Annotated in this window: 58 protein-coding genes and 1 pseudogene (1 of these 59 running past the window's edge); 12 read left to right on the forward strand and 47 right to left on the reverse strand. The window is 42.2% G+C overall.

Going from position 1 to position 57,671, the window contains the following annotated elements; translation table 11 throughout:
* Positions 1-39 precede the first annotated feature (39 nt).
* The 3 genes from V7D18_RS14975 to V7D18_RS14985 all read right to left on the reverse strand — a co-directional run bounded on the left by V7D18_RS14975 (position 40) and on the right by V7D18_RS14985 (position 5,108).
* Positions 40-678, reverse strand: a complete 639-nt coding sequence (locus tag V7D18_RS14975) for a hypothetical protein (protein WP_426155224.1) — start codon at positions 676-678, stop codon at positions 40-42.
* 266 nt (positions 679-944) lie between these two features.
* On the reverse strand, positions 945-3,569 hold the full coding sequence (gene ppdK / locus V7D18_RS14980) for a pyruvate, phosphate dikinase (RefSeq protein ID WP_426155226.1): 2,625 nt from the start codon (positions 3,567-3,569) through the stop codon (positions 945-947).
* A 216-nt stretch (positions 3,570-3,785) separates the two neighbouring features.
* Complete coding sequence (locus V7D18_RS14985) at positions 3,786-5,108, reverse strand: MATE family efflux transporter (RefSeq protein ID WP_426155228.1); 1,323 nt, start codon at positions 5,106-5,108, stop codon at positions 3,786-3,788.
* A 238-nt stretch (positions 5,109-5,346) separates the two neighbouring features.
* On the opposite strand from V7D18_RS14985, the gene V7D18_RS14990 reads away from it, so the two are divergent.
* The 5 genes from V7D18_RS14990 to V7D18_RS15010 all read left to right on the forward strand — a co-directional run bounded on the left by V7D18_RS14990 (position 5,347) and on the right by V7D18_RS15010 (position 10,900).
* The gene (locus V7D18_RS14990; RefSeq protein WP_426155230.1) at positions 5,347-6,522 is read left to right on the forward strand and encodes a BMP family lipoprotein; all 1,176 of its coding nucleotides are present in this window, start codon (positions 5,347-5,349) and stop codon (positions 6,520-6,522) included.
* 187 nt (positions 6,523-6,709) lie between these two features.
* Positions 6,710-8,245: an ABC transporter ATP-binding protein gene (locus tag V7D18_RS14995; protein WP_426155232.1), complete on the forward strand. Its 1,536-nt coding sequence runs from the start codon at positions 6,710-6,712 to the stop codon at positions 8,243-8,245.
* Complete coding sequence (locus V7D18_RS15000) at positions 8,242-9,351, forward strand: ABC transporter permease (RefSeq protein WP_426155234.1); 1,110 nt, start codon at positions 8,242-8,244, stop codon at positions 9,349-9,351. The genes V7D18_RS14995 and V7D18_RS15000 overlap by 4 nt, the downstream gene beginning before the upstream one ends.
* A complete protein-coding gene (locus V7D18_RS15005) occupies positions 9,348-10,301 on the forward strand; it encodes an ABC transporter permease (RefSeq protein WP_426155236.1) in 954 nt (317 codons plus the stop codon). Before V7D18_RS15000 ends, V7D18_RS15005 begins: the two co-directional genes overlap by 4 nt.
* Positions 10,302-10,435: 134 nt before the next feature.
* Complete coding sequence (locus V7D18_RS15010; RefSeq protein WP_426155238.1) at positions 10,436-10,900, forward strand: cupin domain-containing protein; 465 nt, start codon at positions 10,436-10,438, stop codon at positions 10,898-10,900.
* 63 nt (positions 10,901-10,963) lie between these two features.
* On the opposite strand, the gene V7D18_RS15015 is transcribed toward V7D18_RS15010, so the two are convergent.
* The 7 genes from V7D18_RS15015 to V7D18_RS15045 all read right to left on the reverse strand — a co-directional run bounded on the left by V7D18_RS15015 (position 10,964) and on the right by V7D18_RS15045 (position 19,024).
* Positions 10,964-12,352 (reverse strand): glycine--tRNA ligase, encoded by a 1,389-nt coding sequence (locus tag V7D18_RS15015; RefSeq protein ID WP_426155240.1) that lies wholly within the window; start codon positions 12,350-12,352, stop codon positions 10,964-10,966.
* Between the two features lie 14 nt (positions 12,353-12,366).
* Positions 12,367-12,996: a hypothetical protein gene (locus tag V7D18_RS15020; protein WP_426155242.1), complete on the reverse strand. Its 630-nt coding sequence runs from the start codon at positions 12,994-12,996 to the stop codon at positions 12,367-12,369.
* 53 nt (positions 12,997-13,049) lie between these two features.
* Positions 13,050-13,715 (reverse strand): DNA repair protein RecO, encoded by a 666-nt coding sequence (gene recO, locus V7D18_RS15025; RefSeq protein WP_426155244.1) that lies wholly within the window; start codon positions 13,713-13,715, stop codon positions 13,050-13,052.
* A 15-nt stretch (positions 13,716-13,730) separates the two neighbouring features.
* Positions 13,731-14,636, reverse strand: coding sequence for a GTPase Era (gene era, locus V7D18_RS15030; RefSeq protein WP_426155246.1), 906 nt, complete (start codon positions 14,634-14,636; stop codon positions 13,731-13,733).
* A 17-nt stretch (positions 14,637-14,653) separates the two neighbouring features.
* Complete coding sequence (locus V7D18_RS15035) at positions 14,654-17,578, reverse strand: insulinase family protein (RefSeq protein WP_426155248.1); 2,925 nt, start codon at positions 17,576-17,578, stop codon at positions 14,654-14,656.
* 34 nt (positions 17,579-17,612) lie between these two features.
* A complete protein-coding gene (locus V7D18_RS15040; protein WP_426155250.1) occupies positions 17,613-18,434 on the reverse strand; it encodes a YdcF family protein in 822 nt (273 codons plus the stop codon).
* Between the two features lie 239 nt (positions 18,435-18,673).
* Positions 18,674-19,024, reverse strand: a complete 351-nt coding sequence (locus V7D18_RS15045; protein WP_426155251.1) for an HXXEE domain-containing protein — start codon at positions 19,022-19,024, stop codon at positions 18,674-18,676.
* Between the two features lie 121 nt (positions 19,025-19,145).
* On the opposite strand from V7D18_RS15045, the gene V7D18_RS15050 reads away from it, so the two are divergent.
* Complete coding sequence (locus V7D18_RS15050) at positions 19,146-19,589, forward strand: MarR family winged helix-turn-helix transcriptional regulator (RefSeq protein WP_426155253.1); 444 nt, start codon at positions 19,146-19,148, stop codon at positions 19,587-19,589.
* Positions 19,590-19,622: 33 nt separating this feature from the next.
* The gene (locus V7D18_RS15055) at positions 19,623-20,741 is read left to right on the forward strand and encodes an alpha/beta hydrolase fold domain-containing protein (protein ID WP_426155255.1); all 1,119 of its coding nucleotides are present in this window, start codon (positions 19,623-19,625) and stop codon (positions 20,739-20,741) included.
* 103 nt (positions 20,742-20,844) lie between these two features.
* Here V7D18_RS15055 and V7D18_RS15060 read toward each other — a convergent pair whose 3' ends face one another.
* From V7D18_RS15060 to V7D18_RS15070, 3 genes are read right to left on the reverse strand one after another with little or no spacing between them, the layout of a single operon-like run.
* Positions 20,845-21,387, reverse strand: a complete 543-nt coding sequence (locus tag V7D18_RS15060) for a phenolic acid decarboxylase (protein WP_426155257.1) — start codon at positions 21,385-21,387, stop codon at positions 20,845-20,847.
* Between the two features lie 50 nt (positions 21,388-21,437).
* On the reverse strand, positions 21,438-22,712 hold the full coding sequence (locus tag V7D18_RS15065; RefSeq protein ID WP_426155259.1) for a DUF6198 family protein: 1,275 nt from the start codon (positions 22,710-22,712) through the stop codon (positions 21,438-21,440).
* A 2-nt stretch (positions 22,713-22,714) separates the two neighbouring features.
* Entirely contained in the window at positions 22,715-23,125 is a 411-nt protein-coding gene (locus tag V7D18_RS15070; RefSeq protein WP_426155261.1) for a MarR family winged helix-turn-helix transcriptional regulator, read from the reverse strand.
* 103 nt (positions 23,126-23,228) lie between these two features.
* Between V7D18_RS15070 and nrdD the strand changes: the two are divergent.
* A pseudogene (gene nrdD / locus V7D18_RS15075) lies at positions 23,229-23,387 on the forward strand (anaerobic ribonucleoside-triphosphate reductase); the annotation flags it as partial.
* Positions 23,388-23,438: 51 nt separating this feature from the next.
* Here the strand turns inward: nrdD and V7D18_RS15080 are convergent.
* The 9 genes from V7D18_RS15080 to mtaB form a co-directional block, all read right to left on the reverse strand.
* Positions 23,439-24,668 carry a peptidase U32 family protein gene (locus tag V7D18_RS15080; protein WP_426155263.1) on the reverse strand — a complete coding sequence of 410 codons (1,230 nt, stop codon included), beginning with the start codon at positions 24,666-24,668 and terminating at the stop codon, positions 23,439-23,441.
* The gene (locus tag V7D18_RS15085; RefSeq protein WP_426155265.1) at positions 24,665-25,330 is read right to left on the reverse strand and encodes an O-methyltransferase; all 666 of its coding nucleotides are present in this window, start codon (positions 25,328-25,330) and stop codon (positions 24,665-24,667) included. Before V7D18_RS15085 ends, V7D18_RS15080 begins: the two co-directional genes overlap by 4 nt.
* Complete coding sequence (locus tag V7D18_RS15090; RefSeq protein ID WP_426155267.1) at positions 25,327-25,722, reverse strand: endolytic transglycosylase MltG; 396 nt, start codon at positions 25,720-25,722, stop codon at positions 25,327-25,329. The genes V7D18_RS15085 and V7D18_RS15090 overlap by 4 nt, the downstream gene beginning before the upstream one ends.
* Positions 25,723-25,747: 25 nt before the next feature.
* A complete protein-coding gene (locus V7D18_RS15095) occupies positions 25,748-27,415 on the reverse strand; it encodes a ribonuclease J (protein ID WP_426155268.1) in 1,668 nt (555 codons plus the stop codon).
* A gap of 18 nt (positions 27,416-27,433) precedes the next feature.
* Positions 27,434-27,898: a Fur family transcriptional regulator gene (locus V7D18_RS15100; protein ID WP_104436685.1), complete on the reverse strand. Its 465-nt coding sequence runs from the start codon at positions 27,896-27,898 to the stop codon at positions 27,434-27,436.
* A 25-nt stretch (positions 27,899-27,923) separates the two neighbouring features.
* Entirely contained in the window at positions 27,924-28,205 is a 282-nt protein-coding gene (locus V7D18_RS15105; RefSeq protein ID WP_426155270.1) for a DUF1292 domain-containing protein, read from the reverse strand.
* The gene (gene ruvX / locus V7D18_RS15110) at positions 28,195-28,635 is read right to left on the reverse strand and encodes a Holliday junction resolvase RuvX (protein WP_426155272.1); all 441 of its coding nucleotides are present in this window, start codon (positions 28,633-28,635) and stop codon (positions 28,195-28,197) included. Before ruvX ends, V7D18_RS15105 begins: the two co-directional genes overlap by 11 nt.
* A gap of 306 nt (positions 28,636-28,941) precedes the next feature.
* On the reverse strand, positions 28,942-29,202 hold the full coding sequence (locus V7D18_RS15115) for an IreB family regulatory phosphoprotein (RefSeq protein WP_117416444.1): 261 nt from the start codon (positions 29,200-29,202) through the stop codon (positions 28,942-28,944).
* Between the two features lie 80 nt (positions 29,203-29,282).
* Positions 29,283-30,602, reverse strand: a complete 1,320-nt coding sequence (gene mtaB / locus V7D18_RS15120) for a tRNA (N(6)-L-threonylcarbamoyladenosine(37)-C(2))-methylthiotransferase MtaB (protein WP_426155274.1) — start codon at positions 30,600-30,602, stop codon at positions 29,283-29,285.
* A gap of 150 nt (positions 30,603-30,752) precedes the next feature.
* Between mtaB and V7D18_RS15125 the strand changes: the two genes are divergently transcribed.
* Positions 30,753-30,986 carry a PTS sugar transporter gene (locus tag V7D18_RS15125; RefSeq protein WP_104436689.1) on the forward strand — a complete coding sequence of 78 codons (234 nt, stop codon included), beginning with the start codon at positions 30,753-30,755 and terminating at the stop codon, positions 30,984-30,986.
* Between the two features lie 67 nt (positions 30,987-31,053).
* Here the strand turns inward: V7D18_RS15125 and thiI are convergent, their stop codons facing one another.
* The 10 genes from thiI to hrcA all read right to left on the reverse strand — a co-directional run bounded on the left by thiI (position 31,054) and on the right by hrcA (position 41,824).
* Positions 31,054-32,232: a tRNA uracil 4-sulfurtransferase ThiI gene (thiI, locus tag V7D18_RS15130; RefSeq protein WP_426155276.1), complete on the reverse strand. Its 1,179-nt coding sequence runs from the start codon at positions 32,230-32,232 to the stop codon at positions 31,054-31,056.
* A 28-nt stretch (positions 32,233-32,260) separates the two neighbouring features.
* Positions 32,261-33,415: a cysteine desulfurase family protein gene (locus V7D18_RS15135; protein WP_426155278.1), complete on the reverse strand. Its 1,155-nt coding sequence runs from the start codon at positions 33,413-33,415 to the stop codon at positions 32,261-32,263.
* Positions 33,416-33,428: 13 nt separating this feature from the next.
* Positions 33,429-34,169, reverse strand: a complete 741-nt coding sequence (locus V7D18_RS15140) for a 16S rRNA (uracil(1498)-N(3))-methyltransferase (protein WP_426155280.1) — start codon at positions 34,167-34,169, stop codon at positions 33,429-33,431.
* Between the two features lie 22 nt (positions 34,170-34,191).
* On the reverse strand, positions 34,192-35,154 hold the full coding sequence (gene prmA, locus V7D18_RS15145; protein ID WP_426155281.1) for a 50S ribosomal protein L11 methyltransferase: 963 nt from the start codon (positions 35,152-35,154) through the stop codon (positions 34,192-34,194).
* Between the two features lie 9 nt (positions 35,155-35,163).
* Complete coding sequence (locus V7D18_RS15150) at positions 35,164-35,910, reverse strand: sulfite exporter TauE/SafE family protein (RefSeq protein WP_426155283.1); 747 nt, start codon at positions 35,908-35,910, stop codon at positions 35,164-35,166.
* 453 nt (positions 35,911-36,363) lie between these two features.
* Positions 36,364-36,924, reverse strand: coding sequence for a glucan-binding protein (locus tag V7D18_RS15155; protein WP_426155285.1), 561 nt, complete (start codon positions 36,922-36,924; stop codon positions 36,364-36,366).
* Positions 36,925-36,962: 38 nt separating this feature from the next.
* Complete coding sequence (gene dnaJ, locus V7D18_RS15160) at positions 36,963-38,096, reverse strand: molecular chaperone DnaJ (protein WP_426155287.1); 1,134 nt, start codon at positions 38,094-38,096, stop codon at positions 36,963-36,965.
* Between the two features lie 99 nt (positions 38,097-38,195).
* Positions 38,196-40,061: a molecular chaperone DnaK gene (dnaK, locus tag V7D18_RS15165; RefSeq protein WP_426155289.1), complete on the reverse strand. Its 1,866-nt coding sequence runs from the start codon at positions 40,059-40,061 to the stop codon at positions 38,196-38,198.
* A gap of 54 nt (positions 40,062-40,115) precedes the next feature.
* The gene (grpE, locus tag V7D18_RS15170; protein WP_426155290.1) at positions 40,116-40,757 is read right to left on the reverse strand and encodes a nucleotide exchange factor GrpE; all 642 of its coding nucleotides are present in this window, start codon (positions 40,755-40,757) and stop codon (positions 40,116-40,118) included.
* Positions 40,758-40,774: 17 nt separating this feature from the next.
* Positions 40,775-41,824 (reverse strand): heat-inducible transcriptional repressor HrcA, encoded by a 1,050-nt coding sequence (hrcA, locus tag V7D18_RS15175; protein WP_426155291.1) that lies wholly within the window; start codon positions 41,822-41,824, stop codon positions 40,775-40,777.
* A gap of 265 nt (positions 41,825-42,089) precedes the next feature.
* Here hrcA and V7D18_RS15180 point away from each other — a divergent pair, with 265 nt between their 5' ends.
* Both V7D18_RS15180 and V7D18_RS15185 read left to right on the forward strand, forming a co-directional pair.
* Positions 42,090-42,662 (forward strand): 3D domain-containing protein, encoded by a 573-nt coding sequence (locus tag V7D18_RS15180; protein ID WP_426155293.1) that lies wholly within the window; start codon positions 42,090-42,092, stop codon positions 42,660-42,662.
* 226 nt (positions 42,663-42,888) lie between these two features.
* Entirely contained in the window at positions 42,889-43,599 is a 711-nt protein-coding gene (locus V7D18_RS15185) for a 3D domain-containing protein (protein ID WP_426155295.1), read from the forward strand.
* Positions 43,600-43,676: 77 nt separating this feature from the next.
* On the opposite strand, the gene hemW is transcribed toward V7D18_RS15185, so the two are convergent.
* From hemW to gpr, 4 genes are all read right to left on the reverse strand, one after another.
* Positions 43,677-44,891, reverse strand: a complete 1,215-nt coding sequence (gene hemW, locus V7D18_RS15190; protein WP_426155297.1) for a radical SAM family heme chaperone HemW — start codon at positions 44,889-44,891, stop codon at positions 43,677-43,679.
* A complete protein-coding gene (lepA, locus tag V7D18_RS15195) occupies positions 44,881-46,695 on the reverse strand; it encodes a translation elongation factor 4 (protein WP_426155298.1) in 1,815 nt (604 codons plus the stop codon). Before lepA ends, hemW begins: the two co-directional genes overlap by 11 nt.
* Before the next feature lie 208 nt (positions 46,696-46,903).
* Positions 46,904-48,286, reverse strand: a complete 1,383-nt coding sequence (gene spoIIP, locus V7D18_RS15200; protein ID WP_426155300.1) for a stage II sporulation protein P — start codon at positions 48,284-48,286, stop codon at positions 46,904-46,906.
* 56 nt (positions 48,287-48,342) lie between these two features.
* On the reverse strand, positions 48,343-49,320 hold the full coding sequence (gene gpr, locus V7D18_RS15205) for a GPR endopeptidase (RefSeq protein WP_426155302.1): 978 nt from the start codon (positions 49,318-49,320) through the stop codon (positions 48,343-48,345).
* Positions 49,321-49,498: 178 nt separating this feature from the next.
* Between gpr and rpsT the strand changes: the two genes are divergently transcribed.
* The gene (gene rpsT, locus V7D18_RS15210) at positions 49,499-49,762 is read left to right on the forward strand and encodes a 30S ribosomal protein S20 (protein WP_314458548.1); all 264 of its coding nucleotides are present in this window, start codon (positions 49,499-49,501) and stop codon (positions 49,760-49,762) included.
* A 92-nt stretch (positions 49,763-49,854) separates the two neighbouring features.
* Here rpsT and V7D18_RS15215 read toward each other — a convergent pair whose 3' ends face one another.
* The 11 genes from V7D18_RS15215 to V7D18_RS15265 all read right to left on the reverse strand — a co-directional run.
* On the reverse strand, positions 49,855-50,685 hold the full coding sequence (locus V7D18_RS15215; RefSeq protein ID WP_426155305.1) for an N-acetylmuramoyl-L-alanine amidase: 831 nt from the start codon (positions 50,683-50,685) through the stop codon (positions 49,855-49,857).
* Entirely contained in the window at positions 50,686-50,841 is a 156-nt protein-coding gene (locus V7D18_RS15220; RefSeq protein WP_426155307.1) for a hypothetical protein, read from the reverse strand.
* 99 nt (positions 50,842-50,940) lie between these two features.
* Positions 50,941-51,360: a phage holin family protein gene (locus tag V7D18_RS15225; RefSeq protein ID WP_426155309.1), complete on the reverse strand. Its 420-nt coding sequence runs from the start codon at positions 51,358-51,360 to the stop codon at positions 50,941-50,943.
* A 73-nt stretch (positions 51,361-51,433) separates the two neighbouring features.
* Positions 51,434-52,588, reverse strand: a complete 1,155-nt coding sequence (locus V7D18_RS15230) for a pyocin knob domain-containing protein (protein ID WP_426155311.1) — start codon at positions 52,586-52,588, stop codon at positions 51,434-51,436.
* The gene (locus V7D18_RS15235) at positions 52,578-53,132 is read right to left on the reverse strand and encodes a putative phage tail protein (RefSeq protein WP_426155312.1); all 555 of its coding nucleotides are present in this window, start codon (positions 53,130-53,132) and stop codon (positions 52,578-52,580) included. Before V7D18_RS15235 ends, V7D18_RS15230 begins: the two co-directional genes overlap by 11 nt.
* A complete protein-coding gene (locus V7D18_RS15240; RefSeq protein ID WP_426155314.1) occupies positions 53,122-54,195 on the reverse strand; it encodes a baseplate J/gp47 family protein in 1,074 nt (357 codons plus the stop codon). The genes V7D18_RS15235 and V7D18_RS15240 overlap by 11 nt, the downstream gene beginning before the upstream one ends.
* Positions 54,195-54,596: a DUF2634 domain-containing protein gene (locus V7D18_RS15245; protein ID WP_426155316.1), complete on the reverse strand. Its 402-nt coding sequence runs from the start codon at positions 54,594-54,596 to the stop codon at positions 54,195-54,197. Before V7D18_RS15245 ends, V7D18_RS15240 begins: the two co-directional genes overlap by 1 nt.
* A gap of 15 nt (positions 54,597-54,611) precedes the next feature.
* Positions 54,612-54,926, reverse strand: a complete 315-nt coding sequence (locus V7D18_RS15250) for a DUF2577 domain-containing protein (RefSeq protein WP_426155318.1) — start codon at positions 54,924-54,926, stop codon at positions 54,612-54,614.
* Positions 54,919-55,875 (reverse strand): XkdQ/YqbQ family protein, encoded by a 957-nt coding sequence (locus V7D18_RS15255; protein WP_426155320.1) that lies wholly within the window; start codon positions 55,873-55,875, stop codon positions 54,919-54,921. Before V7D18_RS15255 ends, V7D18_RS15250 begins: the two co-directional genes overlap by 8 nt.
* A gap of 13 nt (positions 55,876-55,888) precedes the next feature.
* On the reverse strand, positions 55,889-56,557 hold the full coding sequence (locus tag V7D18_RS15260) for a LysM peptidoglycan-binding domain-containing protein (RefSeq protein ID WP_426155322.1): 669 nt from the start codon (positions 56,555-56,557) through the stop codon (positions 55,889-55,891).
* Position 56,558: 1 nt separating this feature from the next.
* A protein-coding gene (locus tag V7D18_RS15265) for a phage tail tape measure protein (RefSeq protein WP_426155324.1) crosses the window boundary here: on the reverse strand, positions 56,559-57,671 show its end. Its footprint extends 1,341 nt past the window's final position; 1,113 of the gene's 2,454 nt are visible here — the last part of the coding sequence; the start codon falls outside the window, past its right edge; its stop codon occupies positions 56,559-56,561.

The raw sequence follows: 57,671 nt of genomic DNA on the forward strand, positions 1-57,671 counted from the left end.
CAGCTCATTAAAATGCTGTGCCCAGCTTTTTTTTATGCATTAATTATCAATAATATCTTTTATTATCTCCGCTAAATTAATCGGATTTTCTATCATTGGCATATGACAGGCATTCTTGACAAAGCGAAAACTTATTTTATTATATATATCTTCTGGCAAACATAAATCTTCTATTCGGTTAAGATAGTTTTCATGCCCTCTATCACCATAAATACCATATATTTCTGCATTAATATTATTAATATAGTACGTAAAATCATCATCTCTTTGCAAATAGCTGGTTAGATAAACACCATAATATTGACTCTCACGCTTAATCATTGAGATTACTTGCTCTCCGTAAGTATTCATATTTACAGGTAGCATCAAATTTTTATAAAACTCATTCGTAGGTTTTAAAATTGTATCAATTAAAATACATTTATTACAATGACACTGTATGGATGACAGCAACTCCAATGTAATAATACCGCCCATACTATGACCTATTATAAAATCATAGGTATCCATTTGATATGTATGATTTACCCATTTAGAAATATCAGAAAAATTTTCTGCTCTCTCTGTTAAAGAGTGTGGGTACTCTACATATGTTATATCATATTTCTCCATTTGAATTTGGAATTGCTTCCATATTTCAACTGTACATTTAGCACCATATAACGCTAAACCTTTCATTAATTGTTACCTCCTGATTTAACAATGCCGTCTTTATATAGTACAACTTTTTTTGTAATTTTGTCTACATAATCACAAACATATTTTATTTTTGTCCAACAAGTAATGTAATACACATCTCCGCCGTTATAACCTCGATTCCGCTTGCGCTCCATCTCGGTTACGGGCTTTGCCCTATAAAAATAAGCGTCAAAAAGTCCGGTTGAGAGCAAGCTCTCCCCCCGGACTTTTTGACACTTATTTTTGCACGGCTCATTGCCAACGCATTAATTATTCAACGCCGCCTGTGCTGCCGCAAGTCTTGCGATCGGCACACGGAACGGTGAGCAGGATACATAATCAAGACCAATCTTATGGCAGAATTCTACGGAAGACGGATCTCCGCCGTGCTCGCCGCAGATACCTACATGCATATCAGGACGAACGCTCTTGCCTAACTTGATTGCAGTCTCCATCAGCTTGCCTACGCCGGTCTGATCCAGTTTTGCAAATGGATCATTCTCAAAGATCTTGGTATCATAGTAAGCGTTTAAGAACTTACCTGCATCATCACGGGAGAAGCCATAGGTCATCTGAGTTAAGTCATTGGTACCGAAGCAGAAGAATTCCGCATCTTTTGCGATATCATCTGCAGTCAGTGCTGCTCTCGGAATCTCAATCATGGTTCCTACCTGATAGGTTAAGCTGCTGCCTGCTGCTGCAATCTCTGCATCTGCAGTCTCAACAACAATCTTTTTCACAAATCTTAATTCTTTCTCATCACAGATCAGAGGAATCATGATCTCAGGGCATACATTCCAGTCCGGATGTGCTTTCTGAACGTTGATTGCAGCACGGATCACTGCCTTAGTCTGCATTCTTGCAATCTCCGGATAGGTAACAGCAAGACGGCATCCTCTGTGTCCCATCATCGGGTTGAATTCGTGAAGAGAATCAATGATTGTCTTGATTTGCTCCACAGTCTTGCCCTGTGTATCAGCAAGTTTTTTAATATCATCTTCCTCTGTAGGAACGAACTCATGAAGAGGCGGATCTAAGAAACGAATGGTAACAGGATTTCCTTCCAGAGCCTCATAAAGAGCTTCGAAATCTCCCTGCTGTACCGGAAGAATCTTCTCCAGTGCTGCTTCTCTCTCTTCCACTGTATCGGAACAGATCATCTCACGGAATGCATCAATTCTGTCGCCTTCAAAGAACATATGCTCGGTACGGCAAAGACCGATTCCCTCTGCACCAAGCTCTCTGGCTTTTCTTGCATCAGCAGGTGTATCTGCATTGGTTCTTACTTTCAGTTTTCTGTATTTATCTGCCCACGCCATAATTCTTCCGAACTCACCGGCTACGATTGCATCGACTGTCGGGATAATTCCGTCGTAAATCTTACCGGTTGATCCGTCCAGGGAGATCCAGTCTCCTTCGTGGTATTCCTTGCCTGCAAGAACAAACTTTTTCGCTGCCTCATTCATGGCAATTTCAGAACAGCCGGATACGCAGCAGGTTCCCATTCCTCTTGCAACTACAGCTGCATGAGAGGTCATTCCTCCTCTAACAGTCAGAATACCCTGAGCTGCCTTCATACCCTCAATATCTTCAGGAGAGGTTTCCAGACGGACTAAAACCACCTTTTCTCCTCTTTCCTTCCATGTCTTTGCATCATCTGCTGTGAAAACAATCTTACCGCATGCAGCACCAGGAGAAGCAGCAAGTGCCTTTCCAACCGGCTCTGTCTTCTTTAATACTTCTGCATCAAACTGAGGATGAAGCAGAGTATCCAAGTTTCTCGGATCAATCATCTTAACTGCTTTTTCTTCTGTGATCATAAACTCGTCTACTAAATCACAGGCAATCTTTAAAGCAGCTTTCGCTGTTCTCTTGCCATTACGGGTCTGAAGCATATAAAGCTTCTTGTCTTCAATGGTAAATTCCATATCCTGCATATCCTTATAGTGATCCTCCAGGATACTGCAGATTCCCACAAATTTATGATAAACTTCAGGCATAACCTCTTTTAACTGCTCGATCTTCTGAGGAGTCCGCACACCGGCAACCACATCTTCACCTTGTGCATTCATCAGGAATTCACCCATGAGATGTTTTTCACCAGTTGCAGGATCACGGGTAAATGCGACTCCGGTACCGGAAGTCTCACCCATGTTTCCAAATGCCATCATCTGAACGTTGACAGCAGTTCCCCAGGAATAGGGAATATCATTGTCACGGCGGTAAACATTGGCTCTTGGGTTGTCCCAGGAACGGAATACGGCCTTGATTGCTTCCATTAACTGCTCCTTGGGATCAGTTGGGAAATCAGAACCGATTTTTTCCTTATATTCATCTTTAAACTGTCCTGCAAGCTCTTTTAAATCCTCTGCAGTCAGCTGTACATCCTCTGTAACACCCTTTTTTTCTTTCATTTCATCAATCAGCTCTTCGAAGAACTTTTTGCCCACTTCCATAACTACATCGGAGAACATCTGGATAAATCTTCTGTAGCAGTCCCATGCCCAGCGCGGATTGCCTGATTTTTCAGCAAGCACTTCCACTACTTTCTCATTCAGTCCAAGATTTAAAATCGTATCCATCATACCAGGCATTGACGCCCGGGCTCCGGAACGAACGGAAACAAGAAGAGGATTCTCGTTATCACCAAACTTTTTGCCGGTGATTTTTTCCATCTTTTCGATATGATCCATGATCTGTCCCATGATCTCGTCATTAATTGTTTCCCCATCTTCATAATACTGAGTACATGCCTCAGTCGTAATCGTAAATCCCTGAGGAACCGGCAGACCTAAATTGGTCATCTCTGCCAGATTCGCCCCTTTGCCACCTAACAGGTTTTTCATGTCTGCGCTTCCCTCGGTGAACAAATAAACCCATTTTCTTGCCATAAGTAAAATCCTCCTCAAAAAGTGTAAATTATGCTGCTCCCCCGCGCCTTCCATTGCGGAAAAGCCCTGAAAGTATTATAGCACAATTAAAAGGGGAGTAAAGAGGTTTTCATTGATTATTTGAAGTAATTTTCTCTTTTTTAAATACAATTGCATTGAAAGTACTTACAAAGTCTGTCTTTTTCTGATATGCGATTTGTGTTCGTATATGCGAAATTAAGTTCGACAAATAGTCTGTTTCTTTAACATAATTCGACATGCGGTAAGAGTCAGCACTTCTGTCACCGGCATGACAGTCCAGATTCCGGTGACTCCCATAAATAATGGAAGAACAAAAACCAGAAGACTGTTTAAAACAATCCCCCTAAGCAGGCAGATTCTCAAAGCATTTGCAGGTTCCATCACTGACTGGAACCAGGTGGTATAAAGCACATTCAGCCCCATTGCTGCAAAGGACAGAAAATAAATCCGTACTGCAGGAACCGCCATAGCCATAATTTCCTTATCAGGTCTTACAAATGCTTCTGTTACAAGAGCCGGAAACAAAAGTCCCGTCCCGGCAAACAACACACCGGACAGACAGGCAGTCCCCTCGGCCAGATGCCTTACCTCCTTTAACCTTTCTTTTTTTCCTGCTCCGTAATTTGTTGCCAGTATCGGCTGTACTGCCTGGGATATTCCGTTATTGACTGACGATGCAATATATGCGCTGTTGGAAATAATACCATAAACCACCACTCCCAGTTCACCGGCGATGGAAAGAATCTGGCGGTTAAATAAGAAGGTGACAATTCCATTACACATATCCAGTAAAAAGCTGGAGAATCCATTTTTTACCACATCTGCCGCCTGCTTTAAGTGGATTCCTGTGACAAATCTTAACGTATTTTCTTTTGAAACCAGGTGTGTCAGCAATATAAAAAGAGTTACAAAGCTGCCGATGACAGTGGCAGCAGCAGCCCCTTTCATACCCATCTGCATGGGAAACATCAGAACATAATCCAGGATAATATTTAACACTCCTCCTGAAACCACTGCTGTCATGGCAAGCCTTGGTGCTTTATCATTGCGCACAAATACCTGATAAAAAGATGCAAATAAAAAAGCGGGGGCTCCTGATATCAGAATCCTTCCATACTCCTCCACATAAGGCGTCATATTTTCATTTCTCCCCAGAAATGCTGTAATGGGCAGAAAAAAAGCATGACCAAAAACGGTATAGGTAACGCTCATCACTGCAGCCATAATAAATGCAGCCGTATAATACTGATTTGCAGCCAGGCCGTCTTTTTTCCCTTTGCATACAGATAAAAGTATTCCGCCCCCTGCCCCAAACAGCATGCCGGTTGCAAAAAACAGGCTGAACAGAGGCAGGAGTATATTCAGGGCGGCAATTCCAATCGCGCCCACTCCTCTTCCAATCATAAGAGTGTCTGCTAATATATAAATGGATGTGACCATTGTTGCACTAATTGACGGAAGAAGATATCCTGCGAATAATTTTTTTACGGGATCTTCCAGTAGATTTACTTTTTTCATAATTAAGTCTCCTTTTTTAAGTCTTAAAATAGTTTAACATAATTTAATTAAATAACAAGGAAAAGAAGGAAAGGGGGATTTAACATTTAAAAGTCAGGGCATATGTCTTAAAATGACAGATATTTTTATCTCAGTTTTTATGCAAAATATCATCAATTAAGATTGTTTCCAGCGCTGAAATATGATACATTAGTGTTATCTCTGAAAATATATGAATAACAGGAGGAAAGATCGTATTATGAAAAAAAGAGCTCTCGCATTAGCTATGGCAGTCATGATGGCTGCAACACTCAGCGCATGTGGTTCTTCCAATTCCGGAACGGCAACAACTGCAGCTTCATCAGCAGAAACCACAACCGCAGCTGAAAAAGCTGCTGAAACCACCGGTGCAACATCCGTCAAATCTGATTCATCAAACGGATATGAACTGGCGCTGGTTACAGACCTTGGTACCATTGATGACAAATCATTTAACCAGGGTGCATGGGAAGGTATGAAGAAGTACGCAGAAGAGAACAAGATCTCCTACAAGTACTATCAGCCGCAGGAAGGTACCACAGATTCTTATCTGGAGACCATCGGACTTGCTATTGAAGGCGGCGCTAAATTAGTTGTATGTCCAGGTTTCTTATTTGAAGAACCGGTATTCCTTGCTCAGGAACAGTATAAGGATGTTCACTTCATTCTTCTTGATGGAGTTCCTCATAACGCAGATTACTCTGAATACAAAACAGAAGCCAATGTTATGCCCATCCTGTTCCAGGAGGACGAGCCTGGTTTCTTAGCCGGCTATGCAGCAGTTAAAGACGGTTATACAAAGCTTGGTTTCTTAGGCGGTATGGCAGTTCCTGCAGTTATCCGTTATGGTTACGGATTTGCTGAGGGTGCCGATTATGCTGCTAAGGAAATGGGCATTGACAACATTGAAATTATGTACAACTATACAGGTGCTTTCGCTGCAACTCCGGAAGCCCAGTCTATGGCAGCATCCTGGTATCAGAACGGAACCGAAGTAATCTTCGGCTGCGGCGGTGCTGTTGGCAACTCTGTTATGGCTGCAGCTCAGGAAAAGGGCAAAAAAGTAATTGGTGTTGACGTTGACCAGAGCTTTGAGTCTGAAACAGTCATCACTTCTGCCATGAAGCAGCTTTCCGTATCTGTATACGATGGTGTAAAAGATTTTTATGACAACAAGTTCCCAGGCGGCGAGACAAGCATTTTCTCAGCTAAGAACGATGGTATCGGTCTTCCTATGGAAACTTCCAAGTTTACCAAATTCACAAAAGAAGATTATGAAAAAATCTTCACTGAATTAAAGGATGGCAAGGTAACACTGGTACAGCCTTCTCAGGATAATAACGATCCGAACAAAGACTTAAAGCTTGAAAAAACTAAAATTAACTTTGTAGAATAATCCGCAGGGGTAGTGCCCTTTCGGGCATACCACGATGTCAGTATTCTGGCATAAAAAAGGAAAGGAGATGCCGTTTGATTCACCAGTCATAACAGATCTGGTCTCTTACGGCATCTTCTTTTTGGTTTATAACTTTATTAACCTGGTACCGGGTCCCATAGATAGGTACCGAAGTAAGGGGGATTTTATGGACTACATTATTGAGATGCTTCATATCACAAAAGAATTTCCCGGTATCATCGCCAATGATGACATTACACTTCAGCTGAAAAAAGGCGAGATACACGCCCTCCTGGGAGAAAACGGAGCAGGCAAATCCACTCTCATGAGCGTTTTATTCGGATTATACCAGCCGGAGAAAGGCTCCATCCTGGTTCGTGGTAATGAAGAAAAAATTACAGGTCCGCTGGATGCCAATGCACTTGGTATCGGCATGGTGCATCAGCATTTCAAGCTGGTGGAGAATTTCACAGTTTTACAGAATATTGTGCTGGGCATGGAAACAACCAGACATGGATTTTTAAAGATGGATGATGCCCGAAAAAAAGTAATGGAATTAAGTGAAAAATACAAACTTTTCGTAGACCCTGATGCACTGATATCTGATATTACCGTCGGAATGCAGCAAAGGGTTGAAATTTTAAAAATGCTTTATCGTGATAATGAAATCATGATATTTGATGAACCCACCGCAGTTTTGACCCCTCAGGAAATTGATGAACTGATGCAGATCATGCGGGATCTGGTAAAGGAAGGTAAATCCATCCTGTTCATCACACACAAGCTCAATGAAATCAAGGCGGTAGCAGACCGCTGTTCCGTTCTGCGCCGCGGTAAATATATTGGAACCGTAGATGTTGCTGATACCACACGGGAAGAGATGTCAGAGATGATGGTTGGCCGGAAGGTGAACTTAACCATCAATAAAAAGGCTGCAGAACCTGGTGAAGTGGTTCTTGAAGTAAAGGAATTATCCGTAGAGGCCAAACATAAGGGACAGACCAAAAAGCTGGTTCATGATGTATCCTTCCAGGTAAGAAGAGGCGAAATTGTCTGTATCGCCGGTATTGACGGCAATGGACAGACAGAGCTGATTCATGCGATCACCGGCATTTCAGATCCAGGCCACGGTACAGTCTCCATTAACGGTGAGGATATGACTAAAAAAAGTATCCGCTACAAAAACACCCACGGTCTCTCCCACATACCGGAGGACAGGCACAAGCATGGTCTGGTGCTGGAATATAACCTGGCATACAATCTGGTTCTTCAGCAGTATTTTGACAAAGAATTCCAGAGCGGCACATTTTTAAAGAATGACCAGATCTATGATTATGCACAGAAGCTGATTGAGAATTATGATATCCGCAGCAGCGAAGGAGCATTTACCACTACCCGCAGCATGTCCGGCGGTAACCAGCAGAAGGCAATCGTAGCCAGGGAGATCTCAAAAGGGCCGGATATTCTTCTTGCAGTACAGCCTACCAGGGGACTGGATGTGGGCGCCATCGAATACATTCACAACCAGCTGGTAAAACAGCGGGATGCAGGCGCCGCAATTTTACTGGTATCACTGGAATTAGATGAAGTTATGAATTTAAGCGACCGGATTTTAGTCATGTTTGAAGGCGGAATCGTTGCCGACTTAGACCCTGAGAACATTACCGTTCAGGAATTAGGTCTTTATATGGCAGGCGCTAAGAAAGAAGGTGTCACACTATGAAACCGAAACAGATAAAAGATCATACAGGCATTCTCTCTTCCGTTTTCGCCATTATTCTGGGACTGATTGTGGGACTGATTATCTTGTTTCTGTGCAATCCGGTGCAGGCACTTCCCGGATTTGCTACCATTTTAACAGGAGCCTTTACTCACGGCGCCAAAGGCGTCGGTCAGGTGTTTTATTATGCCACACCGATTATTCTCACCGGTCTTTCCGTAGGATTTGCGTTTAAAACCGGACTCTTTAACATCGGTACTCCGGGTCAGTTTATCGTGGGAGGCTTTGGAGCCGTCTATGTGGGCATTCTCTGGACCTCACTGGGGCCGGCTCACTGGATTATAGCCCTGGCGGCCAGCGTAATCCTGGGCGCATTGTGGGGACTGGTACCGGGAATTTTAAAAGCCTACTACAACGTGAATGAAGTGATTGCTTCTATTATGATGAACTATATCGGCATGTACCTGGTAAACTGGATTACAAAAAGCTACAAACCGCTTTTTAACAATCTGCGTAACGAATCCAAGAACGTGGCTGCTACCGCTAATATCCCGAAGATGGGTCTGGACAAAATTTTCCAGGGATCCAGTGTCAACGGAGGAATTATAATCGCCATTCTGGTAGTAATCCTCATCTGGGTTATTTTAAATAAGACCACATTCGGCTATGAGCTGAAGGCCGTTGGATTCAACCGGGATGCCAGCAAATATGCGGGTATCAATGAAAAGAAAAGCATTATTCTTTCCATGGTAATCGCCGGCGCCATTGCAGGTCTTGCAGGAGGTCTCTTATTCCTTGCAGGAACCGGTAAGCATATCGAGATTAAAGATGTGCTGCCTTCCGAAGGCTTTACAGGTATTTCCGTTGCTCTCCTTGGCTTAAATAATCCCATTGGTGTACTGTTCTCCGGTATTTTCATCGCATACCTGACAGCAGGCGGCTTTTATTTACAGCTGTTTGAGTTTTCCACGGAAATTATTGATATTATCGTAGCAGTCATTATCTATTTCAGTGCATTTGCCCTGATGGTGAAGATTATTATGTCAAAGCTTATGGGACAGAAAAATGCAAAGTCAGGCGAAGCTGAGAAAGGAGGAACGAAATCATGAGTGTTATTTATTTCATTTTTCAGCAGACCATGTATTTCATGATTCCTCTCATGATCGTTGCTCTTGGAGCCATGTTTTCAGAGCGAAGCGGTATTATCAACATCGCTCTGGAAGGTATTATGACCATGGGAGCATTTACCGGAATCCTGTTTCTTAATTTTACAGGCAGCAGTATGAGCGGACAGCTGCAGCTGATTATCGCCATATTAATATCCATGGGCACCGGAATGGTATTCTCACTGTTTCATGCTTATGCATCGATCAACATGAAATCAAACCAGGTAATCAGCGGTACTGCTTTAAACATGTTTGCTCCTGCGTTTGCGGTTTTCGTTGCCCGTGTTATCCAGGGGGTGCAGCAGGTTCCGTTTAACAATACCTTCCGTATCACCTCGGTACCTGTTCTGGGAAGCATTCCGTTTATCGGACCCCTTTTATTCCAGAACGCCTATATTACCACATACGTGGGAATTTTAATCTTTATTTTATCTGCCGTTGTGCTTTACCGCACCCGATTCGGTTTAAGACTTCGTGCATGCGGAGAACACCCCCAGGCAGCAGATTCTGCAGGAATTAATGTTTACAGGATGCAGTATGCGGGAGTTTTAATTTCAGGAGCTTTAGGCGGTCTTGGAGGTCTGGTATTTGTAGTTCCCACCTCCACCAACTTTAATGCCGATGTGGCAGGATACGGATTCCTGGCGCTGGCGGTATTAATCTTCGGTCAGTGGAAACCGGTAAATATCATGCTGTGCTCTCTCTTCTTCGGATTGATGAAAGCGGTGGCTTCTTCATATTCCGGAATTCCGTTCTTAAGTGCCCTTGGAATTCCCAGCTATTTCTACAAAATGGTTCCGTATATCATCACTTTAATCGTACTTGTCTTTACTTCAAAAAATTCCCAGGCTCCAAAAGCGGAGGGAATTCCTTACGACAAAGGACAGAGATAATGTAACTGCCGCAGGACCGGATGATCCAACTGGATTTTCCGCCTGCGGCTTTTTTGTTTCTCTGATCTTATTGTCACTTAAGAATACAGTACCATATAATACATTACAGCATACGAGAAAAGAGTAATCCCATAATGTCTGACTGTAATTTCATTTGCAATTTCACCTGTCATCATCGCTCCTACTATTCCTGGGATGCTAATGACTACGGACCTTCCCCTCTGATTCTTAATATCAATCATGATACCTTAAGAAATCCTTCCTTCCGGACTACAAGATGGACAGGAAAACATATGCAGCTGACTTTAATGAGTATTCCTGTTGGTTATGAAATCGGTGTGGAAAATCACCCCAATGAAGATCAGTATATCTGTATTGCAGACGGAGATGGTATGATCTGTATGGGTGACAGCCCCTATGACCTTCTTTATTCCCAAACAGTAGACAATGGCTGTGCCATTTTGATTCCTGCCAACACCTGGCATAATCTGATCAATACAGGAGACCGCCCTCTGAAAATCTATTGTATCTACGCCCCGGTTGTCCACCAGCCGGATACCGTTCACTGGACGAAAAGAGATTCCGATAAGCAGAACTAGGGGCAATCCATATAAAAAATCCGGAAGAAAATCTCATAATAGATTCTCTTCCGGATTCTGTTTTTAGAAATGGAACTTATCTTCGAAATAGCTCTTAAGTTCTGCAATGGGGACTCTGACCTGATCCATGGTATCACGGTCACGGACTGTTACTGCGTGATCTTCTTCTGAATCAAAGTCATAGGTAATGCAGAAAGGAGTACCGATCTCATCCTGTCTTCTGTAACGCTTTCCAATGTTTCCTCTGTCATCAAATTCACAGTTATAATATCTGCGCAGCTCGTCAAATACTTTCTCTGCTCCTTCATTTAATTTCTTGGATAATGGAAGAACACCAATCTTCACCGGAGCAATGGCTGGGTGAAAATGAAGGACTGTACGTACATCACCATCCGCAATCTCTTCCTCATCGTATGCAGCACAAAGGAACGCAAGTGTCACACGGTCAGCTCCCAGAGAAGGCTCGATAACATATGGAATATAACGCTCCTTCTTATCGTCATCAAAATAGGTTAAGTCCTGACCGGAAGTATTCTGATGCTGGGTTAAATCATAATCGGTTCTGTCTGCAATTCCCCATAATTCACCCCAGCCGAACGGGAATAAAAATTCAATATCTGAGGTTGCCTTGCTGTAGAAGGAAAGCTCTTCCTTCTCATGGTCTCTGACACGCATCTCATCATCTTTGATGCCTAGGTTCTTCAACCAGCTGATGCAGAACTCTTTCCAGTATGCAAACCACTCTAAATCTGTATCCGGTTCACAGAAGAATTCCAGCTCCATCTGCTCAAATTCTCTGGTACGGAAGGTAAAGTTTCCAGGAGTGATCTCATTACGGAAAGACTTGCCTATCTGTCCGATGCCGAAGGGAATCTTCTTACGGGAGGTTCTTTGAACATTCTTAAAGTTAACAAAGATACCCTGAGCTGTCTCAGGTCTCAAATAAACAGTATTCTTTGCATCCTCCGTAACGCCCTGAAAGGTCTTGAACATTAAGTTAAACTGACGGATATCGGTAAAGTCATGCTTTCCGCAGCTTGGGCAGCAGATGTTCTTTTCATCGATATACTTTTTCATCTCTTCCTGAGACCATGCGTCTACGGAACCTTCGATGGTAATTCCATGTTCACCCATGTAATCTTCAATCAGCTTATCTGCGCGGAAGCGTTCCTTACATGCCTTACAGTCCATAAGAGGATCGGAAAATCCGCCTAAGTGGCCGGAAGCGATCCAGGTCTGGGAATTCATCAGGATTGCGCAGTCCACACCTACGTTATAGGGGCTTTCCTGAATAAATTTCTGCCACCAGGCTTTCTTTACGTTATTCTTTAATTCCACTCCCAGATTACCGTAATCCCAGGTATTTGCAAGACCTCCGTAAATTTCAGAGCCCGGATATACGAATCCTCTTGACTTTGCCAGTCCCACTATCTTTTCCATTGTCTTTTCCATGATCTTAACCTCTCTTATTTAAAAATAATGTAGCTTTTTCCCTTTGCTGTCTGTACAGTATGACTATCCTTTATCACCACATTGTTTGAAACAAACAGAATCTTTCCCTGGGTCTGTATGGTTACGGGATTAGCTGATGTCACAACAACCACATGGTTATCTACTCTTTTCGTCAATGCCTTTTTGTCTGCTTCTTTCCCGTCGGAAGCTTTTATAAAGGCCACTCCCTCTGATTCACTCTGACCGTAAACTTCAGACAGCTTATTTACTGCAATGGACTCCACCTGATTGGCTTTGTCTTCATACTGGGTTGTAAATCCAATCAGTGCATCCGGAGATGCATAATGGAACATCATTTTGGCAGTTCCGTTATCCAGTGTGCAGGAGTCTAAGGCTACCTGGTTCTGCCCGTTTGCCCCGTTATATTGAGAAACTGCTTCTTCCAGAAATGTTTTCAGTTCATCTCCATTATAATAATCCTGCTGCGCATAAGATTCAACCGTTGCAGTCTGAAATGTTCCTTCTTCCGTTACATAGATTCTGCTGCTCTCTGAATTCAAGGTGCTGCTGCCGCCATTCCCAAGACATCCTGTCAGCATGCCTGCTGCCAGCAGGGCAGTCAGAACCGCTTTCCTTTTTTTCATCCAAATTCCTCCTGCATTGGCACATATGAGAGCATTATACCAAATGCTGCCTGTCATTTCAATACTTTACTCCCCATCATCGTCTGCAAAATCTCCAGAGAATGAAACTCGCGGTCTACGTACCGCTTTTTATTGATTTCCACACAGCGGGAGAATTCTAAAAGCACCGGTTCCGTTAAGGTAAAGGTATATAAATGCTCTATGGGGGAACCGATCACATACTCCCAGGCGTAGTTAGCCGAGTCACTGACCTGTCGTGGCGGTTTCTCAGTATATTCCCCGTTTAATACCATGGCTTTCAATTCAAAAATCCGTAAAACCATCTGGTTATTTAAAGCAGGTTTTAAAAGAGCCCTTACTGACTGGTATAAAAGCTTTAACAGTCCTGTCTCGTCAATGTTTTCCCTGGAATAGTAATCGGCAAATTCCAGAAAATAGGAACCAAAACAGGTACATTCCATATCTGCCGCCAGTTCTTCAAAGTAATTGGAAATCTCCGCAGACTGGAGTGTGTAGGAATCCCTTCCGGCATAAAGGGAAAACTGGCCGAAGGCAAAGGGCCTGCTCACCGCCATGAACGGATTGCCGGGCCTTCTTGCACCTCTGGCAAATGCGGTAATCTTCCCTCTTTCCCTGGTCAGTATCACAAGACGCTTATCCATCTCTCCTACCGGAGATACTTTAATTACCATCCCCGTCAGTTTCTCTGTTTCCCTCAATGTTAACCACCGCTTTTAAATATCCTTCTGGCTATACCCATAATTTTTCATATACAGTTCACTGTCACGCCACTCTTTGCGGACCTTGACCCAAAGCTGTAAATTCACCTTCATCTCCAGCTGATCTTCAATTTCCCTACGTGCCGCGCTTCCGATCTTCTTTAACATCGATCCGCCTTTTCCGATGATGATTCCCTTGTGGGATTCCCGCTCACAGATAATATTGGCTTCAATATCCATGATTCCGTTGTCCCGCTCCTTCATCTTTTCTACTGTTACAGCGATTCCGTGAGGGATCTCATCGTTTAAAAGCCGGAGTGCCTTTTCTCTGATCAGCTCTGCAGATATCTGGCGCATAGGCTGGTCTGTTACCGTATCTTCATCGTAATACTGGGGCCCTTCCGGAAGATACTTATAAATCAGTTCCAGCATTAAATCCGTATTTTTATCCTTTAAAGCGGATACCGGAACGATCTCCGCAAACTTGCAGATATCCTTATAGGCGTTTATGAATGTGAGAATCTCTTCCTGGTTTTTTACCGTATCAATCTTATTGATGACCAGAATTACCGGTGTTTTCACCTGATTCAACTGCTCTGCTATATGCTGCTCTCCGGCACCGATAAAGGTAGTAGGCTCCACCAGCCACAGCACTACGTCCACTTCCTTTAACGTGTGCTCTGCCACATTTACCATATATTCTCCCAGTTTATTTTTCGCCTTGTGGATACCCGGAGTATCAAGGAATATAATCTGCCCCCTGTCATCCGTATAAACGGTCTGAATCTTGTTTCTTGTCGTCTGGGGCTTGTCGGAGGTAATGGCAATCTTCTGCCCGATTAAATGATTCATCAGGGTAGATTTTCCCACGTTTGGGCGCCCGATTAAAGAAACGAAGCCAGATTTATAATTATGATCCATATAGATTCTCCTTTGTGTTATGAGTGGAATAAGTTCTTTGTCTCTTCAAACATGGAACTTTCCGCTGCGATTTTTTCTTCATTGCCGATGACACAGAGACTGCCGGTGCTTAATACCGCTTTTACGATAGGAGCCAGGCTTTTTATGTCTTCCTGTGATGCGTTTAATACCTCTTCCCGTTCTTTTTCCATCATCTCTCTGCTCACACCTGATATATAGGCGGACAGACCGCGGTTTCCTTTGGTAGACGGCGGATAAGGCACATCCATGTCACTGATGGTTCCGATTACGTATTTGGTCATATCCCGGTCTTCCACCTGGAAGTTTTCCAGATATTCCACGACACCTTCATAGATCCGGTTCGTCTCTTTTAAATTAGGATCCCGGTAGGAAGCGAAATAGCCTTCGCCAGAGCGTCCAAATCCGCTCATACAGCCATAAGCTCCTCCCTTGACCCGCAGATTAATCCAAAGGTAATCATAGCTTAAAATGACTTTTAGTATCTTTAAAGCTCCTGTATATTCCAAACCTGTACCAGCAAAGGTTCCGCACCTTGCCACGTAGTTAACCTGGGACGCGGTTGTAAAACCTTCGTTTCTGTTACCTGACGGATAAATGAAAGAATACCGCTTATCGTCTCCTGCAGGCAGTCCATCCGTCAGCTTTTTCATCGCATCGGGAAGAAGAGCATAGCCCTCCTGATCTGCCGTATAGCTTACCAGCATATTGCCTGTAGTAAAGAGTTTTTTCACCACAGACTGAAATCTGGCTATAAACGTTTTCTTATCAGCCGCATATTCCTTCTCCAGTTTTTCTAAAAACTCATAATAACCGATTCCTCCTGTCATATCATTAAAATAGGATGCAGGAGAAAAATAGGATGTAGCTCTTGCCACCGCTGCCGAATGGCAGGCACCTTCCAGTTTCATTCTTGCTCTGGATCTGGTTTCGCTGATTACCTCTCCCACCCTTTTTTCGTCATCTAAGAGAGAACGGGTCAGGATTTCATTTAAAATAGAGAATCCAAAATCAATCTTATCATAGAGTACTCTGGCACTTGCCATAAAATAACCTTTAAACTGGCCTCTGTTCTTTAAATCAGGATAAGAGGTGACACTAAAGCTGACACCGCCGCTGTTTAAATGAATCTCACTGGCTAAATCTCCGTAAGTGTAGTTTTCCGTGTTAACATATCCAAGCAGAGATTTTAAAAATCCCACATAAGGCAGATCCTCCATGGGAAGAACCGACGTATCAAACAGTACTTTTAAGTAGCCGATTCCTGAACTGAACATCTCATGATGAATTACCTTAACTCCATGGACTTCCTTTTCTTCCCAGATAATCTCCTCCGGTTCTCTGCTGATATCTTCTCTGGAAAGCATGGGAATCTTCTCTAAATCTTCCTGTGGAGACGGGTTTTCCTGATATTCTCTTAATGATTTTGTCTGGTCTATTAAACGGGTGATCTCCTTTTCTGAAAGAGAAGCCTTATACGCTGCAAGCTTTCCGGCTGTCTTCGCATCTTCCTCTGCTGTTAAGTTCTTTTTTGGGCTGACAGTCAGTATTGCTTCAAACGGATTATCCAGCAGATACTCTCTGATCAGTTGTTCAAAATAACCGTCATCCACAACCTTCTTTAAATAATCAAAGGTCGCCTGGTACTGTAAGTGCATCATGGGATCACCGTCATAAAGCCAGCTGTCCATACACTGAAGACCATACATCAGTCCCTTTGGCGCGGAACCGTAATCTGCTTCCCGATAACGGAATTCGTAATAATTCATACCAGCCTTTAAGCTCTTTTTGTTAATGCCTTCGTCAACAAGCTTTCTTAAGGTTCCCTTTACAACTGCAAGGAACTCTCCCAGCTGCTCTCTGTTTGCATTTTTAGCAATAACAGTAAAATATGGCTGCAAAATGCCGCTGTCATAGCCGCCAAGAATATCCTGCCCGATTCCCGCATCAATAAGCGCCTGTTTTAATGGGGCGCCGGGCGCATCAAGAAGAGTGTACTCAAGAATCTGAAATGCTACATACAGTTTAGGATCCAGATCGGTTCCTACCACGGTATTAATGGAAAGGTAAGTGGCGTTCTCTTCCGATTCTCCTTCCGTTATGGAATAGTAAGTCTCTTCCTGCACCGGATGTTCAAACGGTTTCTGTCTCACAATCCTGGAGTCAATCTCTGTCCGGTCATAGTGGCTCAAATACTTTTCATCAAGCCATATAAGCTTTTCCTCCATATCCATATCACCGTAAAGGTAGATATAGCTGTTAGAAGGGTGATAATACTTTCTGTGGAAATTCAAAAAATCCTCATAGGTCAGGTCAGGGATATAGGATGGATCACCACCTGATTCCTGGCCATAGCAGTTATCGGGGAAAAGCACCTTTCTGGTAAAACGGTCAAGAACCTCTTCCGGAGAGGAAAAAGCGCCTTTCATTTCATTGTAAACCACTCCGTTATAGATTAAATCGGAGTCTTTGTCTTCCAGCTCATAATGCCAGCCTTCCTGCATAAAGATCTTCTCTTCTTTATAGATGTTTGGATGAAGTACCGCATCCATATAGACATTCATCAGGTTATGGAAATCCTTTTCATTGCAGCTGGCAACTGGGTATACGGTTTTATCCGGATAAGTCATGGCATTTAAGAATGTGTTAAGGGAACCTTTGACCAGCTCCACAAAGGGGTCCTTAACAGGGAACTGATCGGAACCGCATAAAACGCTGTGTTCCAGAATGTGCGCCACTCCTGTGCTGTCCCTGGGAGGAGTCCTGAATCCAATGTTAAATACCTTGTTCTCGTCGTCACACGGTATGATGAAAATTCTGGCTCCGCTTTTTTTATGATGAAGTACGCACCCGGTTGCGTTTAACTCCACAATTTCTTTTTCCTCCACAACCTCATAGGCTGCAAGTTTTTTTAATAGATTCATATATTGTTTCTTCCTCCTGCAAATTCTGTATTAATTACATATTGCCCACTAATTTGTCTTTTAATATAGCCGCGCATTCCCTGACGCAAAAATGTATAAATAGAACGGGATCTGACCCGCAGGATATTCCGTAAATATCAGGAATTCCCCATTTTTTAGCGATCTGCTGTGCACGGAATACATGAAAATCACTGGTCAGTACCCCAACTCTTATGGGCTTATCCGGTACCTCTTCAAATGCCCCCGGAACCACAATTCCCGGGCTGTTCAGTCTCCGGGCTTTTTTCTTTGCCTGATCCTCTTCAATGGCTACGCGGCTGTATGCTATATTCTCTACCGTACTGAAAGACCGGATATCTAAAATCAGCTGTTCATCCCTTATCCCGTTATAAACCAGATAATCCCGCATGGCCGCTGCTTCACTGACAGGCTCATCCGAGCCCTGACCACCGGAAAGCACCAATACGGTACCGGGATTGTTATCCATATATTCGATTGCTTTATCCAGTCGTTTTTTTAAGGATTTGCTGATTCCACTTTCTTTCACTCTTGCTCCCAGCACTATGACGTAGTCCAGATTCGACGTATCACGGACAGTAACTCCGGTAAACACCAGGATCTCCACCACCATAAACACCAGAATACCAGTACAGCACATGGTGACCACTGATACCGGAATCCATAAAGGAATTTTGTCCTTATGTTTTATATATGCTTCCCAGCCCGCTGCCAGCAATACGCTTATTGCAGCAAACATTAGCCAGATTAAGGAAAATGAAGTGGTAATACCAGAATAAATCACGATTACAATATAATATATGATGCAACAAACAGCTATCAGCCATAAAATCCACATGGTTCACCAGCCTCCATTCTACAAGTTCTGAACCCAGGGAAATTCTGGGCATTATACGTTAATAGCATACCACAATAAAGTTATTTCTACAACCAGGGAAAAGAAGTCGGAGAAGAGTAAAAGACCGCAGGAACAAAAAACTATGGGTAAAGGCCAGAGTCAAAAATCCGCCTTTACCCATATTGATTTGCAATTACTATATTTACTGTTCCTGACTTGTTAAGCTTTAATATTATAATTTATATAAAAATTCGTTTAAATATTCCAGAGCACTTCATTGATAATATAACCGGAATAACTGCATAGAAAATTCCAGTTATCAATGATAGAATTATAAGTTTAAAATTAAGTGTTCCTTCTGCGTGTAGTCTATTTATTCCTGACAAAAATGTTATCAGGTATAACAATCCAGTAAATAAACCCGGTGATATTTTTCGATCAATGATTGTATAAATCAAATGATCCAAACAGTTAATTAACCCCCAAAATAATATACCCAGCCCCATAAAAATCAGTTTATTCCCAAAAAATAAATAAGAAATATATCCCACTAATAATATTGTATAATAAAAAAATACATTATTAGCCATCCAATGCCCATAGGTAAGCAGCTCAGTCTAAAATAAAAAGTTCTTGCAAAAAGTTCTATATAGTACTATAATCACCAAATATAGTACTATATAGAACTTTATTCAGGAGGAAAATGAAACAATGCTTAAAGGGCCCACCATTTTTATGTCTGCTTCAATTGATACACTGATTGATCGGATATTATCAAAAAAGCATAAAAATTCAAAAACAGATACGTTAACTGCCGCTCAATCAAGGATGCTGTTTCTACTTTGGAATAATGACAATATTCCAATTAAAGAAGTTTCTAGAATTACTCATTTAAAAAAGTCCACATTAACCAGCACTCTGAAAAAATTAGAGAAAGCTGGTCATATTAAGCTCACACCAAGCGATAAGGACAAACGCGGTATATTGGTTCAAATAGTAAATAAAAATGAATATCTGGTAGCTCTAAACAAGAAGTTCATTGATGAAACGGCTGATATCTTTTATAAGGGTTTCACAGAGAAAGAAACAGAACTTTATGAAAGTTTCTTAAACAGAACCTTGAAGAATCTGATCGAATATGAAAACAAATTATAAATAACTGATTAAAATACGATAAGGAGAAAATATATGAAAAAAAATATAAAATGGCTATTTCTATTAGTCTTTGTTATTGTCATTCTGGCAGCAGGATGCACAATCAAAAAGAAATCCTCAGAGGCTGTTGATTTAACCTCTATGTCCCCCACCTATAGAGATGTTCTTATTGATACAGTGACAAATGATGACGGAACGAAAAAAGATTTAAAAATGAATGTTTTCGTTCCACCAACAGATACCAGTAAAAAAGCACCTGTTCTTGTATATGTTCACGGCGGCGGCTGGGCAAAGGGTGATTATCAGGGTGATGATGTTGTATCCACAGAAGATGCTACTGCTAAAATGCCTGATAATTCTGGCAAAGACCAGCCAACAGATCAAATGTCCAGTGATAATGCATCTTCATACAAAATTTTCAAAAGCATTCTAAACAATGGTATCGCCTTTGTATCCGTTGATTATCGGCTGAATTCTGAAGCTGCATTTCCAGCTCAGATCTATGATATAAAGGGCGCTATCCGCTATATACGCGCTCATGCCGATGAATACGGTATTGATCCGGATAAAATTGCGATCGTCGGATCTTCGGCTGGCGCACACCTGGCGACCGAGCTTGCGACTACTTCAGATATCAAAACTCTGGAGGGCGATGTTGGCGGTAATCTGGAGTACTCCAGTTCTGTTATTGCTGCAATTGATTTTTATGGCCCGACCGATTTATTGACAATGGCTCCAGAGATGAGTCCTTCCCTGCAATCAAAAGAAGATGCTATTTCGACACACGATGCACCTAGTTCCAATGAATCCAAATTGATCGGTTTTAGCGGAGAGGGCGAAGGCATTGGAGTACTCAGGGAAATCCGAGATGCCAATGATACCAGTTCTCCTTATTGGGATAAAGTCGAGTTAGCTGAACTGGCAAGTCCGATCAATCATATCACATCTGATGATCCGCCAATCTTTATCGCACACGGTGGGCATGACACATTAGTTCCTATAGAGCAAAGCCTGAGATTACGAGAAGCTCTGGCAGAAGCAGGTGTTGAAAGTATATTTATGTCAAATGCTGATGCTCCACATGGATATCAGGGTCAATATGTTAACAATGCTGCATTAACATGGATTACTGATAAATTATTTGCCGATTAATGCAGAAGTATCTGTAGAATAAAAAAGCCAAAACGGGGCTGTTGCACTAATTTCTTACTGCGACAGCCCCTTATTCTAAAACCCATAAATTTAAAATACTGTATTATCTTTTTATACGTTTGTAGTCTTTTGTATAATATTTCCCATTTCTGATATCATCTGTCATTCCCTTATATGGAGCCTCACAGATAACATCGTCATTATCTTTGCCAGCATCACCCATATAAGTTATTTTTGCAAATTCCGGAACAATATATTTGGGATACGTTTCATATTTTACTCTGGATTCTTCCATCAAATCAATGTGCTCATTTTGATGGCAGACTGTGATTTCTGGATGCTCGTGAACCCATTTAGGGAAAAATATAACGCCGTGCAGTTTTCCTTCATTTGGCATAAAGTCTAAGGCTACATCTGTTCCGGTAGGTTCAGTCCAGGTGATTTTAAAAACACCATCTGTCAATTTTACGATATCCGCTTTTTGATCCGTAACCCATCGGCCGGCCACCATTCCGCCATGAATGCGGTAATCTACGGTATTTTCATTTTTTGCATACCATTCATACTCCCAGCCATTATCATATGTGTAAATAAAATGTGTTCCGATAAAATCATTCAAGTCTTTAAAATTCTTTTTGAGTTCCATTTATTTGCCTCCTAGTATGTAAATTATTTATGTTAAATAACACATGACATTCATTTTAACAATTCCAGAATAATTTCTGCTGTTTTATCTATTCCAAATAAATCCGCCCTTAATGACAAGTCATAAGCATTCGCCATGCCCCATTCTTTTTCCATATAATGTTTACAATAACTTTTCCGTTCAGATTCTGCTTTTTTTATTTTCTTCTCAGCTTCTTTTTCATTAAGGTTTTCGCGCTTCATCACTCGTATCTTTTTAGAATTCATATCAGCACAGATAAATACATGGAATGTATTCTTTCGGTCTGCCAGAATAAAATTTGCCAGTCTTCCTATAATGACACAGGATTCCTTTGCAGCAATTTCTTTGATTGTTCTTACTTCTGCATGAAACAGAGCATCATATTTTCCTTCTTCCCCATTGATATAAGCATAATTTTGCGTATATAAATCATAGAGAAAGCTATGTGTCAGTTTCTGATCGTTATTTCGGACAAATTCATCTGAATAACCATTCTCTTTTGCGACCTGATAGATGAGTTCATCGTCATAACAGGCAATCCCAAGTTCCTTTGCCACCAGCTTGCCAATCTCTCTGCCTCCGCTGCCATACTCACGGCCAATGGTAATAACCAGAGGACTCTGTTCTGTCTTTTCAGTATTTCTATCTGCAACCGCATTTACCGGGAATAACCAGTTTGTTAATGAACTTAGTGTTCTTCCAAAAGACCTGGCGATCAGCCCGACAATAAAAGCTGCAATAATGGTTCCTTCTCGGACTCCATTAATTTTATGAAACAGAAAGCAGGAAACAATTGCTGCCATTACTGTCATGGACGCATCAAAACATACTTTCGCCATTCCAAACTCAGCTTTAAATCTCTGTGTCACAGCCTTGACAAAGGCTTCACCTGGAAGCATTACTACATCCGCAATCACTTCCAGATAAACACCAAATCCTAAAATCACACAGCCAATTATCAGGGAAGCAATCTTTAAATAATATTTGTCTGGTTCAAGCCATGACAATAGATTCATCGATGCATCGATAAAATATCCGAATGCAATTGATACAGGTATCTGCAATAACTGCACCTTCTGAAAATTTTTACCCAGTATTGCAACCTGCAATAAGATTAATAACAAGCTGAATATAATTGTAAAATGTCCTAATGTTGGACAAAATCCAAGACTTAATACGTATGGAATACTCGATATTGGTGATGTACCCAGATTTGCCTTTGTGATAAAACTTACACCGAATGAATTGATATACAATCCAATCAGAAATACTATATAACGTTTTGCCAATTCTCTTTTGTTCAAAATTATACTTCCTTCAAGTTCTTATTTACCCGCTCCAAATATTTTAAAAACTGTTCTTTTTCTTTATTTGTAAAATCTTTTAATGCAATGGCTTCCAATATATCAAATGCTTTTTTCACATAGCCAGCTTCCTCTTTTCCTTTTTCTGTTAAATAGACATACAAAAATCTGCGATTATCATTTTGCATTTTTCGCTCGATGATACCATTTTTCTCCATTCGGGATAACAGACTGGTGACGGTTGCCGGCTCAATTCCACATGCCTGTGCAATTTCCTTTTGTACCGATCCGTCATGTTCATATAAATATTCTAAAATCTTGGGTTGTCCCGATGAAAGCTCCCGGTCTGCCAACTGTTCATAAACTTTTTTTGTAAACATGGTATGGTTTTCCAACATTAATTTATGGTACATAAATCTCCCCTCTTTTCTACACACATTGAATTCTAACAGTTAGATTTCTAATTGTCAAGTTTTATTATTGTTTTATAATTAGAACATTTAGAAAATCATTTAGTATCTTTACGATAATATCATATATGCGGAATTGAATACGAAAAGTGATTATTGTGAAGTTTGTGGATATGACGGAGAAATCAGAATTGTTGAAGAAAAAAATACAAATAAATTAGTTTGGGAATGCCCGAATTGCGGCAACCGGGATCAGGATAAGATAAGATAAGTAAGGAAATGAAAGTTACCAGCTTTTCATTTCCTCACTTGTTTTTTATTTCATTTCACTTCTGCGAAGGATATCATATTGCTCCAATTCTGCGCTCAGTTCTACAAAAAGAATCTGCTGCGGGTGGGGAGCACTTTCCTGGCTGTTTCCGTCTTCATCGTAAATAGCCCTAACGGCTGCTTCCAAATTTCTCCCGTCAGGTTTCATGACCTCAATGGTCTCTCCCACCGTGAATTTGTTCTTCTGCTCGATTCTTGCATACCCTCTCTCATCAACAGCCTCTACCGTTCCCAAATAGGTGTAATTTTTTATATAGGTATTGTTGTCGTAGATCTGAGTCGTTTCATCAGGCTTGCCAAAATAAAATCCGGTTGTAAACTCCCTGTAGGTACATTTTCCGATTTCAGACCGGTACCAGTCCATATTTGCTTTATAAAGCTCAGGATCTTTGTTATAATCATCAATGGCTTTCCGGTAGGTTCTCGCCACCGTCGCTACATAAAGAGCCGTTTTCATACGACCTTCGATCTTAAAGCTGTCGATCCCCGCATCCATCATCTCCGGAATATGCTCGATCATACACAAATCCTTGGAATTAAAGATGTAAGTCCCCCGCTCATTTTCATAAACCGGCATATACTCACCCGGACGTTTTTCTTCTACAATGGAATATTTCCATCTGCAGGGGTGGGTGCAGGCGCCCTGGTTTGCATCTCTGCCCGTCATATAGTTGCTCAGTAAGCAGCGGCCGGAATAGGACATGCACATGGCTCCGTGTATAAAGCTTTCGATTTCTAAACCCTCCGGAATCTTCCCCCGGATTTCCTTAATCTCAGCAAGGGAAAGCTCTCTGGCTGATACTACACGTTTTGCCCCCAGCTGATGCCAGAACAGATAGGTTCCATAATTTGTATTGTTCGCCTGGGTGCTGATGTGAAGTTCCATATCAGGAATCACCCGTTTTGCAATTGCGAATACACCTGGATCGGAAATAATCACCGCATCCGGTCTGATTTCTTTTAATTCGTTAAAATATTCCTCTACTCCGGAAAGATCTTCGTTGTGAGCCAGAATATTGGCTGTGATATAGACTTTTACCCCACGGTCGTGGGCAAAGGCAATTCCTTCCCGGATATCGTCATTTGTGAAGTTTTTTGCCTTGGCACGCAGTCCAAAGGCTTCTCCTCCGATATAGACAGCATCTGCACCGTAAATCACTGCGGTTTTTAACACATCCAGGCTGCCTGCCGGAATCAAAAGTTCGGTCTTTCTCATGAAACTCCTCTCTCGTACTTCTCTTTTAGAATGCTGACGGTAATTCCGTCTCCAATGGGAACCACCGATGTAATAAGCTGGTCACAATGCTTTAACTCAAACAAATATTCCCGCATCCGGGTGTGAATGGTCCGGTTGCGCCGATCCACTGCATAGCGGGATTCTATGATATCTCCGTCCTGGAGAACATTGTCTGAAATCAGCATTCCGCCCGGCCTTAAAAGTTCAAGAATTCTGGGAAGCCAGACTAAATACTGACCCTTGGCGGCATCTAAAAAGACAAGGTCAAAGGGGCCGCTAAGCCCCTCTAATACCTCCTCGGCATCCCCTTCGTACAGGGTAATACGATCCGTTTCTCCGGCTCTTTCAAAGTTAAACTTCGCTTCCGGAATTCTCTTCTCATATTTTTCTATGGTAGTAATATGGCAGTTACGGGGCATGACCTCCGCCATCAGAAGGGCAGAATAGCCAACAGCTGTTCCCACCTCTAAAATTGCCTGAGGCTGCATGGCGGCAGTCATTGTCTGTAAAAAGGCTGCGGTCTCTTCTCTTATGACCGGAACCCCGTTTTCTCTTGCCCTTTCTCCAATCTCCGCAAGAAACCCGTTCCGGTCTGTCTCCAGAGATTTAATATATTCCGTTATCCTGTCGTTAACAATCATTGTTTCTCTTTCTTTTCCCCGGTATTATCATTCATCATCTGAAGGATCTCCTTGGAGGTCATGGAAGTGTTAAATGTATAGATTCCCGGATTTACTTTATAATCAAAGAACTCAGCCTGAATGATAAAGGAATATTCATTGGCAATTAAGCCGCTTCCCTTTAGAAGCTTCGCCACCTTGGCGGCTGATGCCCCTTTTTCCACAGTGATACTCTTATCCTGCCCCGGGCTTTGTTCCATAGCGGAAGCATAGAATATCTCATGCCCAAACTCATAGCCTCTGGTCACTCCTTCATACAGCAGCAGTATAACAAGCGCAAAAATAATAAGTCTGGAAGAGATGGCAATAATCGCTCCTGTTATTTTGTTTATCTCATTGGTTGTCCGGCTCATAACAATCCATTCCTTTCGCCTACTCCTAAACCTCCATAATGATCGGCAGAATCATGGGATTACGCTTCATGCGCTTCCAGAGGAAATCGCTTAAGCTGTCCCGGATGATATTCTTGATTTTACCCCAGTCGTTGATCTTGCGTTCCAGACAGTCCTGTACTGCATCATTCACAATGGTTCTCGCCTCTTCCATCAGATCCTCAGATTCTCTCACATACACAAATCCTCTGGAAACGATGTCGGGTCCTGCAAGAAGCTGATTGGAATACTTTTCTAAAGTCAGCACTACCACAATAATTCCGTTCTGAGCCAGATTCTGTCTGTCTCTTAAAACGATATTGCCTACATCACCAACGCCAAGTCCGTCTACCAGGATACCTCCGGACTGGACATGATCCACGATTTTGCAGGATTCCTGTCCCAGCTCCACCACATCTCCCGATGACATGATGACGATATTTTCTTTGGGAATTCCCATAGCTTCAACCAGATTCTTCTGTGCCATAAGGTGACGGAATTCTCCATGCACCGGAATTGCGTATTGGGGACGCACCAGGGCATACATCAGTTTTATCTCCTCCTGGCACGCATGGCCGGAAACATGTGTATCTTCACAAATAACCTCTGCGCCTTTCATGGACAGTTCGTTCACAACCTTAGAAACCGCCTTTTCGTTACCAGGGATGGGATGGGAGCTTAAAATGATCACATCATTCGGCTTAATTGAAATCTTCTTATGGGTGCTGCCTGCCATTCGTGAAAGAGCTGCCATGGATTCTCCCTGACTTCCGGTAGTAATGAGCACGGTCTGCTCATCCGGATAATTTTTCAGCTGGTCAATATCAATCAGGGTTCCTTCCGGTATATTAATATATCCCAGCTCACTTGCAGTCCCAATTACATTAACCATACTGCGGCCTTCCACAACCACCTTACGTCCGTATTTTGCAGCCGAATTGATAACCTGCTGCACTCTGTCTACATTGGAAGCAAAGGTTGCTACAATGATACGGTTGTTCTTATGATCAGCGAAAATGTTATCAAAAGACTTTCCTACGGTCTTCTCAGATGGTGTAAATCCTGGTCTGATTGCATTGGTACTGTCACAAAGCATAGCCAGAACACCCTTTTTCCCCAGCTCTGCAAACCGCTCCAGATCAGCTATTTCTCCAAATACAGGTGTATAGTCAATCTTAAAATCACCGGTGTGTAAAATCACGCCTGCCGGAGAGAATATTGCAAGTGCGGAAGCATCGGCGATACTGTGGTTCGTCTTTATGAACTCAATACGGAAACATCCCAGGTTAATGGACTGTCCGTGTTTGATCACTTTTCTCTTAGTATTTTTTAATAAGTTATGCTCTTTTAACTTATTGTCAATGAGTCCTATCGTCAGCTTTGTCCCGTATACAGGTACATTAATATCCCTTAAAATATAAGGCAGGGCTCCAATATGATCCTCATGTCCATGGGTGATGACAAATCCCTTAACTTTGTTTATATTCTGTTTTAAATAGGAAACATCCGGGATCACCAGGTCGATTCCAAGCATATCATCGGTAGGGAATGCCAGTCCGCAGTCCACAACAATAATGCTGTCCTCGTATTCAAAAGCAGTGATATTCATACCAATCTGCTCCATTCCTCCTAAGGGAATGATTTTTACTTTCGCGTTGCTGTCTTGTTTCTTCAATCTTTTACCTCCGTTTTATTATTTCCCGTCCTGATCTTCTTCCATTTTCTCCCGGCATTCCCTGCAGTACCCGTGAAGTTTCACTTCATGATCTGTTACCATAAACCCCTCTGTATCAAGAAGTGCCTGTTCCAGAGTATCTAAAAGGTCGCCTTTAAAGGAAAATACTTTTTGGCATCGGCTGCAAATGGCATGATGGTGGTGGTGTCCGGACTCACGATTAAAGCCCCCCAGTTCATAGCGGGCGAATCCATCGTCAAAGCTGACCTTATCTATCACTGATAAATCCACCAGCACCTGTACAGTCCTGTAAATCGTGGCAAGTCCTATCTCCGGACAGCTCTGTCTGGCCAGATCATAGATCTCCTCTGCAGTCAGATGTTCTCCCGGACGCTCAGCCATGAGTTCCAGTACCAGCATGCGCTGATTGGTCACCTTGAGTCCTTTTTTTCGAAGCATATCTTTAAAAACTTCCTGTTCCATACAACAGTCCCTCAATCACTTACCATCATTTTTCAATATCTACATCCGCTCCGTCAAGCAGTTCGGAAAATATTTTAAATAAATAATCTATCTCGTTATCATCCTCAACAAACTCATACAAGGCTTCTTCTTCATTCTGCTTTGACAAGTCTTTTAAGATGTAACATTCTCCTTCTTCATCCTCATCTGCACTATCAGTTACCAGCAGATAATTCATACCATTAATTCTGGTTTCTTCCAGAACATAAAAAACAATTTCTTCCCCTTCGTCATTGGTCAGGGTAATTTTCTTTTCTTCACTGTTCATTGCCTGTCTCCCGTTTTAAGCTGTCTAAATATCCCTGCAGAATCAGTCCTGCTGCCACCTTGTCAATCACTGCTTTCCGGTTTTCCCGTCTCACACCGCTTTCCATTAAAATTCTCTCAGAAGCGGCCGTAGTCAGTCTCTCATCCCACAAAATCACAGGAAGCCCTGTCCGGCGGGTAAGCATTTCCTTAAATTCTTCTGTCTTTTTTGCTCTGTCGCCAGCCGTATTATTCATATTCTTAGGATAACCCAAAACAATTGTTTCAATCTCATATTCCTGAATCAGTTCTTCAATCCGGGCACAGGTTCTTCTCAGTTTATTTTCTTCTTCTCTCGTAATTGTCTCCACACCCTGGGCAGTTATACCCAGTAAGTCGGAAACAGCAACTCCCACAGTTTTAGAACCGTAATCAAGTCCCATGATCCTCATATTACCTCTTTCTTGTCCATGCTTTTTGGACATAAAGGTATGTCCGCAGGACGCTCCTCTTTCTTGTCCATGCTTTTTGGACATAAAGGTATGTCCGCAGGACGCTCCTCTTTCTTGTCCATGCTTTTTTGGACATAAAGGTATGTCCGCAGAAAAAAATGTGCAACAAAACAAAGCTGGTTCGCAGCCAACTAGATAAAAAACTAACTGTCAGACTCCGCCTCTTTCCACTTCATCTGACAGCTGTAACGCATTGCAAAGGTCTTATAGAGTTGATACCTGACCGACTGACGTCTAACGGCGTCATTACTTTAACATCGTGTCAATATATACCCGCATCAGTTCTTCCAGAATCTCGTCCCGCTCCACTTTCATGATCAGACTTCTGGCATTCTTATGGCTGGTGATATAGGTAGGATCACCTGACATAATATACCCCACAATCTGGTTAACCGGATTATAGCCTTTTTCTGTGAGGGCAATATAAACCTGTTCCAGTACCTGACTTACGTCCAGCTTATTTTCCTGGACTGCTTTAAAAAATTGTGTATTATGAATATCGCCCATGTTTCTCACGTCCTTTAACTGTTCTCCTTTATTTTAAACCATAATCATGGATTCGGCAAGACAAAAATAATTTTTGTCTCTTAACATTTTAAAAATATAACATCATCTGTCAGCATTTTCCATAAAGTTCCCTTTACCATCGTGCCTTTTATGCCTTCTTCAAATGGGACTGCTGCTTTTATATATTCTTTCGTATGACCGATAATATAGCGCTTTCCATCCATCTCATATTCCTCTTCCATCAGCACTTCCGTCTGGCTTCCCAAATGAGATTTCCGGTAGGAAAGTGACATCTCCTGTTCCAGAGAAAGAAGCTCACTGCTTCGCTCCGCCTTCACAGATTCCGGGATCTGGTCCGGCATATCTGCAGCTCTGGTTCCATTCCTGACAGAATATTTAAACACATGCATTTCGTAAAACTGCAGCTTTTTTAAATACTCTCTAGTTGTTTCAAACTCTTCTTTGGTTTCTCCTGGAAACCCTACTATGATATCGGTTGTAATCGCAGGATTCTTAAATGCACTGCGGAGCAGCTCACAGCCCTTTAAATATTCTTTCGTCGTATATTTCCGGTTCATGCGCTTTAAGGTCGCATCACAGCCGCTTTGCAATGACAAATGAAAATGAGGGCAGATCTTTTCCAGCCCCGCAAGAGTACCTGCAAATTCTTCCGTTATAATCCTTGGTTCCAGAGAACCCAGGCGGATCCGTCTGATTTGTGGAATCTCATGTACTTTTATAATTAAATCCAGCAGGCCGATTCGCTCCTGTACCGGAAAATCCATACCGTAAGAGCTTAAATGGATTCCGGTTAAAACAGCTTCCTCATATCCAAGGGCTGCCAGCCTTCTGATCTCTTCTACCACTTCCTGGGGTTTTCTGCTTCTGACACGGCCTCTGGTGAAGGGAATGATACAATAACTGCAAAACTGGTTACAGCCGTCCTGTACCTTCACAAACGCCCTTGTGTGATCGCCCAGCCGGCTGATGGAAAGGTTCTCATATTCAGCGGTATGGCTGATGTCAATCACCGTTTCTTCCTCTGTCACTTTATTCTGTGCAAAGTAATCTTCCAGAATGGAAACCAGCTCTGTCTTCTTATTATTTCCGATCACAAGATCCACTGCTTCATCTTTTTTCAGCTCTTCACCTGCTGCCTGGACATAACAGCCGGCTGCAACAACAACTGCACCGGGATTCATCTTCTTGGCCCGGTGAAGCATCTGTCTTGATTTCCGGTCTGCAATGTTTGTAACAGAGCAGGTATTGATAATATAAACGTCTGCTCCTTCTGCAAACGGAACAATCTCATAGCCTGCGTTTTCCAAAAGCTGCTGCATCGCTTCTGTCTCATATGAATTTACCTTGCATCCAAGGTTATGCAGGGCTGCCTTTCTCATTTTATTTTCTCCTATCTAAATAATGCTTAAATTTTCAGTATTTTCATGTAAAATTACCATTGACTTTTATACAATAAATCAGTAGTATTGAAGTGAAAAAGGGGGCGGTTCCCTGATTAATAAAAGAGCTCACGCAAGGAGGTTTTTCACATGAAAACAGTTCGTATATCTTTAAATTCCATCGACAAAGTAAAATCTTTCGTAAATGATCTGACAAAATTTGATACAGACTTTGATCTTGTTTCCGGCAGATATGTGATTGATGCAAAATCTATTATGGGTATTTTCAGCCTGGATTTATCCAAGCCCATTGATTTAAACATTCATTCCGAAAGCGCTGTCGATGAAATCTTAAACATTTTATCTCCATATATTGTAGATTAACTGGATTAAGAACTATGTCAGAATGGGATCCGTCCTTTTAAAAAGGAGCCGGACCCCATTTTTTTCTTTAACACCAGACTTTTTCTACGGTGCGAATGGCCGTCTCAACCAGCTCATCAATCTTTTCTTCCAGTTTTTCCTCTGACCGCTCAATCATCTTAATGCTCGGTTTCGTCACGGGATGTTTTGCAACAAAGATGGTACAGCAGTCTTCAAAAGGAAGCACTGAGGTCTCGTAAGTTCCGATCTTTTCTGATACATCTACAATCTCCTGTTTATCAAAGCCAATCACCGGGCGGAATACAGGAATTGTGCAGACTGCGTCAGTGGCTGCCAGTGACTGCATGGTCTGAGAAGCTACCTGGCCGATACTTTCTCCTGTAATCAGTGCCTGGGCTCCAGCTTCTCCTGCCAGATGCTCGGCAATCCGCATCATATACCGTCTCATGATGATCGTAAGCTCCTCGTGAGGGCATTTATCATAAATATAAAGCTGAATGTCAGTAAAATTCACAATATGAAGGTGAACAGGTCCTGAATATCTTGATACCAGCTTAGCAAGGTCAATTACCTTTTCCTTAGCCCGTTCGCTGGTGTATGGCGGAGCATGGAAATAAACCGCGTCAATTTTAACTCCTCGTTTGGCAATCATATAACCGGCTACCGGACTGTCAATGCCTCCTGATAACAGAAGCATGGCTTTTCCGTTGGTTCCTACCGGCATTCCTCCAGGTCCTGGAATGATTTTGGAATATATATTAATTTTATTTCTGACTTCTACATGAAGCATAACTTCCGGCTTATGAACATCAACCTTCGTCTCCGGGAATGTATGAAGGATCACTTCCCCCAAATCCCGGTTAATCTGCTCTGAGTTCACGGGATATCGTTTATTTCCTCTTCTTGCATTCACTTTAAATGTAAAATGCTTATCCTCATAATACTGGTCTACATAAGATAAAACCTGCTGCTTCAAATCCTCATAACCGTTATCTTCTACCTGAACCATGGGGCAGATCGCTGCAATCCCGAATATGCGGCTCAGCGATTCAACAACTTCATCAAAATCATATTCTGATTCTGCTGTAGCATAGATACGTCCGGATTCCTTTGAAACGATAAAATCTCCATCCAGTCTTTTTAAAGCGTGACGAATGTGTGCCACAAGGGCATCCTCAAATAAGAAACGGTTTTTTCCCTTTACACCGATTTCTGCATATTTAATTAAAAATGATTGATATTGCATCTGTTGTCCTTTCTTTGTAAAAACCCATCTAACCTCTCTGATACCGTCTGAGTACAGGTAACAATTCCTTTAAGGTTTCGATGCAGTAGTCCACTTCTTCCCTTGTATTAAAAATTCCGAAGCTGAATCTTAAGGTGGAATCAAGAAGCTCTTGTCTTAAGCCTATCCCTTTTAAGGTTCCGCTGACAGCGGGGTGATTGGAGGAACAGGCGGACCCGGAAGATACATAGATCTCTTTCTCTTCCAATGCATGAAGGAGAACTTCACTGCGGATGCCCATAAAACTGGCGCTGACAATCTGGGGTGCCGACAATTCTCCTTTTAAGCTGTTTATGGTTACTCCCTCTATTTCTGCCAATCTGTCAATCATATAATCCTTAAGCTCTATGATTCCACGGATTTTCTCCCTGTGATTGGTATACATATAGTTTGCAGCAGCAGATAATCCGGCAATACCGGGAACATTCTCAGTTCCGGAGCGCATTCCTCTCTGCTGGCCTCCGCCATAAATCATAGGTCTTATCCTGACCCGCTTGTCAATGTATAAAAAACCGATTCCTTTCGGACCATGTATTTTATGAGCACTTACAGAAAGCAGATCAATTCCCTGGCTTTTAGGCCGGATCAAAAGCTTTCCATAAGCCTGTATGGCATCAACATGAAATAAAGTATTTGGGTTTTTCTTCTTTATAATTTTGGAAATGGCTTCCACTGGTTCAATGGCGCCGATTTCATTGTTTACATACATGATGGAAACCAGAATTGTCTCGGGACAGATTGCTTCCTCCAGTTCTTCTAAGTTAATATGTCCCTGTCCGTCAACAGAAAGATAGGTTACCCGAAATCCCTGTTCTTCCAGATAGGCAAGAGGATTGTATACGGAAGCATGTTCAATTCCAGTGCTGATAATATGGTTTCCCGCCCGTTTATTGGCCATAGCGGTCGCAATAATAGCCATATTGTTGGACTCGGAACCACCGGATGTAAATACAATCTCCTTAGCAGCCACCTTTAAAGTTCCTGCTATGGTTTCAGCCGCTTCTTTGATATACCGTTCCGCATCCAGTCCTCTTTTATGCTTGGAAGATGGATTTCCATAATCCTCCATCATCGTTTTTATTACAATTTCTTTTACCGGCTCCAGAACTTTGGTCGTTGCCGAATTATCAAAATATGCCTCCATTTAAATTATCTCCCTAAACGCTTTCCAACTGAAATGCAAGTACGGAGAGAACAAAAAGTCCCGCTGTTTCCGTCCGTAAGATGCGCTTACCCAGTGTGATTGTATTGGCGCCGTATGTTTCTCCAAGTTCCACTTCTCCATCTTCAAATCCGCCTTCCGGTCCTATAAAAATCCCGACTTTCATCCCCGGTTTTATGCAGGAAAAAATCTCCCGGGTCTGCGCCATGCCTTCTGCATGTTCAAAGGGAAGTAACAGTACGTCAAATTCCTTTGCATATTCAAACGCCTCACGAAGAGTTTTTACACCGGTCACTTCCGGAATCATAAGCCGTTTGGACTGTTTGGCTGCGCTTTCTGAAACAGCCGCCCAGCGTTTGATTTTTGACTCCTCTTTCTTTTTATCCAGCTTCACCACAGCACGCTTTGTTTCAACCGGAATAATCTGGTACACTCCCAGTTCAACGGCTTTCTGTATAATCAGTTCCATCTTATCGCTTTTGGGAAGTCCCTGGAATAAATAAAGCTTCACAGGCAGCTCTGAGCCGCCTTCCCGGATCTCCAATATTTCCGCCGTAACTTCATCAGATGAAATGGACCGGATCTCACACAAATAATCTTTATCCACTCCATTGCTAAGCAGGATTTCTTCTCCCGGTCCCATACGCAGGACATTTTTTATATGATTCACATCCGTTCCTGTGATCCGGACCGTGGTATCTCCAATCTGATCCTGCTGCACAAAAAAATGATACATTCTTTACCTACGCTCCTCATTCCTATTTCTTTCTGACGGTCACAGAAACCCACTCTCCCTGATAAGTGATCTCCACCAGTTCAAAGGCATCATTGGCAGCAAACGCCTGCTTCACCGCTTCTTCTTTCATATTAATGATGCCGGAGGTAATAAAGATGGCACCCTTCTTCATATGAACCGGGACTTCTTTCTGCAACGGGATAATTACATCAGCCAGTATGTTTGCAACTACAACATCGTATTTTTCAAAGCCCGCAGCTTCTTTTACTTCCTGATCATCAATGATATTACCTTTTAAAACTTTAAATTTGGCGGGATCAATGTGATTGGAGTCCATATTTTCCATTACGGCAACGATGGCATTTTCATCCAGATCTGTTCCGAAAACCTCCCGGGCTCCCAGCTTTAACGCTGTGATTCCCAAAATTCCGCTTCCTGTTCCCACATCAAGAACAAGAGTATCCGGCGTCACATATTTTTTCAGCTGGCGGATGCAAAGCTGAGTGGTCTCATGCTGCCCCGTACCAAAGGCAGTTCCCGGATCGATTTCAATTAAAAGCTTGTCTTTATGTTCTTCAGGAATTGCCTCCCAGGTTGGCTTAATTAAAATATCATCAACTGTAAATGGTTTAAAATACTGCTTCCAGTTGTTAATCCAGTCTTTATCCTCTGTCTCGCTGGTCTCAATGGTACGGGCTCCTAAATCTGTAAACATGGAAAGCTCGTCCAGTCCCTCTTCCACCTTTTTTAACATCCCATCTATATCCATATCAGAGTCAGGATCCAGATAAAAGCTGACTCTTGCAATTCCTTCATCCGGCGGAAGTTCCGGAAGAATATCAATAAACATCCCCTTTGTTTCCGCTTCTGTAAGAGGAATATTGTCTTCTATTTCAATTCCTTCAATTCCAATTTCATCAAACATGCTGCTGACCAAATCAACAGCCTCCGTGGTTGTAGTAAGAGTAAATTTCTTCCATTTCATAACAATTCCCTATCCTTTTATTATTTTCACAAAGAGACACAACAGGACCACAAGTACAACAGGACGGACAATCTTCAGCCCATTCTTCACTACAAGGCCCGAACCGATATAATGTCCTGCTATACAGAATACACCGGCCGCAAGGCCAAGGGGTATTAATACTTTTCCATTTATTAAAAATGTTGTAAGAGCTGCAATATTGGAGGACAAATTAATGACCTTGGTTGTACCGGAAGCGTTTCTGATATCCATTCCTGCAAGTCCGGTCAGCACAAGAAGCAGAAATGTTCCAGTTCCCGGTCCGTAAAAACCGTCATAGCATCCGATCACAAGAGCTGCTCCCATGGTGATCAGAAACATCTTCTTCTCAGATACTACTTTTTTATCTTCCTGCTCTCCCAAATCTTTATTCTTCAAAACATAGAATGCAACAACCGGCAATGCCACTAACATCATGGTTTTTAACACTCTTTCGCTGGCAAGCATGGATAAATGGGCTCCGATTACGGAACCGCCCATTGCCAGAAGTGCTGCACACAAGGACAGTTTCACTTTAATATAACCATTTTTTGCAAACCGTGCCGTAGAAACCACCGTCCCCATGGCAGATCCCATCTTATTGGTTCCAATAGCAAGATGAGGTGGTATTCCTGCAGCAAGATAGGCAGGCAGCGAGATGAGTCCTCCCCCGCCGGCAATGGAGTCCATAAGACCTGCCAGAAAAACAAGAGGGCAGACTATTAAATATTGAACCATCGTCTGTTTCCTTTCTTTAGTCAATTCCTTTTCGAATAAAAATCCTTCATAAGGAAAACCACATGATATCATAACATACAATGATATGGGTTGCAAGCGCATAAAATCAGGCATTATCCGCTATATTCCGGAAAAAAATAATTTTTTTTAAAATTTTTTAAAAAGTTTGCAATAAAAATTCTTCCTGGTGCATTAACTAATTGAACGGATGAAAAAGACTTTTGTTCCGTACCGGATGTAAGGGCAAAAAAAACATATCAAGTAAACGAAATTCCTTGATGCATTACACCCCATCACACCCGCCTGAGTGTCCGGGACCGGAACAGAATCTTTTTTACAAAATTACAATCTAAAGGCAATTAGAATTTGTAATGAAAAACAGGAGAAATTTGGAACGGCTGATGATTCAGTCATCTCAAATGTCTCCTGTTTTTTGTTTATTCAAAAAGATCCTTACGGAACCCATGCCCCGTCAGCTCCAACCTTATATCCATCCGGTGTGACTGTATTAAGAAGAAGTCTGCCCAGTGTTCCGTCAGACTTGGTGTTAAAATAATATGCCTTTTTGTCAATCAGCTGCCAGCCGGTTCTCATGGCGCCAAGCATTCCGTCATCAACCGGATTTAAATAATACTTTGCACCGTTCTGATCCGTATACCAGCCTGTAACCATGTGTCCCCCCTGATCAAAACGATACCATCTGCCGTCTATAAATTTCCAGCAGTCAGAAGGCCATGTACCGTCACTGTACTGAAACCACCAGCCTGCAGGGCTGTAGTACCACCCTCTTCCATCGCTTCGGTTTCCCGGTCCATCGTCGTCATCTTCCTCGTCATCCCAGAAGTCAAAATATTCACTGGAATTACCCGGTCCGCCAAATGTGGTTCCGGAACCATTAGAGCCCGGAAAATTTCTTGCGGTCAGTCCATTATCTGCCAATGCATTCATGGACAGCAGGATCATCATCCCTGACAAAGCCGCTGCCCATAAAATTTTTTTACTTCCCCTTTTCATACCTTCCCCCTTCTCTGAGACATGTACTTTCAAAGTCTTTATTTGAAAAGTCCCTTCTTTTTATGTTTATCACTGTCCGTATTACCGTTCATCGCATCATCAAAATTCTTCAGCGCTTCTTTTTGTGCCTCAGTCAGGCGCTCAGGGACTGAAACAACCAGTGTGACATAGTGATCACCTCTGACAGCACGGTTACGCAGAGTAGGGACACCCTTTCCTTTTAAGCGCACCTTGGTATCTGTCTGGGTTCCTGATTTTACTTCATATTCCACATCGCCGTCTACCGTTTTTATCAGAATGGTTCCACCCAGTGCCGCTTTTGCAAAGGAAATGGGTACAGTGGAGAAAATGCTGGTATCCTGACGTTTAAATATGGGGTGATTGGATACCACTGCCTCAACCAGAAGATCACCTCTCTCTCCGCCGTTGCTTCCAGGTTCCCCTGCTCCCGCCAGACGGACAGACTGTCCGTTGTCAATTCCTGCCGGAACGGTAACCTTAATTTTCTTTCTTCTGGTAATGTATCCTGTTCCGTAGCAGTCCGGGCACTTCTCCTTAATCACCTTGCCGGTACCGCCGCAGTCCGGGCAGGTCTGTACATTCTGTATCTGACCAAAGAAAGACTGCTGAGTGTACATAATCTTGCCTTTTCCGTTACATTTGGAGCAGGTCACCGGAGATGTTCCCGCTTTTGCGCCGCTTCCATGACAGGAAGCACACTCTTCCTTAAAATTGATCTCAATCTCCCGCTCGCAACCGAAAATCGCTTCCTCAAAACTGATTCGGATGCTGGTTCTTAAGTTGGCTCCCTTTAATGGACCGTTATACTGGGCGCTTCTTCTTCCGCCACCAAAGATATCTCCGAAAATATCTCCGAAAATATCTCCCATATCCGAGCCATTAAAATCGAAGCCGCCAAATCCGCCTGCTCCGCCGCTTCCGTCAAATGCAGCAGAACCAAACTGGTCATACTGACGTCTCTTATCCGGATCGCTTAAAACACTGTAAGCTTCGGAGGCCTGTTTGAATTTTTCAGCAGCGGCAGCATCTCCAGGGTTCGTATCCGGATGGTATTTTTTAGCCAATGCGCGATAGGCCTTCTTAAGTGCTGCATCATCTGCATCTTTGGAAACGCCAAGGATTTCATAATAATCTTTTTTACTTTCTGCCATCTTAGGTCTACCTCTCATAATTGTAAGGAATTTATTCCTGCGGAAAAAGTGCTGTATTCCTACAACACTTTCCCCAAAGTCCTGTCAACCGACTTATTATTAAACTTCTTTATAATCTCCGTCTACAACATCGCTGTCCTGGTAAGAAGCTCCTTCTCCTGCTGCTCCCATGTCAGGACCTGCTCCTGCTCCAGCCTGGGACTGTGCCTGCTCATAAACCTTTGCAAACAATGCCTGTGCGCTGTTCATCAGTTTTTCACGGCCTGCCTTAATATCTTCGATCTGGGCATCTGTCATATCTTCCAGTGGTGCTCTGTTAATCGCTTCTTTCAATGCATTTAAGTCAGCCTCAACTGTTGCTTTATCTGTATCTGCGATCTTATCTCCGACTTCCTGCAGAGCTTTCTCTGTCTGGAATACCATGGAGTCCGCATCGTTTCTTGCATCAATGCCTTCCTTGCGTTTCTTATCCTGAGCCTCATATTCAGCTGCTTCTCTTACAGCCTTATCAATGTCGGAATCAGACATGTTGGATCCGGAAGTAATGGTGATATGCTGCTCTTTGCCTGTTCCCAGATCTTTTGCAGAAACATTAACAATACCGTTGGCATCAATATCAAAGGTAACCTCGATCTGAGGAACGCCTCTTCTTGCTGGTGGAATTCCATCCAGACGGAACTGTCCGAGTGTCTTGTTGTCTCTTGCGAACTGTCTTTCGCCCTGTACGACATGAATGTCAACTGCTGTCTGATTATCTGCTGCAGTAGAGAAAACCTGGCTCTTCTTTGTAGGAATTGTTGTATTTCTCTCGATCAGTCTGGTAGCCACACCGCCCATTGTCTCGATGGATAAGGAAAGGGGTGTTACGTCAAGAAGAAGGATATCGCCTGCGCCTGCATCGCCTGCAAGCTTACCGCCCTGGATGCATGCACCGATGGCTACACACTCATCCGGGTTTAATGACTTGGAAGGCTCTTTGCCTGTCAGCTGTTTTACTTTCTCCTGAGCTGCCAGCATACGGGTGGATCCGCCGACTAAAAGTACTTTTCCAAGTTCTGCTGCTGTCATTCCTGCGTCTTTTAAAGCGCTCTGTACCGGAACTGCGGTACGCTCGATTAAATCCAGTGTGAGTTCGTCAAATTTTGCTCTGGTTAAGTTCATATCCAGATGCTTCGGACCTTCTGCTGTTGCTGTAATGAAAGGTAAGTTGATGTTTGTGGTTGTGGAAGAGGATAATTCCTTCTTTGCCTTTTCAGCAGCTTCTTTTAATCTCTGCATAGCCATCTTGTCACCGGATAAGTCTACGCCTTCTGCCTTTTTGAATTCATCCACCATCCACTGTGTCAGACGATTGTCGAAATCATCTCCGCCTAAGTGGGTATCGCCGTTGGTGGAAAGTACTTCAATAACGCCGTCACCGATTTCAATGTTGGAAACGTCGAATGTACCGCCTCCTAAATCGTATACCATGATCTTCTGTTCTTTTTCATTATCAAGACCGTATGCAAGCGCTGCTGCAGTCGGCTCGTTGATAATACGTTTTACATCAAGACCTGCAATTTTTCCTGCATCCTTGGTTGCCTGACGCTGTGCATCATTAAAATAAGCCGGTACGGTAATAACTGCTTCCGTAACCTTTTCTCCTAAATAAGCCTCTGCATCTGCTTTTAATTTCTGAAGAATCATGGCAGAAATTTCCTGAGGGCTGTAATTCTTTCCATCGATGGTTACTTTATAATCAGTTCCCATATGTCTCTTGATGGAAGAGATGGTGCGGTCTGCATTGGTTACTGCCTGACGTTTTGCAGGTTCACCAACCAGTCTTTCTCCGTTTTTAGTAAATGCAACAACAGACGGTGTTGTTCTTACACCTTCGCTGTTAGGGATAACAACTGGCTTACCGCCTTCCATAACGGCTACACAGCTGTTTGTTGTTCCTAAGTCAATTCCAATGATCTTACCCATAGTTTTTTCCTCCTATTTTATAAACAAAATTGTGAGAGTTTCTGATTTATTTTATTAATTAGCTACCTGAACCATGGAGTGTCTTACCACGGTATCCCGATAGGTGTAACCTTTTTGAAGCTCCTGGGAAACTACGTTCTCACCAAGAGAATCATCTTCCACATGCATAACCGCATTGTGGTAGTTTGGGTCAAAGGGCATTCCAACCGCTTCTATCGGCTTAACCCCTGCCTCTTCCAGTGTTTTCATCAGCTGTTTATAGATCTTCTCCATTCCGTCGGCGAAGGGTGATTCCTTTTCTTCTTCCGGAATTGCTGCGAGGCCCCGTTCGAAATTATCAACTATGGGAAGGATTCTCTCTATGATGTCCTTTGCCCCGATTTCAAACATGGCAGATTTTTCTTTTTCGGTGCGTTTTCTAAAATTATCAAATTCAGCCATGGATCTTTGAAGACGGTCTGTGAGTTCCTCTATCTTCTCGTCCTTTGGATCCTTCTTTTCTTTCTTTTTACCGAAGAAGCCTTTTTTACCCGGTTCTTCTTTTGCAGCATCCTCAGACTCTGTCATCTCATCTGATTCCTGTGAAGCTTCTTCATTACAGCCGCAAGTTTCTTTTATCTCTTTCTCAGAGGAAACGGCATCTTCCTGATTCACCGTTTCTTCTGCCAGATTCTCATCTGCTTTCACATCTTCCATGCTCAATATTCTACCCTTCACCTTTCATCTTTTTTCAAAATGGTATCCAGCTGGGTCATTAAGTTCCTCAGCGTATTGAGTACCTTTTCATAATCCATTCGCTTGGGGCCGATAATGCCGATGGTTCCTCTTAAGCCTTCCCCAAGTTCATAGTTAGCGGTGACAATGCTGCAGTCCTTCATCGTCTGAACAGGTGCTTCATCTCCGATGTACACCTGGATTCCGGAGCTGCTTTCCGAATTGTTAACATCATCCACCAGTTCCTGGAGAAGTTCCTTCTGTTCCAGCGCACCAATTAACTGACTTGCTTTTTCTCCGTCACTTAACTCAGGGTATTTAAAAATGTTGGTTGCACCGCTGGTATAAATCTGAAGATCTTCGTCATCGGCTCTTATGGCTGCCGCCACCTCCGATAAAACCCGGTCAACCACTTCACTGTGGGGACCTGCCTGGGTCTTCAGTCTGCTGATCACTTCTAAGTTAATTTCTTCTATTGAAAGCCCGTTTAAAGCATTATTTAAAAGAATGTTAAGATTCAAAAGTCCTTCGTCGTTCAGTTCCGAACGAATAGGGATTATGGTATTCTTTATGATATTGCCTTCCACCACAATTACCACAAGCAGCTTTCCCTCATCAACCTTGGACAGCTGGATAAACTTTAACTTGTTATGATGATACTGGGGCGCACTGATCATGGCTGCATAGTTGGTATTCTGGGCAAGCAGCTTAGCCACCTGTTTGAGGAGAAGCTCTACCCGGTCCACACGCTTTAACATTAAATCCTTAATCTCTGTAAACTCATCTTCCTTTTCCTGAAGAATTGTATTCACGTAGAAGCGGTATCCCTTATCGGATGGAATCCTTCCTGCAGAAGTATGGGGCTGCATAATATAACCCATCTCTTCCAGATCAGACATCTCATTGCGGATGGTGGCGGAACTTAAATTCAAGTCCGTATATTTTGAAATCGTACGGGAACCTACCGGTTCTCCTGTTTCCAGATAAGTCTTAATAATTGCTTTTAAAATAATGATCTTCCGCTCATCAAGCTGATCCTTATCATCCAAACTGCCACGCTCCTTTCAGAGATATTTGTTAGCACTCAACGTTTAGGAGTGCTAACATCTTCTTTTCATAATATATTCTTTTTTTCTACATTTGTCAATACATTCCTGAAAATTTTTAGATGAAGTTTTTGTTACCTGCATGTACATTTTATATCAATTTTCTATCAAATATTACAAAGCCTGTGACATTTTTTTCTTGACTTTTAACACTTTTGTAATATAATGGTAATTGATACACCATAACAACACGATTGCGAGGTAAATCATGAATAGTTTTTCAAGACGAATTCGGGTCACCGGATTTCTGACACTCCTTTGTATTCTGCTGTTATCCACCACTGCAATGGCTGCCCAGACAGCTGATAGCCAAAGTACAGCTAACCAACAGTCCTGGAGTGTTGAAACGGATAACCAAATGAAAAAGAACAGTACCGGAACGGTTGCTACTGCAAGCGAAGCCACGATGAGTGACGAGGTAGGACCGGGCATAGAGAAGAAAGTACAGCCACAGCCAGAAGAAAAAGCACCCACAGGTCCTGTTTACGAAAGAGGCGCATCTCTCGGAATATTCTCTGCAACAGCCTACTGCCCCAGCAGCTCAGGAAGACAGCAGAAGACTTACTCCGGCACAATCCCACAGCCGCTGCACACACTGTCTGCAGATCTTACTGTTCTGCCACTTGGAACAAAAGTCATGATTGACGGAGTTATTTATACTGTAGAAGATACCGGAAGCGGTATCAGAGGAAAAAAAGTGGATATCTATTTTGGAAGCCGCGGTGAAGCTCTGGCTTTTGGAAGACAGTCTATAGAGATATTTGCTGTAGTAGAGAGATAATAAAAACCATCCATATATACTGCCGGAAAGCGGAAGAATCGCTTTCCGGCAGTTTTTTTATGCAGTTAAAGGTATGGGGGGACGAAATCGCTATAAAAACTTGACAATTATGGAAAAAAGTGTAAAATAATTACTTGTACCTCATTTATTACAAATGTGTTACATATATTTATATTATATTAAATTGTATGTACTTTTTGTAAAAAAGAAAGGAAGGAATTATTACATGATAAGAACAAAGAAAATCCAATGGTTCCTCGGAACATTACTAATGATAGCATTACTTACAGCAGCACCCACCCATGTTCTTGCGGGACAGACTCCGGGAATTATAGACGGTGCAGATGAAACCAGTGTCAGGGGCTGGGCATGGAACAGCTCTGATCCGTCATCTTCTGAAGAGGTGAAAGTCACCATTACCAGCCAGACAACCGGAACTGTTGTAGGCGAGCTGACCACTTCTGCCTCGAAATACCGAAAGGACCTGGCAGACCAGGGCACGGGCACAGGAAATTACGGCTTTGAAGTATCTGTACCCTGGAGCAGCTACGGCGACGGCTCTTATCTTGTAGAAGCTTATGCCGGCGGACAGAAACTTTCCGGTTCCAGAGTATACGGCGTTGGTTCCTTTGCTTCGGCGACAGGTCTCCGTTCCCTTGGGATTTTCAGGACCACCGCCTACTGCCCCTGCAGAAGCTGTTCAGGAAGATGGGGAGGACGCACCAGCACCGGTACGGTTGCAACGGCAGGACATACCATTTCCGTTGATCCCAGAGTGATTCCTTATGGAAGCCGTCTCATGATCGGTGGAGTGATTTATACGGCGGAGGACTGCGGAAGCGGTGTAAAAGGCAATCACATCGATATCTTCTTCAATACCCATGGAGAGACGCGGGCTTATGGAACCAGAAATATGGAGGTTTTTCTGGTTCAGTAACAAAATCCCTGATGACGGTACAAAAAAATGGTCTGCAAAGAGAGAATGAATTCCTGCTCTCCCTGCAGACCCTTCTGTTATATTAAAAACTGGCTCATAACGTAGTTGCTGATATCAATTCCCCGTTCCGTCAGCCGGTAGAATCCTTCCTTCATTTCCAGCAGGCCTTCCCGCTCCAGCTTATCAAGAACCGGTCCATACACATGGCGTATATTCTGGCCGAAGCTGCTGACAAATCCGTGAGCAGATACCCCCTCTATCAGACGGAGTCCTAAAAACATATACTCCTCCATCTTTTCTTCCATAGTAAGCCGTTCAAACTCCTGCCTTAAAAGCTTGTCAAATTCATCTTTTCTTTCAAATCCGCCATTTTTATATTTCTGATAACTGGCTGTATTGTGAAAACGGCAGCCATTCATATAGGAAGAAGAACCAAGTCCCAGACCTAAGTATTCGGTTCCCGTCCAGTAGCCGATATTATGCCTGCACTCATAACCCTTTCTGGAATAATTGGATATTTCGTACCGCTCATATCCCTGTTCTTTTAAAAACTCTCTGGTCAGGTAATACATTTCCCTCTCCATGTCCTCATCAGGGAGGTCAGGAAGAGACATGAGACGCCGCCGTTCCTCTCTTGACATGGAATCATTGTCCATTTCCACATGCTCTCCGTAACGGTCATAAAAAGGAGTACCTTCCTCTACAATGAGGCTGTAAGCAGATATGTGCTCAGGCTTTAACATGGTAACCTTCTTTAAGGTGTTCTTCCATGATTCCACCGTCTGACCCGGAATGGCCGAAATCAAATCCACATTTACATTGTCAAATCCCGCCATGCGGACTCTCTGGTAGCTTTTTAAGAATTCATCGTAGGTGTGTATTCTGCCCAGATAGCTCAGTTCCTTATCATCTGCGGATTGAAGTCCCATACTGATCCGGTTTACTCCCGCACTTTTGTACTGAGCAAGTGCCTCTGCAGTTACCGTTCCCGGATTGGCTTCCAATGTAATTTCCGCCTCCGGATGAATATCAAACTGACTGTTTAAGGCTGTGAGAATCGCAGTCATCTGATTTATTTCCAGAATAGAGGGCGTCCCGCCCCCGATAAAAATACTGATGATCTGATATTCTCCGGCATATGCACTCTGGTATTTTATCTCTTCCAGCAGCTTTAGCGTATATTCCTGCTGCATCTGTCTGTTTCCTGGAAATGATATGAAATCACAGTAAGCGCATTTACGTGCACAAAACGGAATATGCACATAAATCTCCAAATTTTTTTTATTCATCATCTAATTTCAGTACGCTCATAAATGCCTTCTGCGGTATCTCAACGTTACCGACCTGGCGCATACGTTTTTTACCTTCTTTCTGCTTTTCAAGAAGTTTCTTCTTACGTGAAATATCACCGCCGTAGCATTTGGCAAGTACATCTTTTCTCATGGCTTTTACTGTCTCACGGGCAATGATCTTGCCGCCGATGGCTGCCTGAATGGGAATTTCAAAGAGCTGTCTGGGGATTTCATCCTTAAGCTTCTCACACATTCTTCTGCCGCGCTCATAGGCGGACTCCGCATGAACGATAAAGGAAAGGGCATCCACTTCTTCTTTGTTGACTAAAATGTCCAGTTTCACTAATTCAGACTTCTCATATCCTTTCAGCTCGTAGTCAAAGGAAGCATAACCTCTCGAACGGGATTTGAGCGCATCAAAGAAATCATAGATAATTTCATTCAGCGGAAGCTCATATTTCAACAATGCTCTGGTAGCTTCCATATATTCCATTCCAAGATAAATCCCCCGGCGTTCCTGACAAAGCTTCATAATGGCTCCTACAAACTCAGTAGTTACCATAATCTCTGCACTGACAATGGGTTCCTCCATATATTCAATCTCAGTAGGATCAGGCAGATTAGAGGGATTTGTCAGTTCCAGCTTCTCCCCGTTCTTTTTGTATACATGATAGACTACACCAGGAGCGGTGGTCACAAGATCTAAATTGTATTCCCGCTCGAGACGCTCCTGAATCACCTCCAGGTGAAGAAGTCCTAAAAATCCGCAACGGAAACCAAAGCCAAGGGCGAGAGAAGTCTCCGGTTCAAAGAATAAAGAAGCGTCGTTGAGCTGAAGCTTCTCTAACGCATCACGCAGGTCATTATAGCGGGCTCCGTCTGACGGATACAAACCGCAGTACACCATAGAGGTTACTTTTTTATATCCTGGCAGAGCTGATTTGCATGGTCTGTCTGCATGGGTAATGGTATCGCCTACTGCTGTATCCTTCACGTTCTTGATGCTGGCGGTTAAATATCCAACCATACCGGCAGATAATTCTTCACAGGGTAAAAACTGGCCTGCACCAAAATAACCGACTTCCACCACCTCTTCCACTGCACCGGTGGCCATCATGCGTACTTTATCCCCTCTTCGTACCGTTCCTTCCTTAACACGGAAAAATACGATGACACCCTTGTAGGAATCGTAAAGGGAATCAAAGATCAGGGCCTGGAGCGGAGCATCCGGATCGCCGGCAGGAGCCGGAATTTTCTCAACAATTGCTTCCAGCACAGCTTCTACATTCAGTCCGGTCTTGGCTGAGATTCTGGGTGCATCATGGGCCTCAAGGCCAATAACATCTTCAATCTCCTCAACCACTCGTTCCGGCTCTGCACTGGGAAGGTCAATTTTATTCAGGACCGGAAATACATCCAGATCATGGTCCAGTGCCATATAAACGTTTGCAAGTGTCTGGGCCTCAATTCCCTGGGAGGCATCCACTACCAAAACAGCGCCGTCACACGCTGCCAGACTTCTTGAAACCTCATAATTAAAGTCAACATGACCCGGTGTATCAATCATGTTAAATATATATTCCTGTCCGTCATTTGCCTTATAAACAGTACGAACTGCCTGGGCCTTGATGGTAATTCCACGCTCCCGTTCAAGATCCATGTTATCAAGGACCTGCGCCTGCATCTCTCTGCTGGTAAGAAGCCCTGTTTTCTCTATAATCCGGTCTGCTAGTGTCGATTTTCCATGATCAATATGTGCAATAATGCAAAAATTACGTATTCTATTCTGCTGGGCAGCTGCCATAAAGTATAATCCTCTTTTCTGATGTTTCTAATGTCTTCAAATATACCATTAAAATTACCGGTTGTCCACCGGGAAGCGTTGAATTACCTTAATCATATTACTATTTTCGCTTGCAAATACAGTAATTATGTACACAAAAGACTCAAAGCTGGATAAACCTGATAAATAACAGGCTCCCAGCTTTTTTAGTTACCAATATGTTCTTTATTTAATTCCCTTTTAAGACCATATCCAAAACCTCTGACAGCGGTTCCATTGCATTTAATGCCTCCTGATAGGAATTGGTCTGGGCACCTACTTCAATTAAGGAAGACCTTGCCCTTAAATGCTGGTTATAACGAAGTCCTTTTATGTAAATTTTACGGGTGAGACCGGGAAAATAGGCTGCGCTGTCCAGCTGCATCTGAAAGCTGAAGGCAAGATTCTTCTCTCTGTAAGGATTTGGCAGATACTCAATGGGGCCTTCCGGAGTCTGACAGACTCCGTTAAAAAACATAATAGGCGCAGTCATTTTTCCATTGACTTTATTGACCATATGCAGATCACTGTTTACTCCATCCCGGTGGATATCCAAAATAACTTCTATAGAAGGGTTTTCCTGGAGAATTTTTGTAATGCCGTCGAGAGCGTAGGTATAGGCTTTGTTTCTGTCCAGTTTTCCATTTTGCAAGTCATATACGGAAGTGTCATGGATGACGTTATAACCCTTATCCGTTAATAGCTTTGTCAGATAGGTTCCGATTCCCACTACGGTTGCTTCTTTATTATTCTGGGTCCTGAAATCAGAATATTCTTCCTGGGAATGGGTGTGGTAGATTAGAATCTGAGGCTTGTCATTTCCTCCTTCCAGAGTAAATTTCTCTGAAAGGAACTGATCGGCTTTCATCAGATCCCGCCCTGCAGTCGTGGAGGTATGAACACTGTAAAAATGCTTCATCATATAATCATAATCTGCCAGCTGTTCCTTTCGGTATGTGGTTCCCACAATCGGCCAGATACTGCTTGACGCACAGGTCATTGCAGATTTTCCTGTACCCACAGGACCGGGCTGCTGTATCTCCTGGCTCACCTCCTGTTTTGGCGTTTGTGCTGCTGCCTGGCTTTCCTGTGTCTCCGGCTGAATCTTATGTGCCCCGGCATTTACGCTTCCGTCTTCCCCGCTCTCTTCTCCTCCATCATATAGAAGAAAGCTGTGCTCTTCATAGAACTTCCCGCTTTCTAAATAACTCCTGTATGCCGGATCGTTTTCTCCGTAATAATCAGCTGTTGTGTTACTTTTACCCGTATAACGGGATAAGGGGGAATGGCTGAAGAAAAAACTGCAAAAAAGGCTTCCGAAAGAGTCTTTCTGATAAAGCGATTTCCCATCTTCCCCCTCCTGGTCCCAGACGGCAGCAGGATACTGGTATCGCCAGATAAAGGAGGCGCTGTCTGCAGCTCCCTCTCCAATCCAGTTTTGTATGTCCTTTAAATCCAGTCTGCCTGCCGCCTGAGAAGCTTCTTTCAAACTTAAAAAAACGGCCAGAATCAGGCTTACTGCAATCATTAATTTTTTAATTAACCGGTTCAATCGTTCACTGCTCTGTTTCATAGCCGCCTTCCTGCATTCTTGATTCATAATATACTATGCAGAAAGCCGGCTGTTTACTACGAAACTTCCTGTCCCAGAAATGTCATATGGATTCCCTCTGAGATGGTGAAACTCAATTCTTTCACAGTTTCGTCAATATCGGGAGGAGTCACATAAAGTGGTCCGAACTCCGGCTCTAAAAGTTCCCGTATGAGATCATACTGCTCATCAGAATTAAGATTTTCCATAAAATCTCCCATACCCTTGGTCTCCATATTTTCTGACAAAGCTTTGATTAAGGTTCTGACTGTATCGTGAACGATGGCCGCAGCGCCTACTACGGTGGGTACGCCAATCGCCATAACCGGTACCCCTAAGCTTTCCTTTGTTAAGCTGTGTCGGTGATTTCCCACCCCGGAACCTGGATGGATTCCGGTATCCGTAAGCTGTATAGTGGTTCCAAGACGTTTTACACTTCTTGCAGCCAGAGCATCAATTGCAATAATGAGATCCGGTTTTGTTTCTTTAATAATTCCTTTTAATATTTCGGCTGTTTCCATTCCGGTCTGAGCCATTACACCAGGAGCAATTCCACTGATCACCGGCATGGTTTTTCCCCGCCAGAAATCTTCCCCATACTGAACTTTTAAATGCCTGGTGACCTGAAGGTTTTTCAGAACTCTCGGCCCTAAAGAGTCCGGAGTTACGGAAGAATTCCCAAGTCCTGCCACCAATACGTGAAAATCCGGTTTTCTGAAATCTTTTCCTTCCAGCAGCTTGGAGATCTGGGCTGAAAGCTCTTCGGACACCTCCCTGTGATAATCCTCATCTTTTAAAGACAGCTGGTCTGCTTCCAGGGTGATATAGGTTCCAATGGGCTTTCCCATGGCTTTTGATCCTTTTTCATCAAGTATTTTTACCTCAGTCATTTTAATGCGGCTGTCGGACCGGTGCCATTCCCGCAATGATACTCCTGATATTTCCCCTCCGTCACCGGGAAAGCTTTCTTTTTCCTCAACAGCAAGGTCTGTACGAACTTCAAATGTGTTTTCCATTTCTTCCTCCTTTCCAGCATTTCTAAGGTATTTTCTGCAAAAAAGCAGGAATTATGTATTGACATATGTACTGAAATTCGCTAAAATATAAAAGTATGTTTACATTGAACTGTCCGTGTCCAGGCTTTGATGCAAAACAAAGAATAAATCATATAACATTTTATTGGAGGTGTACAGATTGGCTAACATTAAATCTGCAAAGAAAAGAATCTTAGTTAACGAAACTAAGGCTGCTAGAAACAAAGCAATCAGATCCAAAGTGAAAACATCCATTAAGAAAGTGGAAGTTGCTATTAATGCCGGTGACAAGGCTGCTGCACAGGCATCATTAGTAAATGCTATTACAGAGATCGACAAAGCTGCTACCAAAGGCGTATATCATAAGAATAACGCTTCCAGAAAAGTATCCAGAATCTCTAAAGCTGTTAACGCAATGGCTTAATTCATAAACGATATTTATCCCATTCAGACTAACCCGCTGAATGGGATTTTTTGGTTTGGCGGAATCTCATTTTATTGGATCCCGCCAGGTTTTTACAGGATTTGAAATGCACCGTTTTTATTCGTCTTAAGGCTCAGCTCTCCTTCATACATACTGCCGTCAGACGTTAACCGGTAAAGCTCTCCTTTCCAGATTACCCACTGGTCTTTTGCCATTTTTCCGGTACTGTCTAAATAATACCATTTTCCATCACTTCCGGTCTTCCACGTATCTTTTACCATATATCCGGCTTCGTCAAACCAGTACCAGGTTTCTCCGTCCTGATACCAGGCGTTTTTCACATAATCTTCTGTATTACCCAAATAAAATCTCCAGCTATTTTCATCTTCCACCCATCCGGATTTTACTTCCGCTGCTGATAAAAGAGAATCTTTAAAATCATCCCATGTATGGCTGGTGTGGTTATATACATATGGATTGGGACAGATTTTACCGGTCACATCGTAGTGCCGGATTACGTGATCTTCGGTGACTGCGTATTGTTCCATCAGTTGTTTGGTCAGTTGTTTTGCTGAAGCGACTGTGGCATCTTCAAAATACCAGTCTCTGCTGGTATCAGACTGGCTGCCTTTGTTTCTGACACATAGTTCAATGCCGATACTGTTGCTGTTGCGGCATTCCGGATGGATGTAGGTCTTGGCTCCGCAGTGCCATGCGATATTTTTCTCCTCTACGGACTGCCAGATCTCTCCGGAAAATCCAACAAAGTAGTGGGCGCTGGCGCCTACATACCGGGAAGCATAGTACTTGCAGTTTGCCTCTGCCCCTCCCAGCGCTCCTACATAATGAATGACGATATATTTAATACGGCTTAGTTCGCCGTTGCTGTAATTGTATGGGGTCAGAAGTTTATTTATTTCCACTCAAATCCCCTCCCTTCTTCCCGAGAATCCCATGTCATCTGCATCAAAGGATTCACGGAAGCGTTCGATTTCTGTATAATCGGAATCTTTTAGATTTTCCTGTATTCCAAGTAGTTCTATGTGGGTCATGTCTTTTGTTGATTCACTTTTTACCATAGATATCACCTTGTCCCTTTTTATTAATATATGACGGAATGTTGAATGGTGTACCGCTTATATACAGGTTTGTCTCTGAAAAGTACTGCTGAAAAATTTTTATTTTGATGGCTGTGATTTTTGATTTAACAAATCAATTGCCTTTGTTAAAACTGCCGGTAGAGGAATTCCCATTAGCCCGGCATTTTCTACTATGGATATAAGCTCATTCGCCATAAAACCGATAACTACGGTATCTCTAATGTATGTAGTTCCAATTGACAAATCAAGACGATGAGCAATTAGAACAAAAAGTAAAGTCATGGATTTTCTGCACAGACCTTTCCAGCCCGCTTTTGATTCTAATGTTCCTGTCTCTGTCTTTTTACTGTTATGAAAAATAGCGGCTACTGCAATTCCGGATATAAAGTCAATTGCCATAAATAAAATTAAAGTGGCAATTCCTGTATCCCAGCCGCCAAATAACGTTGTGATGATGCTTCCGACTATGCCGGTTAAGGTACATATGGTGTTTTTCATATTGCTTCTCCTCAATTTAGATATATATTTTAAAAATAACATATATCCATTATTCTATATAATTATTTATAATTTAGACACTTTTATAAGAAATACTAAGTCTTATAGCTTCAGTTCTTACTACATTAAGATGGACTCTAACTTTTGATGGAGATAAGACTTGTACGCTTGTAACATACCCCTCGCTGAATGCGTCATAATCACCATTCATAGCAATTACGCAAGGATTTGCTGTATCTAATGTTCCTGCAATAACAACATCCACATAATTATTACCATTAGGATTAACAACATACGTCATAAACTTTATATTTTCTAAATCACTTTTTGTAGCATATGGTATCCAATTATCCAACCAGTTACCATTAAAAATACTTCTGTGCCATACTCTTGTACAATTAGTTCCATATTCATGATAAAGCACTTGTGTACGATAGCCATTTGTTCCTCGTAATATTTGTATATATCCTTCTGCGAAAGAAGACCGTACATCAGAAGGTGCATCAGGGGGTATATATGTATTAACGGCAAATGTATCTTTTTTATTTTCTCTGTTTGCATTTACAAAATCTAAAATAGTTCCAGATTTTATATCAGTATTTTTTCCTAAATCATTATTCAATTGGTTAAATAAATCAAACAACGTCTTCCCATACCTCGCATCAAGAGCATATCCTCCCGCAGTCGTACTCCCATTATTCACCAACTTCCCCACTGTGATGATACCAGTCTTAAAGTTATTAAAATCCTGTATAAACTTCCTGACTTTCCCAAAAAACTGTCTGGAAGTTTCCCCCTCTTCCGGAATAGGAAATTCAGATGAAACAGAATCCAGTGATTGAATTTTAGTATCTGAGATATCACCTTCAGCCGATACTTTTGAATTCCAGTTCTTTTTTTCTCCATCGGAAACAAACCGATTCGCCCCATCCGTTTCAATATCCGATGCACGCCCTGAAAATGCGATATCCTTCATTTCAGAGAACCATTTCTTTATTTTGCCATGAGTTAACGATAAGGTTTCCCCTGACTCAAGATTTTCCCGTAACACCTCTTCTTCAAATGCGGTAACTGTTTGCGAGGAATCTCCTGTTGTATCCAGTTTTTTTTGTTCCAGATTCATAAGTTCCTCATCAATTGAATCCAATGTCCGGTTGTACTCATTTATATCATAGAAATCGTCTTCCCCTGGTTTGGGAAATTTATAATTCTTCGTTTCATTTTCCATTATTAAGCACCTCGTTTCGTATATGACCGTGTGTCCACGCTGCTAATTGCCCGTGAGTATAATGTTTCAGCAGTCCTTGTTGATTATAAAGAAGATCTAAATCTAACACCATGTTGCAGGGAGTAAATTCTTCCAGCAGTGCAGCCACTTCTGAAAAGCTCCGTTTACGCTTCAATGCAACACGTACAATAATTATTTTTTGCGGTTTTATTTCCATGAAAAAGCCATCATCCCCACAGAGCATTGACAATTTTTTTCTTAAAGTTGCCCTGGTATAAGGAATCATCCGATTCCATTTTGATAAAACTTTAAAACGCCTGTCCTCCAGCGTGTCACCACTTTGTGGGTATACCCTGATCATTGTTTCATAGCGTTTTATATTCCGTTCATCGGAGCTGTTTATAAACTGATTATTAAAAAGTACATCTGTCTCATCTTCCATAATCTGAATTTCAGGCTGGATTACCTTCTGAATCACACTCATTTCCATGTACTCTCGCAGAAAATCAGGAATATAAGACAATAAATCAACTTCACGAATCAATTTCCACCCCTCCATTAACCGGTATCTGATAGGGATTTAACTCCAGGTTTACCGGTTCTCCGTTTATTTTTGTGTTTTTAATATCATAGATTCCCTCTATTGATAAAATTTTAGATTCCAATTGGGAAATTCTAACTATACAGCCATAATCGCCCATACTCTCCCAGGAAGTTCTGATTTCTTTTAAATAATCTTCTACCGCCTTATTAATCAGTTCTTTTAGTGCCTCCAACGTGTAGTTTTCATTAATTTCTAAAGCAGTATTGATCTGTATGGGTACTGCTTCAGCTGATACAACAGTAACCCTATGATCAATAGGTGCCAGACCATCTCCACTAGCCGTTTCTGCTGGATCAATGACATTTTGTACCGTCTGTACCAATAAATCCGACGCCTTGTTGCAGTCGGAATCCAATATGGTCAATTTTACTGTAGATGGGCCATCCCATGCCCTGGTAACTTTAGTTGCACCAACTCCTGCAATTCCATTTGTTTTTTCAATATAATCCTGTTTATTTCCCCCATACGATTTTTTCTCAAAAGAATCAAAATAATTTTTCCGAAATACCTCCGTATCCACAGCATTTTCCCCAGGAATAAGAAGTTCTGTTATTTCCATAGAAGTAAGACCGGAAATATTCTGAACCGGAATCAGCCTGCCAAACTGATGATTTCCCTCTTCTCCGGCTTTTTCACAGACTACCTGAAATATACCGTTACCCATACTTTCTGAAACAGTATAGTAATATGTGCCCTGGCGGAACCGTTCCCCCTTTTTTATAAGAATTGTATCAGGAACTGCTATTGCCTTTAATACTGCTCTGGTAGCTTCCGTCGGCTGCAGTCCCCGTTCTGCCGCTCTGCGGATCAGATTCTCCCTGGAGGCCGTCTGGGCAAATGTTTCTTTTAATATAGTATCAAACTCTATGTATACAATCTGCATTTCAGCTGCTGCCGCAGAAAGTGCTGTATAAATCAAAGATCCTTCCCGTTTATCCAGTCCATTTGGAACACGGTCCATCATCCTCTTTAATATCACTTCATATGTCATATTTTCATACATCAGGTATTCACCTCCTTCTCTATCCTGAAGTCACCAAATATGGAGTTGACTGTAAATGTTACGTGAAGATTTTTTACTTTCATTTCAAATTCAAAATGATCCACGTTCTGTATGCGGTCGTCCTGGAGAAGTGCTTCACGGATTCTCTTCTTTATTTTTGTCTTTACTAATCCAGAGTGTTTACCAAATAAATGATTAAGCTCAGTTCCATAATTCCAGCTGTAAATCAGCCACTCAAACCGCTCTGTATTTAAAATACAATAAACTGCCTGTTTTACTGCATCTAAACCATCCACACTTCCATTTATCCGCTTATTTTTTATATCCAGATAAAATGTTGTTGATGGCTGCTGTATTATTTTAAAATCCTGCTGCAATATATTGCCCGTTACCGGAATCATTCTACTCCCCCTTTCTTACCACTTTCCAATGGCCACAAATTGCTGACCTCCTTTTTTCTGGATTAACAGCACATGATCTCCCGATTTTAATGTGTTTTTTACCGTAACTGCGACTTCTCCTATTCCAGGAATATCCATTATTTCCGTATGCTCCATAAATTGCTCTGTCAACAGTATCTGATTCCGGTTTAATATGGTCTTTTGACTGATTTGAATTTCAACCGGATATTCTTTTACAACTGTACCAGCTATTACATCACAAGGATCTGTCGCTTCCATTGCCTGAAATACAATTTTTTTTATATTATCTACCCAAATAGTATCAGCCACTTATTTTTGCTCCTCTCAATGTCAAATCCATTGTATGTATCCCTCCCGCTATCTTATGGGTAACAGATTCAATGATAAGGTAATTTTTAAGACCAATATCATTGACATTTAATATTACAGGAATCAGACAGCCTGCTCTTACACGGATATCCCCAAATGCATCTTTAATTGTTAAGGTTCTTGAGGGTCTATTATATAAATTCAGATATCTTTCCGCGATTGACTGGGCATCTACTCCTTTTTCAATTGATTCATCTTTTTGAAGAATTCCCCATTTATTAATGGATTCGGAATTTTTTGTCATAAAAATTTCTCTCTTTTTACTGTCAGAATCATCGTAATAGAGCTTGATCTGATTATAAGTATTGCTGTCAATACTTACCTTATAGTCATAATCCTGAGCTGTCGTATCATCTATTTGAGTATCAAGTATCATACTCTCCATATTTTTTAAGGCCAGTTTACCTGCTTCATCATAAAATGTGTATATCTGACCGAGACGGATCATGGTAAGGTCCAAGTTGTTCAGAATAATATCAAACAGGGTCTTGTCCTTTTCATTTCTGGAGAATGTTATCCCTGTATCTTCCAATTCACCAACGTTCAAATGATAATCCTGTGCAATCATTCGAATCAGTTCACCTGCTGATAAATTAGTGTAATTGTAGGAGTCTTTATTTTTTAAGTAGCGAAGCTGGTCATAAGCGGTGACCTTCATCTTTCCATCATGATTCCAGCTCCGTTCAAAAATAAATCCGAAAAATACTGATTTTCCATCAACGTCAAGACGTATTGCATTACCCTCTTCAATCACAAGATTGCTGTCCGGTATCAGTGAAAAGGAACACTTACCAGGTTGGCCTCTTCGCTGAAGTACCCAGGTAATGGATCCTTCCACCACAGGTTCATATACAGTCTGACCGTTTTGTATATATAAATGTGCCTCCAATTCCTTCCTCCCTTTACGGTATAATCAGAACCTGCCCCGGATAGATAAGATTCGGATTCTTGATTTTATCCTGATTTAACTGATAAATTTCCTGCCAACGGTTACCATTTCCAAGTTGTTTTTTTGAGATTGACCACAGACAGTCTCCTTTTGCCACTGTATAATTTTTTTGAGTCTGCGGCTCTCCCTGCCTCTTTGTACCATCTTGTGAAGAATCCGTCTCCTGTTTGTCATCTACAATGGTGAAGTTCATAATTTTAGTACCATAGTGTTTATATTCCTTCATGGAAAGAGAAACTTTCACATCAAGTCCCTCTCCCACATCATCACTCACCTGATATTCTTCAAGCGTTACATCCATACTGTTATCAAACAGACTTTCTCCAGATGGTCCCTGACGAATTATTATGAATTCAAATGGTCTCTTGCTTTTCTTTAATTGACCAAGCCTTTCTAAAAAATCTTCTGCGTTGTCAATACTTCCATCCCATACTGCACAGGGGTAATCCATCTGCGGAATTATAATATCAAGGCTTATATCTGCCAGACCAGATGGTTTAATTAAATTTATCTCTTCTCCATTGATTAAACTTACCGTTTGATTTTGACCATTATATTTAACCGGGATTTTTTCAGGCGGCAGGGGAAGCAACATATCATCAATATATATTTCATAAGACATATCAACCCACTCCTTCCGCTGCAGATGCTAAGATCTCACCAGTAACATCAGATAGTCTGCGGTTTAATTCATCAAAATCGGTAATATTTTTTATGGTATTATTATTATTTACATCCACCTTCAGTTCTGCAAGAGTAAAACGGTTGATAATCTCCTGCTCTGCTGCATCCCGCATATATTTTAATTCCTCATCTACAACATCCATAGAATCTGCCATGGCGGCTGTACTCATTGCCGTATCACCTGTATTTCTGATAATGTTTTCATTTGAATCCAGTTTGTTATCTGTGTTTTCTATAGGATCCTGCTGCTTTAAAAAAGTTTTGAAGTTCTCAAATTTGTCTTTAGCACCCGCTTCCATATTTGTTCCTATTTTATTACCTGCCTGGAATTTATCAGTATAATCCATATGTTGGAGATTGAATTTTTTACCTAAATCCATAGTTTCAAACTCTTTTTTATATTTACCGTTTCCATGTTCTTTTGCAAATTTATCAGTAAAGTCAGAAATACCCTCTCTCCAAACCGATACTGTTGCTTCCATTTTAGTGCCGAAAACCAAATCCAGAGCTTTCGCTAACTTTTGAATGAGTCCCAGAACCTGATCTGCAAAATCTGCAAATAGATGCACCGCTGCTCCAATTGGATCCCGGAACACATTTGCTATAAAATTTGCCATTATAATAAATGGATTTAACATAAATTCAACTATTCCAAAAACCAGTTCAGCCATAGCCATCAGTATATTGCCTATAGCTGCTAATGCCATGTAGAACACTCCAACAATGATTCCTGTTGCACTATACGAAGTTCCGGCAAATTGATTCACTGCGGCTACTCCGGCATAAAACAGAGCGATTAACATAATGATCAGTATTATGATCCAAGTCAGAGGACAAGCTGCAAGAGCCGCATTTAAACCTTCCGCTGCAATTGTTTGTGCTGTAGTAGCTGCTACTTGCGCCCAGCTGCAAACCGTGTTCCAGGCAGTTGCAGCTGCACTCCCAATCATCGTCAACCAACCAACTCCCAAAACTGCATTGTAAACAACCAACGCTGCAATAATCCCCAGGATAACAGGCTGTAAAACGGACCATGATTCTGCAATGTAATT

The organism is Lacrimispora sp. 38-1 (assembly GCF_049890855.1).
GTDB lineage: Bacteria > Bacillota > Clostridia > Lachnospirales > Lachnospiraceae > Lacrimispora.

Coding starts and splice junctions, on each gene's coding strand:
- V7D18_RS15240 (WP_426155314.1), bottom strand. CDS start 54,195: ATGTATGAAAATATGACATATGAAGTGATATTAAAGAGGATGATGGAC.
- spoIIP (WP_426155300.1), bottom strand. CDS start 48,286: ATGAAACAGAGCAGTGAACGATTGAACCGGTTAATTAAAAAATTAATG.
- dnaJ (WP_426155287.1), bottom strand. CDS start 38,096: ATGGCAGAAAGTAAAAAAGATTATTATGAAATCCTTGGCGTTTCCAAA.
- V7D18_RS15085 (WP_426155265.1), bottom strand. CDS start 25,330: ATGATTGTTAACGACAGGATAACGGAATATATTAAATCTCTGGAGACA.
- ruvX (WP_426155272.1), bottom strand. CDS start 28,635: ATGAGGATCATGGGACTTGATTACGGTTCTAAAACTGTGGGAGTTGCT.
- V7D18_RS15000 (WP_426155234.1), top strand. CDS start 8,242: ATGAAACCGAAACAGATAAAAGATCATACAGGCATTCTCTCTTCCGTT.
- ppdK (WP_426155226.1), bottom strand. CDS start 3,569: ATGGCAAGAAAATGGGTTTATTTGTTCACCGAGGGAAGCGCAGACATG.
- dnaK (WP_426155289.1), bottom strand. CDS start 40,061: ATGGGTAAGATCATTGGAATTGACTTAGGAACAACAAACAGCTGTGTA.
- V7D18_RS15115 (WP_117416444.1), bottom strand. CDS start 29,202: ATGGGCGATATTCATAATACACAATTTTTTAAAGCAGTCCAGGAAAAT.
- V7D18_RS15005 (WP_426155236.1), top strand. CDS start 9,348: ATGAGTGTTATTTATTTCATTTTTCAGCAGACCATGTATTTCATGATT.
- V7D18_RS15230 (WP_426155311.1), bottom strand. CDS start 52,588: ATGGAAAATGAAACGAAGAATTATAAATTTCCCAAACCAGGGGAAGAC.
- hemW (WP_426155297.1), bottom strand. CDS start 44,891: ATGATGAATAAAAAAAATTTGGAGATTTATGTGCATATTCCGTTTTGT.
- grpE (WP_426155290.1), bottom strand. CDS start 40,757: ATGGAAGATGTGAAAGCAGATGAGAATCTGGCAGAAGAAACGGTGAAT.
- V7D18_RS15010 (WP_426155238.1), top strand. CDS start 10,436: ATGTCTGACTGTAATTTCATTTGCAATTTCACCTGTCATCATCGCTCC.
- V7D18_RS15220 (WP_426155307.1), bottom strand. CDS start 50,841: ATGGTAAAAAGTGAATCAACAAAAGACATGACCCACATAGAACTACTT.
- lepA (WP_426155298.1), bottom strand. CDS start 46,695: ATGGCAGCTGCCCAGCAGAATAGAATACGTAATTTTTGCATTATTGCA.
- V7D18_RS15180 (WP_426155293.1), top strand. CDS start 42,090: ATGAATAGTTTTTCAAGACGAATTCGGGTCACCGGATTTCTGACACTC.
- V7D18_RS15050 (WP_426155253.1), top strand. CDS start 19,146: ATGCTTAAAGGGCCCACCATTTTTATGTCTGCTTCAATTGATACACTG.
- V7D18_RS15260 (WP_426155322.1), bottom strand. CDS start 56,557: ATGTCTTATGAAATATATATTGATGATATGTTGCTTCCCCTGCCGCCT.
- V7D18_RS14985 (WP_426155228.1), bottom strand. CDS start 5,108: ATGAAAAAAGTAAATCTACTGGAAGATCCCGTAAAAAAATTATTCGCA.
- V7D18_RS15185 (WP_426155295.1), top strand. CDS start 42,889: ATGATAAGAACAAAGAAAATCCAATGGTTCCTCGGAACATTACTAATG.
- V7D18_RS15080 (WP_426155263.1), bottom strand. CDS start 24,668: ATGAGAAAGACCGAACTTTTGATTCCGGCAGGCAGCCTGGATGTGTTA.
- V7D18_RS15150 (WP_426155283.1), bottom strand. CDS start 35,910: ATGGTTCAATATTTAATAGTCTGCCCTCTTGTTTTTCTGGCAGGTCTT.
- V7D18_RS15015 (WP_426155240.1), bottom strand. CDS start 12,352: ATGGAAAAGACAATGGAAAAGATAGTGGGACTGGCAAAGTCAAGAGGA.
- prmA (WP_426155281.1), bottom strand. CDS start 35,154: ATGAAATGGAAGAAATTTACTCTTACTACAACCACGGAGGCTGTTGAT.
- mtaB (WP_426155274.1), bottom strand. CDS start 30,602: ATGAGAAAGGCAGCCCTGCATAACCTTGGATGCAAGGTAAATTCATAT.
- V7D18_RS15155 (WP_426155285.1), bottom strand. CDS start 36,924: ATGAAAAGGGGAAGTAAAAAAATTTTATGGGCAGCGGCTTTGTCAGGG.
- V7D18_RS15105 (WP_426155270.1), bottom strand. CDS start 28,205: ATGAACAGTGAAGAAAAGAAAATTACCCTGACCAATGACGAAGGGGAA.
- V7D18_RS15060 (WP_426155257.1), bottom strand. CDS start 21,387: ATGGAACTCAAAAAGAATTTTAAAGACTTGAATGATTTTATCGGAACA.
- V7D18_RS15225 (WP_426155309.1), bottom strand. CDS start 51,360: ATGAAAAACACCATATGTACCTTAACCGGCATAGTCGGAAGCATCATC.
- gpr (WP_426155302.1), bottom strand. CDS start 49,320: ATGGAAAACACATTTGAAGTTCGTACAGACCTTGCTGTTGAGGAAAAA.
- V7D18_RS14975 (WP_426155224.1), bottom strand. CDS start 678: ATGAAAGGTTTAGCGTTATATGGTGCTAAATGTACAGTTGAAATATGG.
- thiI (WP_426155276.1), bottom strand. CDS start 32,232: ATGCAATATCAATCATTTTTAATTAAATATGCAGAAATCGGTGTAAAG.
- V7D18_RS15040 (WP_426155250.1), bottom strand. CDS start 18,434: ATGTGGATTTTATGGCTGATAGCTGTTTGTTGCATCATATATTATATT.
- V7D18_RS15045 (WP_426155251.1), bottom strand. CDS start 19,024: ATGGCTAATAATGTATTTTTTTATTATACAATATTATTAGTGGGATAT.
- V7D18_RS14995 (WP_426155232.1), top strand. CDS start 6,710: ATGGACTACATTATTGAGATGCTTCATATCACAAAAGAATTTCCCGGT.
- era (WP_426155246.1), bottom strand. CDS start 14,636: ATGGATCATAATTATAAATCTGGCTTCGTTTCTTTAATCGGGCGCCCA.
- V7D18_RS15090 (WP_426155267.1), bottom strand. CDS start 25,722: ATGAGCCGGACAACCAATGAGATAAACAAAATAACAGGAGCGATTATT.
- V7D18_RS15140 (WP_426155280.1), bottom strand. CDS start 34,169: ATGTATCATTTTTTTGTGCAGCAGGATCAGATTGGAGATACCACGGTC.
- V7D18_RS15020 (WP_426155242.1), bottom strand. CDS start 12,996: ATGAAAAAAAGGAAAGCGGTTCTGACTGCCCTGCTGGCAGCAGGCATG.
- V7D18_RS15245 (WP_426155316.1), bottom strand. CDS start 54,596: ATGATTCCGGTAACGGGCAATATATTGCAGCAGGATTTTAAAATAATA.
- V7D18_RS15070 (WP_426155261.1), bottom strand. CDS start 23,125: ATGTACCATAAATTAATGTTGGAAAACCATACCATGTTTACAAAAAAA.
- V7D18_RS15135 (WP_426155278.1), bottom strand. CDS start 33,415: ATGGAGGCATATTTTGATAATTCGGCAACGACCAAAGTTCTGGAGCCG.
- V7D18_RS15125 (WP_104436689.1), top strand. CDS start 30,753: ATGAAAACAGTTCGTATATCTTTAAATTCCATCGACAAAGTAAAATCT.
- V7D18_RS14990 (WP_426155230.1), top strand. CDS start 5,347: ATGAAAAAAAGAGCTCTCGCATTAGCTATGGCAGTCATGATGGCTGCA.
- V7D18_RS15035 (WP_426155248.1), bottom strand. CDS start 17,578: ATGAATCTATTAAAAAAACTTGCAGCCTATGAGGTTGTGGAGGAAAAA.
- V7D18_RS15100 (WP_104436685.1), bottom strand. CDS start 27,898: ATGGAACAGGAAGTTTTTAAAGATATGCTTCGAAAAAAAGGACTCAAG.
- V7D18_RS15055 (WP_426155255.1), top strand. CDS start 19,623: ATGAAAAAAAATATAAAATGGCTATTTCTATTAGTCTTTGTTATTGTC.